General features: G+C 40.1%; 46 protein-coding genes, 1 tRNA gene, 3 rRNA genes and 1 riboswitch (2 of these 51 cut by a window edge). Of the genes, 19 read left to right on the top strand and 31 right to left on the bottom strand.

Going from position 1 to position 57,671, the window contains the following annotated elements; translation table 11 throughout:
- From GYM74_RS11280 to hslO, 3 genes are all read left to right on the top strand, one after another.
- Positions 1-108, top strand: partial view of a hypothetical protein gene (locus tag GYM74_RS11280; protein ID WP_220218302.1) — the end only. Its footprint begins 1,500 nt before the window's first position; only the last 108 of its 1,608 coding nucleotides appear in the window; the start codon falls outside the window, past its left edge; the stop codon is at positions 106-108.
- A gap of 101 nt (positions 109-209) precedes the next feature.
- Positions 210-608, top strand: coding sequence for a ribosome-associated heat shock protein Hsp15 (hslR, locus tag GYM74_RS11275; RefSeq protein WP_220218301.1), 399 nt, complete (start codon positions 210-212; stop codon positions 606-608).
- Position 609: 1 nt separating this feature from the next.
- Positions 610-1,473, top strand: coding sequence for an Hsp33 family molecular chaperone HslO (hslO, locus tag GYM74_RS11270; RefSeq protein ID WP_220218300.1), 864 nt, complete (start codon positions 610-612; stop codon positions 1,471-1,473).
- A gap of 191 nt (positions 1,474-1,664) precedes the next feature.
- Here hslO and tsaA read toward each other — a convergent pair whose 3' ends face one another.
- From tsaA to metN, 4 genes are all read right to left on the bottom strand, one after another.
- The gene (gene tsaA, locus GYM74_RS11265) at positions 1,665-2,375 is read right to left on the bottom strand and encodes a tRNA (N6-threonylcarbamoyladenosine(37)-N6)-methyltransferase TrmO (RefSeq protein WP_370634072.1); all 711 of its coding nucleotides are present in this window, start codon (positions 2,373-2,375) and stop codon (positions 1,665-1,667) included.
- 127 nt (positions 2,376-2,502) lie between these two features.
- Positions 2,503-3,399: a methionine ABC transporter substrate-binding lipoprotein MetQ gene (gene metQ, locus GYM74_RS11260; protein WP_220218298.1), complete on the bottom strand. Its 897-nt coding sequence runs from the start codon at positions 3,397-3,399 to the stop codon at positions 2,503-2,505.
- Positions 3,400-3,413: 14 nt separating this feature from the next.
- A complete protein-coding gene (locus tag GYM74_RS11255; RefSeq protein ID WP_366518728.1) occupies positions 3,414-4,055 on the bottom strand; it encodes a methionine ABC transporter permease in 642 nt (213 codons plus the stop codon).
- Positions 4,056-4,167: 112 nt separating this feature from the next.
- The gene (gene metN, locus GYM74_RS11250; RefSeq protein WP_220218296.1) at positions 4,168-5,199 is read right to left on the bottom strand and encodes a methionine ABC transporter ATP-binding protein MetN; all 1,032 of its coding nucleotides are present in this window, start codon (positions 5,197-5,199) and stop codon (positions 4,168-4,170) included.
- Positions 5,200-5,314: 115 nt separating this feature from the next.
- On the opposite strand from metN, the gene gmhB reads away from it, so the two are divergent.
- Positions 5,315-5,851 carry a D-glycero-beta-D-manno-heptose 1,7-bisphosphate 7-phosphatase gene (gene gmhB, locus GYM74_RS11245; protein WP_220218295.1) on the top strand — a complete coding sequence of 179 codons (537 nt, stop codon included), beginning with the start codon at positions 5,315-5,317 and terminating at the stop codon, positions 5,849-5,851.
- 104 nt (positions 5,852-5,955) lie between these two features.
- Here the strand turns inward: gmhB and GYM74_RS11240 are convergent, their stop codons facing one another.
- Complete coding sequence (locus GYM74_RS11240) at positions 5,956-6,606, bottom strand: DUF4184 family protein (RefSeq protein ID WP_220218294.1); 651 nt, start codon at positions 6,604-6,606, stop codon at positions 5,956-5,958.
- Positions 6,607-7,110: 504 nt separating this feature from the next.
- Between GYM74_RS11240 and GYM74_RS11235 the strand changes: the two genes are divergently transcribed.
- From GYM74_RS11235 to rrf, 4 genes are all read left to right on the top strand, one after another.
- Positions 7,111-8,648 (top strand): 16S ribosomal RNA (locus GYM74_RS11235).
- A 53-nt stretch (positions 8,649-8,701) separates the two neighbouring features.
- A tRNA-Glu gene (locus tag GYM74_RS11230) sits at positions 8,702-8,777 on the top strand.
- A 205-nt stretch (positions 8,778-8,982) separates the two neighbouring features.
- A 23S ribosomal RNA gene (locus GYM74_RS11225) occupies positions 8,983-11,881 on the top strand.
- A 154-nt stretch (positions 11,882-12,035) separates the two neighbouring features.
- Positions 12,036-12,151: ribosomal RNA gene (gene rrf / locus GYM74_RS11220) — 5S ribosomal RNA — on the top strand.
- The 16S, 23S and 5S rRNA genes sit together here with 1 tRNA gene alongside, the layout of an rRNA operon.
- A gap of 1,004 nt (positions 12,152-13,155) precedes the next feature.
- Here the strand turns inward: rrf and GYM74_RS11215 are convergent.
- The 15 genes from GYM74_RS11215 to GYM74_RS11145 all read right to left on the bottom strand — a co-directional run bounded on the left by GYM74_RS11215 (position 13,156) and on the right by GYM74_RS11145 (position 32,527).
- A complete protein-coding gene (locus GYM74_RS11215; protein WP_220218293.1) occupies positions 13,156-13,950 on the bottom strand; it encodes an ABC transporter ATP-binding protein in 795 nt (264 codons plus the stop codon).
- Between the two features lies 1 nt (position 13,951).
- Positions 13,952-14,896: an ABC transporter permease gene (locus GYM74_RS11210; protein ID WP_220218292.1), complete on the bottom strand. Its 945-nt coding sequence runs from the start codon at positions 14,894-14,896 to the stop codon at positions 13,952-13,954.
- Between the two features lie 59 nt (positions 14,897-14,955).
- Positions 14,956-15,933, bottom strand: coding sequence for an ABC transporter substrate-binding protein (locus tag GYM74_RS11205; protein WP_220218291.1), 978 nt, complete (start codon positions 15,931-15,933; stop codon positions 14,956-14,958).
- Between the two features lie 321 nt (positions 15,934-16,254).
- Complete coding sequence (locus tag GYM74_RS11200; protein ID WP_220218290.1) at positions 16,255-17,217, bottom strand: ABC transporter substrate-binding protein; 963 nt, start codon at positions 17,215-17,217, stop codon at positions 16,255-16,257.
- A 225-nt stretch (positions 17,218-17,442) separates the two neighbouring features.
- Positions 17,443-18,351 (bottom strand): formate dehydrogenase accessory protein FdhE, encoded by a 909-nt coding sequence (gene fdhE / locus GYM74_RS11195; protein ID WP_220218289.1) that lies wholly within the window; start codon positions 18,349-18,351, stop codon positions 17,443-17,445.
- Between the two features lie 86 nt (positions 18,352-18,437).
- A complete protein-coding gene (locus tag GYM74_RS11190; RefSeq protein ID WP_220218288.1) occupies positions 18,438-19,139 on the bottom strand; it encodes a formate dehydrogenase subunit gamma in 702 nt (233 codons plus the stop codon).
- Positions 19,132-20,106, bottom strand: coding sequence for a formate dehydrogenase subunit beta (gene fdxH / locus GYM74_RS11185; protein WP_220218287.1), 975 nt, complete (start codon positions 20,104-20,106; stop codon positions 19,132-19,134). The genes GYM74_RS11190 and fdxH overlap by 8 nt, the downstream gene beginning before the upstream one ends.
- A 16-nt stretch (positions 20,107-20,122) precedes the next feature.
- Positions 20,123-23,191 (bottom strand): formate dehydrogenase-N subunit alpha, encoded by a 3,069-nt coding sequence (fdnG, locus tag GYM74_RS11180; protein ID WP_220218286.1) that lies wholly within the window; start codon positions 23,189-23,191, stop codon positions 20,123-20,125.
- 324 nt (positions 23,192-23,515) lie between these two features.
- Positions 23,516-25,942, bottom strand: a complete 2,427-nt coding sequence (plsB, locus tag GYM74_RS11175; RefSeq protein WP_220218285.1) for a glycerol-3-phosphate 1-O-acyltransferase PlsB — start codon at positions 25,940-25,942, stop codon at positions 23,516-23,518.
- A 233-nt stretch (positions 25,943-26,175) separates the two neighbouring features.
- Entirely contained in the window at positions 26,176-28,218 is a 2,043-nt protein-coding gene (locus GYM74_RS11170; RefSeq protein ID WP_220218284.1) for an FAD-dependent oxidoreductase, read from the bottom strand.
- 197 nt (positions 28,219-28,415) lie between these two features.
- On the bottom strand, positions 28,416-28,706 hold the full coding sequence (locus tag GYM74_RS11165; protein ID WP_220218283.1) for a putative quinol monooxygenase: 291 nt from the start codon (positions 28,704-28,706) through the stop codon (positions 28,416-28,418).
- A gap of 111 nt (positions 28,707-28,817) precedes the next feature.
- Positions 28,818-29,666, bottom strand: coding sequence for an SDR family NAD(P)-dependent oxidoreductase (locus tag GYM74_RS11160; RefSeq protein WP_220218282.1), 849 nt, complete (start codon positions 29,664-29,666; stop codon positions 28,818-28,820).
- A 177-nt stretch (positions 29,667-29,843) separates the two neighbouring features.
- Entirely contained in the window at positions 29,844-30,608 is a 765-nt protein-coding gene (aroD, locus tag GYM74_RS11155; RefSeq protein WP_220218281.1) for a type I 3-dehydroquinate dehydratase, read from the bottom strand.
- A gap of 177 nt (positions 30,609-30,785) precedes the next feature.
- A complete protein-coding gene (locus GYM74_RS11150) occupies positions 30,786-31,658 on the bottom strand; it encodes a shikimate dehydrogenase (protein WP_220218280.1) in 873 nt (290 codons plus the stop codon).
- 47 nt (positions 31,659-31,705) lie between these two features.
- Positions 31,706-32,527 (bottom strand): sugar phosphate isomerase/epimerase, encoded by an 822-nt coding sequence (locus GYM74_RS11145; RefSeq protein ID WP_220218279.1) that lies wholly within the window; start codon positions 32,525-32,527, stop codon positions 31,706-31,708.
- Positions 32,528-32,948: 421 nt separating this feature from the next.
- On the opposite strand from GYM74_RS11145, the gene GYM74_RS11140 reads away from it, so the two are divergent.
- The 5 genes from GYM74_RS11140 to radA all read left to right on the top strand — a co-directional run bounded on the left by GYM74_RS11140 (position 32,949) and on the right by radA (position 38,393).
- The gene (locus tag GYM74_RS11140; protein ID WP_220218278.1) at positions 32,949-34,292 is read left to right on the top strand and encodes a Na+/H+ antiporter family protein; all 1,344 of its coding nucleotides are present in this window, start codon (positions 32,949-32,951) and stop codon (positions 34,290-34,292) included.
- 30 nt (positions 34,293-34,322) lie between these two features.
- The gene (gene rsmB / locus GYM74_RS11135; RefSeq protein WP_220218277.1) at positions 34,323-35,615 is read left to right on the top strand and encodes a 16S rRNA (cytosine(967)-C(5))-methyltransferase RsmB; all 1,293 of its coding nucleotides are present in this window, start codon (positions 34,323-34,325) and stop codon (positions 35,613-35,615) included.
- Between the two features lie 30 nt (positions 35,616-35,645).
- Positions 35,646-35,822: a helix-turn-helix domain-containing protein gene (locus GYM74_RS11130; protein WP_220218276.1), complete on the top strand. Its 177-nt coding sequence runs from the start codon at positions 35,646-35,648 to the stop codon at positions 35,820-35,822.
- A 204-nt stretch (positions 35,823-36,026) separates the two neighbouring features.
- Entirely contained in the window at positions 36,027-37,001 is a 975-nt protein-coding gene (gene serB, locus GYM74_RS11125) for a phosphoserine phosphatase (protein WP_220218275.1), read from the top strand.
- A 9-nt stretch (positions 37,002-37,010) separates the two neighbouring features.
- Positions 37,011-38,393 (top strand): DNA repair protein RadA, encoded by a 1,383-nt coding sequence (gene radA / locus GYM74_RS11120; RefSeq protein ID WP_220218274.1) that lies wholly within the window; start codon positions 37,011-37,013, stop codon positions 38,391-38,393.
- 79 nt (positions 38,394-38,472) lie between these two features.
- Here radA and ppnN read toward each other — a convergent pair whose 3' ends face one another.
- On the bottom strand, positions 38,473-39,849 hold the full coding sequence (gene ppnN, locus GYM74_RS11115) for a nucleotide 5'-monophosphate nucleosidase PpnN (protein WP_220218273.1): 1,377 nt from the start codon (positions 39,847-39,849) through the stop codon (positions 38,473-38,475).
- Between the two features lie 224 nt (positions 39,850-40,073).
- Here ppnN and GYM74_RS11110 point away from each other — a divergent pair, with 224 nt between their 5' ends.
- The 3 genes from GYM74_RS11110 (at position 40,074) to moaA (ending at position 42,979) form a co-directional block, all read left to right on the top strand.
- Positions 40,074-40,817 carry a hypothetical protein gene (locus GYM74_RS11110; RefSeq protein ID WP_220218272.1) on the top strand — a complete coding sequence of 248 codons (744 nt, stop codon included), beginning with the start codon at positions 40,074-40,076 and terminating at the stop codon, positions 40,815-40,817.
- 32 nt (positions 40,818-40,849) lie between these two features.
- The gene (locus tag GYM74_RS11105; RefSeq protein WP_220218271.1) at positions 40,850-41,854 is read left to right on the top strand and encodes a hypothetical protein; all 1,005 of its coding nucleotides are present in this window, start codon (positions 40,850-40,852) and stop codon (positions 41,852-41,854) included.
- 32 nt (positions 41,855-41,886) lie between these two features.
- A riboswitch (molybdenum cofactor riboswitch) is annotated at positions 41,887-42,012 on the top strand.
- Positions 42,005-42,979, top strand: coding sequence for a GTP 3',8-cyclase MoaA (gene moaA, locus GYM74_RS11100; RefSeq protein ID WP_220218270.1), 975 nt, complete (start codon positions 42,005-42,007; stop codon positions 42,977-42,979). (Overlaps the previous riboswitch by 8 nt.)
- Here the strand turns inward: moaA and gluQRS are convergent.
- The 3 genes from gluQRS to folK form a co-directional block, all read right to left on the bottom strand.
- Complete coding sequence (gene gluQRS / locus GYM74_RS11095; RefSeq protein WP_220218269.1) at positions 42,959-43,855, bottom strand: tRNA glutamyl-Q(34) synthetase GluQRS; 897 nt, start codon at positions 43,853-43,855, stop codon at positions 42,959-42,961. The two genes, moaA and gluQRS, sit on opposite strands and share 21 nt — an antisense overlap.
- A 38-nt stretch (positions 43,856-43,893) precedes the next feature.
- Positions 43,894-44,349 (bottom strand): RNA polymerase-binding protein DksA, encoded by a 456-nt coding sequence (gene dksA, locus GYM74_RS11090; protein WP_220218268.1) that lies wholly within the window; start codon positions 44,347-44,349, stop codon positions 43,894-43,896.
- A 135-nt stretch (positions 44,350-44,484) separates the two neighbouring features.
- Complete coding sequence (gene folK / locus GYM74_RS11085) at positions 44,485-44,970, bottom strand: 2-amino-4-hydroxy-6-hydroxymethyldihydropteridine diphosphokinase (protein WP_220218267.1); 486 nt, start codon at positions 44,968-44,970, stop codon at positions 44,485-44,487.
- Positions 44,971-45,142: 172 nt separating this feature from the next.
- Between folK and GYM74_RS11080 the strand changes: the two genes are divergently transcribed.
- Entirely contained in the window at positions 45,143-46,495 is a 1,353-nt protein-coding gene (locus tag GYM74_RS11080; RefSeq protein WP_220218266.1) for an MmgE/PrpD family protein, read from the top strand.
- 55 nt (positions 46,496-46,550) lie between these two features.
- Here the strand turns inward: GYM74_RS11080 and GYM74_RS11075 are convergent, their stop codons facing one another.
- The 7 genes from GYM74_RS11075 to syd all read right to left on the bottom strand — a co-directional run bounded on the left by GYM74_RS11075 (position 46,551) and on the right by syd (position 54,150).
- Positions 46,551-47,303: an amino acid ABC transporter ATP-binding protein gene (locus GYM74_RS11075; protein WP_220218265.1), complete on the bottom strand. Its 753-nt coding sequence runs from the start codon at positions 47,301-47,303 to the stop codon at positions 46,551-46,553.
- 12 nt (positions 47,304-47,315) lie between these two features.
- Positions 47,316-47,987: an amino acid ABC transporter permease gene (locus GYM74_RS11070; protein ID WP_220218264.1), complete on the bottom strand. Its 672-nt coding sequence runs from the start codon at positions 47,985-47,987 to the stop codon at positions 47,316-47,318.
- Positions 47,984-48,769, bottom strand: a complete 786-nt coding sequence (locus tag GYM74_RS11065) for an amino acid ABC transporter substrate-binding protein (protein ID WP_220218263.1) — start codon at positions 48,767-48,769, stop codon at positions 47,984-47,986. Before GYM74_RS11065 ends, GYM74_RS11070 begins: the two co-directional genes overlap by 4 nt.
- A complete protein-coding gene (locus GYM74_RS11060; protein ID WP_220218262.1) occupies positions 48,757-49,290 on the bottom strand; it encodes a GNAT family N-acetyltransferase in 534 nt (177 codons plus the stop codon). Before GYM74_RS11060 ends, GYM74_RS11065 begins: the two co-directional genes overlap by 13 nt.
- A complete protein-coding gene (gene purB, locus GYM74_RS11055) occupies positions 49,287-50,648 on the bottom strand; it encodes an adenylosuccinate lyase (protein WP_220218261.1) in 1,362 nt (453 codons plus the stop codon). The genes GYM74_RS11060 and purB overlap by 4 nt, the downstream gene beginning before the upstream one ends.
- 1,678 nt (positions 50,649-52,326) lie before the next feature.
- The gene (locus GYM74_RS11050) at positions 52,327-53,502 is read right to left on the bottom strand and encodes an amino acid aminotransferase (protein WP_220218260.1); all 1,176 of its coding nucleotides are present in this window, start codon (positions 53,500-53,502) and stop codon (positions 52,327-52,329) included.
- 108 nt (positions 53,503-53,610) lie between these two features.
- Positions 53,611-54,150, bottom strand: coding sequence for a SecY-interacting protein (syd, locus tag GYM74_RS11045; RefSeq protein WP_220218259.1), 540 nt, complete (start codon positions 54,148-54,150; stop codon positions 53,611-53,613).
- A 1,216-nt stretch (positions 54,151-55,366) separates the two neighbouring features.
- On the opposite strand from syd, the gene GYM74_RS11040 reads away from it, so the two are divergent.
- Positions 55,367-55,531 carry a hypothetical protein gene (locus GYM74_RS11040; protein WP_220218258.1) on the top strand — a complete coding sequence of 55 codons (165 nt, stop codon included), beginning with the start codon at positions 55,367-55,369 and terminating at the stop codon, positions 55,529-55,531.
- 788 nt (positions 55,532-56,319) lie between these two features.
- Positions 56,320-57,671, top strand: the beginning of a protein-coding gene (gene rne, locus GYM74_RS11035; protein ID WP_220218257.1) for a ribonuclease E. 1,420 nt of this gene lie beyond the right edge of the window; the window shows 1,352 of its 2,772 coding nt (coding positions 1-1,352); it begins with the start codon at positions 56,320-56,322; its stop codon lies beyond the right edge, outside the window.

The raw sequence follows: 57,671 nt of genomic DNA, 5'->3' as shown, positions 1-57,671 counted from the left end.
AATGCTTCACATTATACTCTTGATTTACATGGCGAGATTGCTCCTTATAGCCTATCCGGTACATTTTTCGCAAATGGCAATCGTTATAACATCGAGCCTCAGCATTGATATTTCTAAAAACAACCTTATATAATTCGCTAAGATGTTCTAAGCTTTATTTTTTAACTGCGATAAAATGAGCTTGATTAGAAAAGTGAAATGAGGAAGTCATGGACAGTGTAAGATTAGATAAGTGGCTTTGGGCTGCCAGATTTTATAAAACACGTTCACTTGCACGTGAAATGGTCGACGGTGGTAAAGTCCATTATAATGGTCAACGGACTAAGCCTAGTAAAATAGTCGAAATTGGTGCAATGTTGACACTTCGTCAAGGTTCTGACCAAAAAACAATTCAAATCTTAGCTATTAGTGAGCAGCGCAGGCCAGCGGCAGAGGCTCAATTACTCTATCAAGAAACGCAAGAAAGTATCGCAAAACGTGAAATGGTGGCGCAAGCACGTAAGCTTAATGCATTGACAATGCCGCATCCGGATAGAAGACCGGATAAAAAAGAGCGGCGTAATTTGATTCGATTCAAAAATGAAAGACAACAAGGCGACAACTATTAATATGGATACTCTAAATCGATTTTTATTTGATAATCACCCCATTCGGGGTGAAATTACCCGTCTTGAACAGACATATGAAGCTATTTTAGAAAATCATACTTATCCTGTAGCAGTACAAAATTTACTGGGTGAGTTATTGGTTGCAACCAGTTTATTAACTGCGACTTTAAAATTTGAAGGGGATATCGCTGTGCAGTTGCAAGGTGATGGTCCATTATCACTAGCGGTTGTAAATGGTAATCATCAACAGCAATTACGTGGTGTAGCACGGGTTAACGGTGATGTTGCTGATAATGCAACGCTTAAAGATATGGTTGGTAATGGTTATATTGTCATCACTATTACGCCTAAAAATGGCGAGCGTTATCAAGGTATTGTTGGGCTTGAAAAAGATACCTTAATTGGTTGTATTGAAAATTATTTTATGCAATCCGAACAGTTACCTACCCGATTGTTTGTCAAAACTGGGGTATGTAATAATAAGCCAATGGCGGCCGGCATTTTATTACAGGTACTTCCGGCAAACGAAGGTACTGACGAATCTTTCGAGCACCTTTGTGCGTTAACGGAAACGATCACACGTGACGAACTATTCCGACTTTCAACTGACGAGATTTTATATCGCCTTTATAATCAAGAAGAAGTTCGACTGTTTGAAGCGCATCCTATTATTTTCAAATGTAGCTGTTCGCGCGAGCGTTGTGAAGATAGTTTAATGACGCTACCCGCTAATGAAGTTGATGAAATTTTAAAAGAAGAGGGCGGTAAAATCGATATTCATTGTGATTATTGTGGCAAACATTATCTGATTGATGCAATTGATATTGCTGAGATGAGAAGAAAACAGAATTTGAATTATCACTAATCTACATATAAAAATACCACTAAGATCGTGAAGAATTTTAGTGGTAAAGTGAAATATAGGGAATTAAACCCATATGTAATTTACCAGAATGACTTAAATTTTCAATTAATTTTATATACAATCGATAACAATTTTGTAAATCCTCTTTACAAAAGTCAGCCATTTAATTAGTTAGCTTTTTATACAACGCTTCAATCTATTATCGTTATTTGGTCAACTATCGCGTGTTGATTAATAATTCTTCCTTTGATATTAAAATGATATAAAGTCAAGCCAAACTCTTGTTCCGTTTTATCTTTGCGCTTATAAGCAGGTCTTGGGTCTTGTGATATTACTTGAGAGATTAACGTTGCCAACTGAGGATAATCTTGTTTTTGTCGCTCTAAAAATTGCTGTACAAACGGTGAAAATGTGACGGTTAATACGGTTTCGGGCACTGTCTGGGCATAGCTAGCTTTGGCTTGTGGATAACTATCACAATAAGGGATATAAGGTTTGATATCGATAATTGGTGTGCCGTCGACTAAATCAAGGCTGCCCAGTTTTAAAATGACTTGTTTTTGAACAACGGTAATATCTTTTAATTCTACCGCAGAAAGACCAATATGATTAGGTCTAAATGGCGAACGAGTGGCAAATACGCCTAAAGTTTTATTACCGCCTAAGCGTGGAGGGCGCACCGTTAAGCGCCATTTTTCAGGTTCGATGTGGTGGAACAGAAATAACAGCCACAAATGTGAAAACTGCTCTAAACCTTTCACACTATTAGGATCGTTATAAGGTGCTAATAAATGCAGCTCCCCTTGACCTGCGGAAACGAGATTAGGTTGCCTTGGTACAGCAAATTTTTCGCTGTAAGGTGAACGTATTATGCCAATAGGGTTAATTTGCCGATTCATTATCTTTTATGATGTATTGAGCCATTTGAAGGTAATTATTATATCACTCGATAGATAAATTTAATTCAGATGTTTACCGCCGACATAAAGTCGGCGGAATAGTGATCAATAGCTGTTTGTGAGTGGATTATTACCAACCACGAATTGCCCCGCCATTAAAGATTTCATCAGCTTTTTTAGCAACGGCATCAGTTTGATAAGCTTTAACAAAGTTTTTAACGTTTTCATTATCTTTATCAGCTTCACGCGATACGATAATGTTCACATATGGAGACTCTTTATCTTCTACAAAAACACCATCTTTGCTTGGCGTTAAATTTGCTTGTCCGGCAAAAGCATTATTAATGATTGCCAAATCTACCTGAGCATCGTCTAAAGAGCGAGGTAGCATTGGTGCTTCAAGTTCAACAATCTTATAGTCATAAGGATTGCTGGTAATATCAAGTACAGTTGGTAATAACCCTTTTGCTTTATCAACGGTTATTAACCCTTCGTGTTGCAATAATAGTAATGCACGACCTAAGTTTGTTGGATCATTCGGAATAGCAATGGTTGACTTAGCTGGAATAAAAAAGGTTTCACCACGAGGTGATTTAACTTTTACCCCTTCGCCAGTTTCGGCAGAAGCGTCAATTGGTTTAAGTTTATGAGTATAACTTGCAATTGGATATACAAAAGAGTTACCAACAACAGCAAGTTTATATCCACGTTCTTTAATTTGCTCATCTAGATATGGTTTATGTTGGAAAGCATTAACATCAATTAAACCGTCATTTAAAGCTTGATTTGGTGTAACGTAGTCATTAAAAATAACTAACTCAACATCAATATTATAAAGATCTTTAGCCTGCTTCTTAACTACTTCTGCCACCTCCTGTTCTGGCCCTGAAATCACCCCAACTTTAAGTGAGCTTACTTTGGTTGGTTCAGCTGGTTTGTTTTCGGTTGTTGATTGTTTGTTATCACAACCTGTTAAAAAAAATGCACTCACCAAGGTGGTGACTAGTGCTAGCTGTTTAATTGACATAATTTTCTCCAAAATTAATGATGAGTAACACGTTTAACAATACTATTGCCAATAAACTGAATAATAAAGACAATAATGATTAAGATAACCAAAACCGTATTCATTATAGCAGGCTTATAACCGTTGTAACCATATTGAATTGCCAGTTGTCCAAGACCGCCAGCACCGACCGCACCAGCCATCGCAATATAGCCAGTCAAGGTGATGAGTGTAATGGTCATACTATTAACAATAACCGGCAGTGATTCGGGTAATAGCACCTTATAAATTATTTGTAATGGTGTGGCGCCCATTGAACGAGCGGCTTCAATAAGTCCTTTGGGTACGTCTAGCAAGGCATTTTCAATCATACGAGCAATTAATGGTGATACGCCAATACTTAATGGCACTACTGCTGCTTGTTTCCCAATAAAAGTTCCCATTAAAAAGGTCGTAAAAGGTATTATCCAAACAATTAATATAATAAAAGGAATAGAGCGAAAAATATTGGTGATAAATGAAATAACACTATTGGCGGCATAACAATCTAAAATTTGCCCTTTACGAGTGGTGTAAAGCAATATTCCTATTGGTAAGCCAATCACTGTACCCCAAAAGCCTGATAAAATGACCATATAAAGTGTCTCATCAGTGGCTTGTGCCATTTTAAATAGCATCGCTTCATTAAAGCCATTAAATGATGAGCAAAATGCGACAAAATTTGCCCAAAAGTCGGAGCCGGCTAAAAATCGAAATAATGATTCAAATGGTTTAAATGATGGAATAAAATTAAACATAGCCCAGCACCTCTACTTTGGTGTTATTTTTTTCTAAAAATTGTATTGCTGATAACGTACTATTAGGTTTGCCTTTCATTTCCGCTAGCATCAACCCGAATTTGACACCACCGGCATAATCCATTTGCGCACTGATAATGTTACTATCAATATCAAATTCTTTGGCAATTTGCGAAAGTAAAGGTAAATCAACCGATACGCCACTAAATTCTAAACGTACTAACGGATTGAGTCCTTCTTTATGTTCTGGCGTAAGGCGAATTAAGTAATCATCTGGTATGGTCAAATGTAACGTCGATTGAATAAATTGTCGGGCAATTTCGGTTTTAGCATGCGAAAACATTTCACCGACTGAAGATTGCTCGACTAATTCACCATTACTGATCACAGCAACTTGATCGCAAATCTGTTTTACCACGTCCATTTCATGGGTAATTAATAAAATGGTTAATCCCAATTTTTGATTAATGTCTTTGAGTAATGCCAAAATCGAACGAGTAGTTTCAGGATCGAGCGCACTGGTGGCTTCATCACACAATAATACTTTAGGGTCACTAGCCAATGCTCTTGCAATAGCTACGCGTTGTTTTTGTCCGCCGGATAAATTTGCCGGGTAGACATTTGCTTTTTCGGTCAAACCAACTAACGCTATTAGTTCATTGACTTTTTGTTTAATCTTCGCTTTCGGTGTCTTATTTAACTCAAGCGGAAAAGCGATATTATCAAATACCGTCCGAGAAGATAAAAGGTTAAAATGTTGAAAAATCATACTGATTTTGCGACGTACTTCAATTAGCTGTCGGTTAGATAAATCGGTGATATCTTGATTATCAAAGAAAATTCTACCACTTGTTGGTTTTTCTAATAGATTAACGCAGCGAATAAGTGTACTCTTTCCGGCGCCGGATTTACCAATAACACCATAAATCTTGCCTTGCGGAACATGGATTGTTATATTTTTTAAGGCATGAATTACCGTTTTATTCTGTTCAAATACTTTCGAAATATTTTGTAGTTTTATCATAATATATAAAGATAAAGTTTGGATAATTGAATATTAAGACGTCTAGACATCTAAGTCAATCGATAATATGCTATGCAAATTTGAGCGATATGTAAGCAAAGGAATACAAATAAATATGAAACCAGCTATTTTTTTAGATCGAGATGGTACGATTAATATCGATTACAATTATGTACATACTATTGATAAATTTCATTTTATTGATGGCGTAATTGAAGCAATGCAAGAACTCAAAAAAATGGGCTTTTTGTTAGTTATTACCACTAACCAATCAGGTATTGCAAGAAATAAATTTACTGAAGAGCAATTTCATACCTTAACAGAGTGGATGGATTGGTCATTACAAGACCGAGGTGTCGACTTAGACGGTATCTATTATTGCCCGCACGATCCTTTAGTTGATCATTGTGAATGTCGCAAACCGAGTCCGGGTATGATCCAAACAGCGGCGAAAGAGTTAAAAATTGATATTGCTAACTCTTATATGGTGGGTGACCGAGTATCGGATTTATTGTCGGGTAAAAAGGCAGGCGTTAAAAAAACAGTTTTGGTGAAAACCGGTGATGCCATTACAGAAGAAGCGTTAGCGCAAGCTGATTGGGTAATTGATAGTTTGGCGGATCTACCCAATAAAATAAAAGCTGAATCATAATTTTCTAATAATACTAGCCTAATACGGCATTTAAAATTAATGCCGTATCATTCTCACGATAAGCCCTGATAATATTAGCCCCAAAAATAGAGCATTAATAAAGTTCACCACACTTTGACCAAAGGTATGAATAGTATTGGTGAAAAAAGAGAAAAATAACTTAAAAAAATCAAAAATACTAACCCCCAATATAGAAAGCTACTTTTATTTGCCTTATCAACCAAGATCGGTAATCTGAGAATAAAGAAGCATATTAAACTCAATCCTACCAAAATACTTCCATGTTGGAGTAATTGGTAGGTAGGAATATTTGTATTTTTTAATGATAGTGTCTGTTGTAAAAAAGGCAGGTGTTGTACAAAAAAGCCAGTCAAGTGAGTAAAACTATCCCAACCTAAATGAGACAGTGCGCCAATTAATGCAGAAGTTATGACAATAAACCAATGATGGTAGCAATATTCACTCCAATTAAAATTTAGGTAATGAGCAAATCGTTTATAAAGAAAATGAGGCAAATTGTTGATCAATTCATTACGAATAATAAAGTGAAAGATAAAAGCAATAATTAATGTTATGGGTAGATCAAAATAAAAGATGCCTAATAAAGTGTGGCTCATATCACTTTTTATTTTCATTCTAAGAAAATATTCAAAGTCAGGTGACATACTACCTATAATTAAAGTTGTCATGGAAAAAAATTTAGGCTTTTTGTAAAAAGGTAAAACAATTGCTGGATGTGCAAAAGTAAAAGGCATATAAAAAAACCAGTTAAAAAGTTAGACTGAAATAGAAAACTATAATTATAAGATCACTAATAAATAAAGAAAGTTTGTAAAATTTGTATAGGATTAGTTTATTTTCACAGCGTCATGTGTAAAAAAAACACAATCGGAAATAAATTTGCAATAATCGCTTGCATGATTTTTCTAAGGCTCTATAATGCGCACCCACTGACACGGCGTCAGCGAAAGCAGACGGGAAAAGTGATTAGTGAGCAAGATCAAATTTTTTAAAAAAAGATCTTGACGAATAAAAAGGTGTAGCGTAGTATACGCAGCCCTTGAGACAGCAAACTGAAGCAAGCAATTGTGAAGTTAAATTGAAGCTGTCAGCTCTTTAAAAATAAGAAACAGACAATCTGTGTGGGCACTTGCGAGACGAAAAATTAAAAGTCTACGGACTAAAAAATTAAGTCTTGATAAGTGACACTGAAGATTCATTTGAATAATGTCAGAGACAGTTATTGAGCATCAAACTTTAAATTGAAGAGTTTGATCATGGCTCAGATTGAACGCTGGCGGCAGGCTTAACACATGCAAGTCGAACGGTAACATGAGTGCTTGCACTTGATGACGAGTGGCGGACGGGTGAGTAAAGTATGGGGATCTGCCGAATGGAGGGGGACAACAGTTGGAAACGACTGCTAATACCGCATAAAGTTGAGAGACCAAAGCATGGGACCTTCGGGCCATGCGCCATTTGATGAACCCATATGGGATTAGCTAGTTGGTAGGGTAAAGGCTTACCAAGGCGACGATCTCTAGCTGGTCTGAGAGGATGACCAGCCACACTGGAACTGAGACACGGTCCAGACTCCTACGGGAGGCAGCAGTGGGGAATATTGCACAATGGGGGGAACCCTGATGCAGCCATGCCGCGTGTATGAAGAAGGCCTTCGGGTTGTAAAGTACTTTCGGTAATGAGGAAGGTGGTGTATCGAATAGGTGCATCAATTGACGTTAATTACAGAAGAAGCACCGGCTAACTCCGTGCCAGCAGCCGCGGTAATACGGAGGGTGCGAGCGTTAATCGGAATGACTGGGCGTAAAGGGCATGTAGGCGGATAATTAAGTTAGGTGTGAAAGCCCCGGGCTCAACCTGGGAACTGCACTTAAAACTGGTTATCTGGAGTATTGTAGAGGAAGGTAGAATTCCACGTGTAGCGGTGAAATGCGTAGAGATGTGGAGGAATACCGGTGGCGAAGGCGGCCTTCTGGACAGATACTGACGCTGAGATGCGAAAGCGTGGGGAGCAAACAGGATTAGATACCCTGGTAGTCCACGCTGTAAACGATGTCGATTTGGAGTTTGTTGCCTAGAGTGATGGGCTCCGAAGCTAACGCGATAAATCGACCGCCTGGGGAGTACGGCCGCAAGGTTAAAACTCAAATGAATTGACGGGGGCCCGCACAAGCGGTGGAGCATGTGGTTTAATTCGATGCAACGCGAAGAACCTTACCTGGTCTTGACATCCACAGAATCTTGCAGAGATGCGAGAGTGCCTTCGGGAACTGTGAGACAGGTGCTGCATGGCTGTCGTCAGCTCGTGTTGTGAAATGTTGGGTTAAGTCCCGCAACGAGCGCAACCCTTATCCTTTGTTGCCAGCGATTAGGTCGGGAACTCAAAGGAGACTGCCGTTGATAAAGCGGAGGAAGGTGGGGACGACGTCAAGTCATCATGGCCCTTACGACCAGGGCTACACACGTGCTACAATGGCGTATACAAAGGGAGGCGACCTCGCGAGAGCAAGCGGACCTCATAAAGTACGTCTAAGTCCGGATTGGAGTCTGCAACTCGACTCCATGAAGTCGGAATCGCTAGTAATCGTGAATCAGAATGTCACGGTGAATACGTTCCCGGGCCTTGTACACACCGCCCGTCACACCATGGGAGTGGGTTGCACCAGAAGTAGATAGCTTAACCTTCGGGAGGGCGTTTACCACGGTGTGGTCCATGACTGGGGTGAAGTCGTAACAAGGTAACCGTAGGGGAACCTGCGGTTGGATCACCTCCTTACGAAGCGCTCGTAAGTGTTCACACAGATTGTTTGTTTAAGAAGAAATAATTAAGTCCCCTTCGTCTAGAGGCCTAGGACATCGCCCTTTCACGGCGGTAACAGGGGTTCGAATCCCCTAGGGGACGCCATCAGATGAGATTATTTTTTCGGAAAAAATTATGTTTGTATTTACTTTTAAGAGTAAATAGAAAGATAAAGCTCTTTAACAATTAGGAACAAGCTGAAAGAAACGAGTTCTCGTTTTTACGGAAGGCATTTGTATGAAAGTATGAATGTAAAGAAGTAGAAAAGAGAAAAAAGCGTAATTGAAACCAAGACAACTGTGAGTTGTAAGGTTAAGAAATTAAGCGTACACGGTGGATGCCTAGGCAATCAGAGGCGATGAAGGACGTGTTAATCTGCGAAAAGCGACGGTGAGCCGATAAAAGGCGCTATAGCCGTTGATGTCCGAATGGGGAAACCCAGTGCAGGTGACTGCACTATCATCTGATGAATACATAGTCAGATGAGGCGAACCGGGAGAACTGAAACATCTAAGTACCCCGAGGAAAAGAAATCAACCGAGATTCCCAAAGTAGCGGCGAGCGAAATGGGAGGAGCCCAAGCGGGTAGCATAATGTATTAGTGGAAGCGTCTGGAAAGTCGCACGACAGAGGGTGAAAGTCCCGTACATGAAAATGCATTATGTGGAAGCTTATAGAGTAGGGCGGGACACGTGATATCCTGTCTGAAGATGGGGGGACCATCCTCCAAGGCTAAATACTCCTGATTGACCGATAGTGAACCAGTACCGTGAGGGAAAGGCGAAAAGAACCCCGGGAGGGGAGTGAAATAGACCCTGAAACCGTGTACGTACAATCAGTGGGAGCATGTACCGTTGGGTATGTGTGACTGCGTACCTTTTGTATAATGGGTCAGCGACTTATATTCTGTAGCAAGGTTAACCGAATAGGGGAGCCGAAGGGAAACCGAGTATTAACTGTGCGAAAAGTTGCAGGGTATAGACCCGAAACCCGGTGATCTAGCCATGGGCAGGTTGAAGGTTGGTTAACACTAACTGGAGGACCGAACCGACTAATGTTGAAAAATTAGCGGATGACCTGTGGCTGGGGGTGAAAGGCCAATCAAACCGGGAGATAGCTGGTTCTCCCCGAAAGCTATTTAGGTAGCGCCTCATGAGTAACTGTTGGGGGTAGAGCACTGTTTCGGCTAGGGGGCCATCCCGGCTTACCAACCCGATGCAAACTCCGAATACTGACAAGTTTAATCATGGGAGACACACGGCGGGTGCTAACGTTCGTCGTGAAGAGGGAAACAACCCAGACCGCCAGCTAAGGTCCCGAAGTCATAGTTAAGTGGGAAACGAAGTGGGAAGGCTTAGACAGCTAGGATGTTGGCTTAGAAGCAGCCATCATTTAAAGAAAGCGTAATAGCTCACTAGTCGAGTCGGCCTGCGCGGAAGATGTAACGGGGCTAAAACTATGCACCGAAGCTGCGGCAGTGCACGAAAGTGTATTGGGTAGGGGAGCGTTCTGTAAGCCGTAGAAGGTGTGTTGTGAGGCATGCTGGAGGTATCAGAAGTGCGAATGCTGACATAAGTAACGATAAAGCGGGTGAAAAGCCCGCTCGCCGGAAGACCAAGGGTTCCTGTCCAACGTTAATCGGGGCAGGGTGAGTCGACCCCTAAGGAGAGGCCGAAGGGCGTATCTGATGGGAAACGGGTTAATATTCCCGTACTGGCTGTAACTGCGATGGGGGGACGAAGAAGGCTAGGTTTACCACCTATTGGATGGTGGGTTAAGCGTGTAGGGGTGTGATTAGGCAAATCCGGTCACTGAGACCCTGAGGCGTGATGACGAGCTACTAAGGTAGTGAAGTAATTGATGCCCTGCTTCCAGGAAAATCCTCTAAGCTTCAGGTTACAGTTAATCGTACCCGAAACCGACACAGGTGGTCAGGTAGAGAATACTCAGGCGCTTGAGAGAACTCGGGTGAAGGAACTAGGCAAAATGGTGCCGTAACTTCGGGAGAAGGCACGCTGACGGTAATTGAAATCCCGCGCGGACGTAGGTGAAATCAGTCGAAGATACCAGCTGGCTGCAACTGTTTAATAAAAACACAGCACTGTGCAAACACGAAAGTGGACGTATACGGTGTGACGCCTGCCCGGTGCTGGAAGGTTAATTGATGGGGTTATGCGTAAGCAGAAGCTCTTGATCGAAGCCCCAGTAAACGGCGGCCGTAACTATAACGGTCCTAAGGTAGCGAAATTCCTTGTCGGGTAAGTTCCGACCTGCACGAATGGCGTAATGATGGCCAGGCTGTCTCCACCCGAGACTCAGTGAAATTGAAATTGCCGTGAAGATGCGGTGTACCCGTGGCAAGACGGAAAGACCCCGTGAACCTTTACTATAGCTTGACAGTGAACATTGAGCCTTAATGTGTAGGATAGGTGGGAGACTATGAAGCATGCACGCCAGTGTGTGTGGAGTCATCCTTGAAATACCACCCTTTAATGTTTGATGTTCTAACCTGTACTTCTGAATCGAGGTAAGGGACACTGTCTGGTGGGTAGTTTGACTGGGGCGGTCTCCTCCCAAAGAGTAACGGAGGAGCACGAAGGTTAGCTAATCCTGGTCGGACATCAGGAGGTTAGTGCAATGGCAAAAGCTAGCTTGACTGCGAGAGTGACGGCTCGAGCAGGTACGAAAGTAGGTCATAGTGATCCGGTGGTTCTGAATGGAAGGGCCATCGCTCAACGGATAAAAGGTACTCCGGGGATAACAGGCTGATACCGCCCAAGAGTTCATATCGACGGCGGTGTTTGGCACCTCGATGTCGGCTCATCACATCCTGGGGCTGAAGTAGGTCCCAAGGGTACGGCTGTTCGCCGTTTAAAGTGGTACGCGAGCTGGGTTTAGAACGTCGTGAGACAGTTCGGTCCCTATCTGCCATGGGCGTAGGAAAATTGAGAGGGTTTGCTTCTAGTACGAGAGGACCGAAGTGAACGCACCGCTGGTGTTCGGGTTGTGATGCCAATTGCATTGCCCGGTAGCTACGTGCGGAATAGATAAGTGCTGAAAGCATCTAAGCACGAAACTAGCCTCGAGATGAGTTTTCCCTGAAGAGATTCAGTAAGGTCCGTTTGAGACTAAGACGTAGATAGGTCAGGTGTGTAAGTGTAGTGATACATTGAGCTAACTGATACTAATGAACCGAGAGTCTTAACCTTACAACTCGGAGTTGTTTTGGATTACGTGAAGTTGAAAGAGTAAGAACTCATCGAAAGGTGATGAAAGATTGATAAAACAGTTTGTTCCGGATTGAGCGATTGATGCAGACATGCGATAATGCGCATCAGTTGAAGAAGGAGAAGACAGAATATGTCTGGCGGTAATAGCGCGGTGGTCCCACCTGACCCCATGCCGAACTCAGAAGTGAAACGCCGTAGTGCCGATGGTAGTGTGGGTATTACCCATGTGAGAGTAGGGTGCCGCCAGACTTTTAAATTAGAGCGAAAGCCCAGCAGAGATGCTGGGCTTTTTTGCTATTTGTTGTTGCCAATCTAGATATGAATAGATTATTAATTTGATTACATAAAAACATCGGATAACCAATTAGTCATCACTATTTTCCCAAATTATCGTTCACATTAACTTTTGTGGTTTCCCGCATAATTAACATTTAATTGGATATTTCTCAATTACTCAATTATTCAATTATTCAATTATTCAATTATTCAATTATTCAATTATTCAATTAATCAATTAATCAATTAATCAATTAATCAATTAATCAATTACCTAATTAACCAATACCCAATTATCCTATTTCTATTTTTTTATGTCTCAAATATAGTTCATTTAAATTAAGACAAATCTATGTCATGCTTATGATAACTACCAATAAGACGAATGGCTGTAAAAGTAAACTACTAACTATTCATTGTTGCACGTTTAAGATCTTGTCAGTATATAGTATTAGATCTGTCATTAAATAAACTCACATTCAAAAGTGTATTTATTTGGGTTAGCTAAAGTGATTACCGGCACAAAGAGAAAGGCATATTATTGGAACAATAAGGCATGGGCTTTTGATATTGATAAATATGTCTTAGAGGCAATTTATGAACTTACTTTAATGAGAGTTTATAAAGATTTGGTTCTGATAACGGTGAGTGTATAAGATCATCATTGAAAAACCGTCAGCTAGAGAAAAAATTTAAAAGAATAGAGAGAATGTATTTATTTTGGTTAGCTAAAGTGATTACAGGCACAAAGAGAAAGGCATATTGTTGGAATAATAAGGTGTGAGTTTTAGATGTTGATAAATATGTCTTAGAGGCAATCTATCTACTTACTTAGATCAGAGTTTATGAGGTTTAGTTTTGATAACGGTGAGCGTATAAGATCGTCATTGAAAATACGTCAGTTAGATAAAAAATTTAAAGGAATAGAGAGTAGCAAGCAATATTTCCGGTAGAAATATTGCTTATTATATGAAGGATTAACCTAATAGTAAGGCATCGTCGGTAACTTTCTCACCACGGGTTTTTTCAAACATTTCAAGCAAGTCTGTGACCGTTAATTTACTTCTTTCTTCTCCTGATACATCAAGCACAACCTGTCCTTGATGAAGCATTACTGTTCTGTTTCCATACTCTAAAGCTTGTTTCATTGAATGGGTAACCATCATTGTGGTTAATTGATTTTGACCAACAATTTCATTAGTTAGTTCTAAAACAAACTGTGCCGTTTTAGGATCAAGGGCGGCAGTATGTTCATCAAGTAACAGTAATTTTGAAGGTTGTAAAGTCGACATTAGCAAGCTGACCGCTTGTCTTTGACCGCCAGAAAGCAAACCCATCATATCGGACAGGCGATTTTCAAGTCCTAAGTTCAAAGTAGCTAGCTTGTCTTTAAAAATTGCACGAAGTTTACCATTTAATGCCGGGATTAATCTAAATCTATGACCACGGTTATAAGCAATGGCTAGATTTTCTTCTATAGTTAAGTTCTCACAAGTACCGACCATAGGATCTTGAAAAACTCGGGCAACCATACCCGCTCTTTTCCAAGCTGGGCAACGGGTAACATCCTGATCGTTGATAATAATATGTCCTGAATCAGCAAATAAATCACCACTTATAACATTAAGTAACGAGCTTTTACCTGCACCATTACTACCAATAATAGTAACAAATTCACCTTTGCGGACGTTAAGATTTAATCCTCGTAAAACATGATTTTCAATCGGTGTTCCTTGATTAAAAGTTAATTGTATATCGCTAACCTTAATCATGTTAACTTCCTCTTTTCTTTGAACGTTTTTGCAACTGCTTAGGTAACACCAGCGCAAGGACAACTAAAATTGCTGTAATAAGATTTAAATCTTCCGTTCCAACGCCAATATCTTGTAAGAATTGATTGCTAAGGGCAAAGGCAATAAATAAACGATATAAAATAGAGCCAAAAATAACCGCTAGCATCACTGCCCATATACGTTTGGTTGGAAAGATACTTTCACCAATAATAATCGAAGCAAGACCTATCACAATTGTTCCAACACCTATAGTAATATCGGCACCACCTTGAGTTTGAACAAATAAAGAGCCGCCTAATGCGATTAGACCATTGGATATTGCCATGCCAAGAATAGTGATACTGCCGGTTGGAATTCCTTGCGATTTTGCCATTCGGGGATTTGTACCGGTCGCCCTTAATGCTAAACCTTTTTGAGTATTTAAAAATAGATTCAGTAATACCCAAAATACCACAACAAAAGCAAGTACCATTAAAGGTTGTACGATGTATTGATTACTATAATCTTCCGCAATAAATGGCGAGAATATTGTTTTAGCATCCAATAATGAAAGATTTGGTGAGCCTGCTAATCTAGGTGTTTCACCCATAACATATGGACCAATACCTAAGATCCGCAGATTGATCGAATAAAGCCCAATCATCACTATAATACTTGAGAGTAATTGTAAAATATTGAGTTTAACGTACAGTAAACCTGTCATCGCACCCGCTAAGCAGCCAGCAAGCATACCAAGCAAGGTTGCAATCCATGGATCGATACCAACATAGATACATAATCCACAAACTGCGCCCCCTAGCGGAAAGCTTGCATCAGCGGTTAAATCGGGAAAATCAAGTAAACGGAAGGAGATAAATACACCTAAACTCACAAGGGCATAAATAAGTCCAATTCCAATTGAGCCTAATAAAAATTCAAAAGACATGAAAAGATCCATTAAAAGTAACCGCCAAAATTGGCGGTTTAGTTAATAAGAATAAACAGTTATTTTTCAATAATATTTTCTGCTGATTTTAACACCTCTTCTGACAATGTGATTCCTTGTCGTTCAGCAGCTTTTTTATTAATTGTTAATTGTGTGATATTTCCCACTTGCGGCGGAATATCACCGGGTTTTTCACCATTTAGTATTCGAATAACAATTTTACCAGCTTGACGGCCAAGATCATAATAGCTCATACCTAAAGCGGCAATAGCTCCACGCTCTGCTGATTCAGGGTTTGAGGCAATAAGAGGGATTTTGCTTTCGTTAGCAACCTTAGCCAAAGCTTCATAGGCAGAAACCACATTGTTATCGGTGGTAGTATAGATCAAATCGACTTTACCTTTCAAACTTCTGGCTGCAGTAGAAATATCTGAAGTGCGTTGTGCCGGGGCGGCTATGATTTTCATTCCACGTTTTTCTAACGCTATTTGAAGCTCTTTTAAAATGATTGTCGAATTCACTTCGCTAGGGCTATAGACGTAGCCAATATTTTTCGCATCGGGTTTAATTTTCAACATCAGATCAATTTGTGAATCGAGTGAAAGCGCATCAGATACGCCCGTTACATTTGTTTTTGATGCTTCCCAACTGGTTGTTAATTTAGCGGCAACCGGATCGGTAACGGCGGTAAACACAATTGGGATAAGTTTTGTTGTGGCAACTAACGCTTGTGAACTTGGTGTTGCGATGCCAACAATCACATCCGGTTTACTTGCCGCAAACTGCTTGGCAATTTGAGCAGCATTAGCACTACTACCTTGTGCACTTAAAAACTGCAATTTAAGATTTTTACCTGCAATATAACCGTTGTCTTTTAATTCATCTTCAACACCTTTTCGCACATTATCTAATGCCGGGTGTTCAACAATAGCGGTGATAGCTACATTTTTTTGCTCATCATTTGTTTCTGCGGAAGATGAGAAAGCCATAATGGATAAGCTTAATAACATACAAAATTTTATAATCGTATTACGCATAAGGTGCTCCTGTAAGAATTATTTTACAATTAAGCGATTAATAGATTTACTATAAAGCAAAAACAGATAATTTTCTAGAAAAAAAGAACAGTAATGGTGTAAATAATTTATTACACACTATGAGTGGGGGATAGCAAAAACGCAATCTATTATTGGTAGATTAAATAACACCAATTTAAGCGCATCATCAACTTTATGGGATAAGTTAAGATTAGTGAAGTGAATCAGGGGGGGGACTATAAGTTATACTTTGCTCAGTTTTGTGAGCAAAGTATAAAAGATATTGATAATGTTCGCGCCTGGTTATCGCTTAGTTATCAATTAGTTATCGCCAATGACTTTATAAGCCGACTCGATAATTTGGGGAGAAAGAGTGATCCCTTGTTTTTTCGCCGCTTGGGTATTTATAACAAGGCGTAATGCTTCACCTATTTCTGGTTTGATATCGCCAGCTTTTTCGCCTTTCAAAATCCGCACAACAAGTTTCCCGGATTGACGCCCAACATCATAATAACTCATGCCGTATGCCGCAACGGCACCACGTTCAATCGCATCGGGGAAAGATGCTAACAATGGAATTTTATTTTCATTAGCGAATTTTACTAAAGAATCATAAGCAGAAACCACATTATTATCAGTGGTCGTATAGATAAGATCAACTTTACCTTTTAGGGTATTTGCAGCAGTTGAAATATCGGCTGTTCGTTGTGCTGGCACGGCGACTAAAGCGATATTGTGTTTAGTTAACTCAGCTTGTAAATTTTTTAATACGACAGTGGAGTTAATTTCGTTTGGGCTATAAATATACCCAACTGATTTAACGTTAGGGACAATTTTTTTCATGAAATCGACCTGTGGCACAATTTCTTGATAATCCGACACGCCCGTAATATTGGTGCCACTTGGTTGCCAATCTTTTATTAATTTTGCCGCTATCGGATCGGTGATCCCAGCAAAAACAACCGGAATTTGTTTCGTTGCCGCCGCAGTAGCTTGAGCACTTGGCGTTGCGATTGCGACAATTACATCGGGTTTAGCTGCAACAAATTGTCTGGCTATTTGGGCTGCGGTAGCGCTACTTCCTTGCGCACTTTTATATTGAACTTTTAGATCTTGGTCTAATTTAAAGCCACTTTCTACTAATTCGTCTTTAACGCCATCACGAATCTGATCTAACGAAGGGTGTTCAACAATCGCCGTTATAGCGACATTTTTAACCGTATTTGCCGAACTGAAAAATGGCGCAATGATTAACATAACAAACAATAAAAAATAACGTTTCATAGATTACACTCATAAACTAGTACAGTGGTTCTAATTCTAGTCTTATTATTTGCAAATGTTAAGTTGTATTTTATTTTTATTTACTTTGTACTTAATTAAGATAACAGGGTCTTCTCACGATTATTTGTCGATCAGCTATCATCGGATGTTGAATAACCAAATACAATTGGCAAACATCTAATCGTTGACTGATGTTTAATAGCAATAATATAAAGCAATCAACGATTAGTTACCAAAAATAAACGGATTGATCCCACTTTTAGCAAATCCTTCTTCTTCGGTTTTTATATCTAAAATTAATGAAGCGATATCATCAGCAATCACTTCTAAATGTGGGTCTTTATCTTGATCAAAGATTTTCAGATAGCTTTGACAAGCATGACAACATTCCGTTTTAATTGCGGCTAATGTATTATCCAGTGAAAAATATTCTATATGTTGTAAATCATCACAACTGGTACATTTTACTCGTGGCACATACCACTCGCTTTCACACAAACTACAATGTAAGTAACGTAAACCATTATTACCGCCAATTTGAATGACACTTGCCACCGGCATACTATTACAAACAGGACATAACCAACTGTTATCGGTATTTTCCGCAACCGCTTTACCTTTAATTTGGCTAGCTAACTGGCAATAGTAAAGCGAAAGCGCCGACCAAATAAATATCGATTCATTACCTTCTACCTTATTGAGCTTACCATTGAGTAAATAAAGCGCTTTTTGCTGTAGTTGCTCAGCACTATTTTTAAGCAGTGACTCAATGACCAAGGTAATTTGCGGGGTTGTGTCGGAAATGGCTTGTAACAATTGATTTAAATATTTTTGCCACACATCGCTTAATGGTAAATTTTTTAAACTTAATGGTGGATTATCGTTATTTAACGGGATTGATTGGTGAAGCTCAACTGGTTGTTGTTTTACTAAATTAGCTTGTTGCTGGGCTATTTGAAGACAGAAATTTAAATAATCACTAAATGGGCTTTTTTGGGCTAATGCTTGTAAACGTTCTACTCGATGAGTATAAAGCGTTTTTGCAGAAGGATAAAAAACTAACGGGATTTGTTTAATAATTGAATTGAAATTGTGTTGTTCGAGTTGTGCTTGTGGGACAATTTTTATACTCATTATTGCTTACCTGTAATTGATATATTAACCATGATTTATTGTCAATTAAGAAACTTCCGCCGACAGGTATCAGCGGATGGTTTTAATTATATTTCAGCCGGTTTTTGATCACTTTGCGTTGCCTGCTCAGTTTTGCTGTTTGAATTTTCTTTCAGTTCTTGTTGATAAAGCTGTTGCATTTCCTCCTCATACCATGCTGAGTGATTTTTACGTGCCCATGCTCTTGATACATAACCTGTAATCATCCCTTTGATCGAGCCTTTCACCCAAATAGCCATATAAGCGTGACCGATAGCAAGTAGAATTAAAGCGATTGCGGCAAGTGAATGGAAAAATATCGCAATACGGACAATATAAACCGGGAAATAATCTGAAACGTATCTACGCCACATGATCATACCGGTAATAAACAAGACCGAAATTAAGCCCATAATGCACCAGAATAAAAACTTTTGCCCGATATTGTATTTGCCTATCGGAATGCCTTCTTCTTTACCCATAATGACGCTTTTGAAGTTTTTAATCCAAATAATATCGTTTTTATTGGGGATGTTATGATGAGCCAGTTTTAAAAACATAAACATCAACAGTACAAAAACAACACAACCAATAATTGGATGTAATGCCCTAACTAATTGTGGTGTTCCGAGCACTAAGCTAAATAGTTTAATCGACGGAAAAAACAAAGATAAACCTGAAAGCGCAGTTAAAATAAACAAGCACACCATACACCAGTGGCAAAAGCGAACAATAAGTGGTGTTCTTAATATCATTCCTTTTTTATTCATGGTGATTCTCCTGTTGTGATGAATCGATACTATTTTTTCGACCAAAAATAGGTAGGCCTAAACGTTTTCTTGCTTGTTGATCGGCTTGTTTTTCGTGTTCAATATCATCTTCATCTACTTCAATTGCACCGACACCCATATAATGGAATAGTAATCCACCAAATGTGGCAACAAAGGCCGCAGCCGAAATCGGCTTCCAGACACCTTTCCAAAATTTAACAACGTCACTGATATGCGGATCTTTCGGTAAACCGTGATAAAGTTCTGGCTGATCAGCATGATGTAACACATACATAACATGCGTACCACCCACACCTTGAGGATCATAAAGCCCGGCATGCTCAAATCCACGTTTTTTCAGATCTTCAATACGATGCTCAGCATGGCGAATCATATCTTGCTTAGTACCAAAATGAATGGCGCCGGTTGGGCAGGTTTTGACACACGCCGGCTCTTGACCCACTGAAACCCGATCGACACATAACGTACATTTATAGGAGTGATTATCTTCTTTACTGACTCTTGGAATGTTAAATGGACAACCGGCCATACAGTAGCCACAGCCAATACAGTGTTCTGACTGAAAATCAACGATACCGTTGGCATATTGTATAATTGCCCCTTCTGAAGGGCAGGCTTTTAAACAGCCCGGATCGGAACAGTGCATACAACCATCTTTGCGTATTAACCATTCGAATTTACCATTTACTTCCACTTCCGAATAGCGCATAACCGTCCACGCTTTGGGTGCTAAATCAGCGGGATTATCATAAACACCAACGGTATGACCAACTTCAGCGCGTAAATCATTCCATTCGCTACACGCAACTTGGCAGGCTTTACAGCCGATGCAAGTTGTGACATCGATTAATTTGGCTACCTCTTGCTGGTAGTCCCGAGCTCGTGGCGCCGGTGTTAAAGCATTGGTTGCTGAGCGGCGAATAATATCTTGAGTTTGTAATGACATAACTAAATCTTCCTCCCTATGCCGCTGTGGTAACTTTTTCGATATTGACTAAAAACGATTTATACTCCGGCGTTTGTGAATTAGCATCGCCTAAGTGCGGTGTTAACTCATTGACCAAAAATCCTTTTTTCGTCTGGCCGGTAAATCCCCATACAATAGGAATGCCAATAGTTTCGATCTCTTTACCGTCAACTGTTAAAGTTGGCAGGCGTTTAGTGACAACTGCTTTAGCCTTGATATAGCCTCGATATGAAGTGACTTTAACCATATCGCCCAGTTTTATGCCTTTTTTACTTGCTAAATTCTCGCTAAGTTCAATAAATTGCTCTGGTTGCGTAATGGAGGCTAGCCTTGCATGTTGAGTCCAAAAATGGAAGTGTTCAGTAATACTGTAAGTGGTGCCGACATAAGGGAAATCATTGGCGCTACCTAAGCGAGCTAAATCTTCTTTAAATACTCTCGCAACCGGACTACTGACTTGTTTGGGGTGCATAGGGTTATTTGAAATTGGTGTTTCAAACGGTTCATAATGCTCCGGGAAAGGTCCGTCAACTAACCGATTTAAGCAAAATAATCCGCCTAAACCGTCGTTATTCATAATAAATGCGCCAGCGCCTGAACTCGGTGGTAATGTAGCGGTAAAATCGGCGACATCATTACCCACCCAACTTGAACCATTCCATTTAACTAATACCCGTTTAGGATCCCATGGATTACCATTCTCATCAGCAGAAGCACGGTTATACAGTACTCGGCGATTCATTGGCCATGCCCATGCCCAGCCAGCATGCACACCTTTACCGGACGGATCGCTAGGATCTCGCCGCGCCATTTGGTTGCCTTGTTCAGTCCATGAGCCACAGAAAATCCAAATACCCGAAGAGGTGGTACCGTCGGCTTTTAATTGAGCAAATCCGCTCAATAATTGTCCTTTTTTCAGCACCACATTGCCATTAGCATCGGTGAGATCGGCTAGTGCTCGACCATTACACTCTTTGGCTAACTCTTCGGCTGCTGGTCCTTCTGGTTCTTGATAATCCCAGGTTAGATTATCGATAGCTTCATGATAAGCTCCACCTTCAAGGGCATATAGCTCTTTAATTCTTAAATAGATACGAGCAATGATTTCCGGATCGTAAAGGGATTCATATGGAGGCCTTGCCGCCGCCCAGTGCCATTGTAACAAGCGTGAAGAGTTAACGATTGTGCCGTTTTCTTCAGCAAAACAGTTCGAAGGTAGCCTAAAGACTTCAGTTTGGATTTTGCTAGAATCAACATCGTTAGACTCACCATGATTTTTCCAAAATTCGGCTGTTTCGGTTGGTAGCGGGTCTATGCTCACTAAAAATTTTAAATTAGATAACCCTTCACGAATGCTGTTTTTATCCGGTAAAGCCGCAAGTGGATTAAAGCCTTGGCAGATAAAACCATTAGCTTGGCCGTCACGCATCATTTTACTAAATCGCAACATGTCGTAAGTTTGATCCCACTTAGGTAGCCAATCAAATCCCCAATTATTCTCTTTTGTGGCTTTATCGCCATACATGGATTTCATAAAGCTGATAAAGAATTTAGGATAATTCCCCCAAAAATTGACCTCGTTGGGACCAAGCGGTTTTGGGGTTTTTTCATCTAAATACTGCTCAAGTGAAACTTGCGATTCTTTTGGTAAATCAAGATAAGCTGGCAGGCGATTGGATAGCAAGCCTACATCGGTTAAACCTTGAATGTTAGAGTGTCCACGCAAGGCATTAATGCCTCCGCCCATAACGCCAATATTACCTAAAATGAGTTGAATCATTGCCGCTGTGCGGATAATTTGGGTGCCATAAGTGTGTTGTGTCCAACCTAACGCATATAAAAATGTCGCAGCTCTATCATTGGTTTTGGTGCTAGCTAAAGAACGACAAACGTGTAAAAAATTGTCAATCGGGCTACCGGTTATTTGATTAACCATTTCCGGCGTATAGCGGCTGACATGTTTTTTAAGCAGATTCCAAACACAACGCGGATGGCTAAGGGTTTTATCTCTTAAGGCGTAGCCATTGCCATCTTTTTGGTAAGCCCAACTGGTCTGATCATACTGACGATTAGCCGCATCATAACCACTAAATAGTCCGGAAGCTTCATCAAAATTAAAATCATCCCGAACCAGTAAGCTGGCATTACTATGGGTGACTAAATAGTCAAAATTAACTTCGTTATGCGTGATCAGATAATTAATCACTCCAAGTAAAAAAGCAATATCAGAGCCGGAGCGAATGGGGACATAATGGTCAGCTACCGAAGCTGTTCGATGAAACCGTGGATCAATAGCAATCAGTTCGGCGCCATTTGAAATTTTTGCTTCAATAGCCCATTTAAAGCCAACCGGGTGCGCTTCAGCCGCATTACCGCCCATAACAATAACCACATTGGCATTTTTAATATCATTCCAATTGTTGGTCATTGCGCCACGACCATAGGTTGCCGCTAAGCTTGATACCGAAGGACCATGACAGACCCTAGCTTGCGTTTCAAGGCTTAACATACCCAGTGAACGGGCAATTTTAAACGCTAACCAACCAGTTTCATTACTGGCTGCTGAGGTCACCGCCCAACCGGTTGTTGTCCAGCGATTAACGGTGGTACCTTGTTTATTTTTCTCGATAAAATTTTTGTCACGGTCAGCTTTCATTAAGCGAGCGATACGGTCTATTGCGTCATCCCAACTAATGCGTTGCCACTTATCAGAGCCTGGCGCTCGATATTCCGGATATTTAACCCGTTGCTCGCTTTTAATATAATCGAGCACACCAGCACCTTTCGGACAAAGAGAACCTCGACTCACCGGATGATCAGGATCGCCTTCAATATGAAAAATCGAAGACTCGGCATTTTTAGCACCATCCCCACGACTATAGAGCAACATGCCACATCCTACCGAACAATAGGTGCAGTTATTGCGTGTTTCTTTTGATTTTAATAGTTTATATTGGCGAGTTTGTGCAAGCGCTACATTGGGCGCAAATCCCAACGTAGCAACCGTTGTTCCTGCCATGCCACCAGCACAGATCTTAAAGAACTGTCTACGGTTAAATAGCATATGAACTCCTTAAAAAGCTGACATTACATTATTAAATTTATTATGTTGGAAGCAGTAAAAAACATCCCTATTAATTGTAATGATAATATTTAATTGACCGGAAATAAAGGGAAAAACAAGTGCAAAAATGTAAAGTTTTGACATATGTCAAATAAATGGGGCTGAATTAATGAAAAAAATAGAAATCTGTTGAATAATCTCGATTATTCATGCAAAAAATTAAGATTTAAGCTGTGTTTTAGTGTAAAAAAATGAAGTATTGTATTATTGTCTTGCTCATGGGAAGTTCATGAGCAAGATTATCCAAAATAGGCGTTAATTTATCTACTTATCAAGTGGATTAATTTCATCAATCGTTTGCATCACTCGGGCGGTGATAAGAGGTTTAAGAATGTTATTCATTGCCTCAATTTTCGGCAAGTTAGCATCGCCTTTATCATCTAAATAACCCTGTTCTCGCATTGAACTGACCAATGCTGAAAAAACACCTTTATCGAAAAATTCAGGTGCATTAATACCATGTAAAACTGATAATCTTTCAGCAATAAGGCGTGCTTCTTTCTCTAGCGTGCCTCGGCTAATGCTTGGATCTTTTTGCAATAATGAAAAAGCAATAACGTAACGCTGTAATGTATCTTTAGAAGATGAAGAGAGTAATTGCAATCCCGACATTTTTAAATAATTCAATGTTAATTTATCCGGAGAATAACTGATCAAATTCAACTCAGCATAAGCGTCAATGATCTGATGAACATATTGAGTTAATTGCTCATCGTTATGATAAAGAAACAGTTCCGATTTAATTAACGGGAACAGCAATTTCACTTGCTCAACAACCTCTTGTGATGAGATTCGATTATGCTTTAACAGAATTCTGGCAACAATGGCTGGAATAATTAACAAATGTTGAATATTGTTGCGGTAATACGTCATTAAAATGGCTTGTTCGGCTGTAAGCCCAACAATTTCACCCGCTTCATCGGTTGTGATGACAAATTTACCCATTTGTTTAGCATGCTCGAATAACTCTTCGGGCGTCTGATCGGGAATGGTTATCAAATCCGAATAAGGAATGCTTTTAAATAGTTTAATCAAATAACTGATATGCTCAAGCAATCTCACTTTAGTTAGCGCTCGTTGATCGGCTGCTAATAAGATCGAGCAACATAAGTTCATTGCATTAATTGCCGCTGATGAGTTAATGCGCTCCATAATCTCTTTAGCCAACAAATTGGTTGTCGGTGTCAGCCAGTTCGGGCGCACTGTGCCGGTTGGTTCGATAGCATCTCGCCATTGCGGAACTTGTTGCGTTAAAAATTGGTTTAAAGGTATAGGGTGGCCAAAATTGACATAACCATAACCCAATTTTTTCAGTTTTAAAAAGGCTTTAATGGTGCGCCATAAACTCTCTTTCTTTTTTTGAGCGCCACGCAGTTCATTGGCATAAGTGGCAACTTCTAAAACATGCTCGTAGCCGATATAGACCGGAACAATAGTGATCGGCCTTGCATCGCCACGCAAAAGTGTTTGAACGGTCATCATTAACATACCCGTTTTCGGATCGAGCAATCGACCGGTACGTGAGCGGCCGCCCTCGATAAAGTATTCAACCGCATAACCACGGATAAATAGTTCAGCAAGATATTCCCGAAAAACAGAAGTATAAAGTTTATTGCCTCGAAACGAACGTCGGATAAAAAATGCCCCCAATCGTCTAAAAATCGGACCTGCAGGCCAGAAATTGAGATTAATACCAGCGGCAATATGTGGTGGCACTAATCCTTGACGATACAGAACATAGGATAATAACAGGTAATCCATATGGCTTCGATGACAAGGTGCGTAGACAATTTCATGACCATTTTGAGCCAGTTCTCGCACCGGGTCAGCATTGGTAACTTTTAAGCCTTGATAGAGCCTATTCCATGCCCAAGTCAGTACAAAATCGGTGATACGCAGCATTCGGTAAGAAAAGTTAGCGGCAATCTCATTTAACATCGCTAACGCATTTCTTTGCGCTTTCTCTTGACTGATATTTTTACTTTTCGCCTCTTCTTCAATCGCTTCAGCTAATCCCGGTTTTTTAAGTAAACCGTTGAGCATCTCTTGTCTGACCGGCAATTTAGGTCCGACCGAAGCCATTCTCTGTTTAGCAAAATGAATTCGGGCAACACGAGCCAATTTATGAGCTAATACCGAAATATCTTGCTGCTTATCATTCTGTAAAGCTTTAAACGATACTGTACGGGAAAAACGGGTATAGCAGTCTCGACCTGAAACAATGATTTTATATAATTTATAAGTTGCGCCAAGCACTTGCAACGTAGGTTTCTTTTTACCTTCTTTATCCGGGCTACGTCCAAACATAACCGAAACAGGTAACATTTGGATATCCAGATCTTCATTTTGCTGATGCGCCGAAATATAGTCTTTTAAAATATCGATAGACATATTTTGCAGCTGGTTAGAAGCAAAAAAGCCAGGACCTTTATCAATATAGATAAAAGCCGGCACAATTTTGCCATTAATATCGATGCCTTTTAATGGATCAGGTAAATCATAACGTAAACACAGCGAACGAACGACCATTAAATCGATCTGAGAGTTATAAGGTAGTACATATAAGATAGGTCTATTGGTATCCAAATCTAATTCAGTAATTGGATCGGTCGGAATCGGTTTGCTTTTGACAAAAAGCTTAACCGGGATCTGAATTAGTGACAAATAGATTTTAGTCCACCAAGGAAACATAAAGATAAACCTCTTAATTTACTGCTAATGATATACTTAAATAACTTAAGGTTAATTCGCCAACCCGATATGAAATGAGCGTTTAAGCCATAAAAAATTATTAGCTCTCATTATTTTCAATCAGAGAGCCTAATTAAGTATATACTTGTTAAAGTTCAACCGTAAGCAAATTTGCACAATCTTTCAGCTATGTGCGTTCAACTGCTTGAAAATTCGGTTATCATAACAGCGTATTATAAAGGTTTATTGATATCAACTCCACGTACTTTGTTGGCTTTAATTCTTTCTAAGCGTTGAATTAAGGTGATCACATCTCGTCCTTCACGCATTCCGTCAATAAGTTTGCGCGCCTGCTTATTATCACCAATTTTATGAAAAATATAGTTATGTGCTTTGGCGTGCTCAATAAATGCAGCGCTATAAGTATTTTCACTTTGCATACCTAGACAAACAAAACCGTAATCGAAAGGTAGTTTAAATTGGTTGCCGTCTTTATCGCTTACCAAAAAGTAATTGTCGGCGACTTCTAATAAAGTCGTTGATAAATGAACATTTACTCCATTGTGATTAAGCATTGTCATCATGGAAATTCGACCAATATAATCTAAATCTTCTGCCATAGCCGATTTCATTTCGACAATCGAAACATCTTTAGCCTTGTTTTCTGAGAAATATTCCACCACATCCAAACCAACGGCGCCACCACCAATCACCACCACTTTTTTATTAGGAATATCGGTAAATTGTGAAAAATCTTGCATAATATCGAAGATCGAAAACACCTTACGATTATTCGATTGCAGTTGAGCTTGCAAGCCTTTAATTGGTGGCAAAAGGGGCTTTGAACCGGTAGCACTCACCACTAAATCTGGCTTAAGACTTTCGATAACATCTGGCGTTGCTGTCGTATTTAGCTTAATGGTCAGATTTTTTAATTTTTTTGCCCGATTAATTAAAAATTTAGGTAAATCGGCAATGCGTGCTTTATAAGGAAAGCGTGAAATCATCATTGAAAGTCCACCTAAAAAAGGTTTTTCCTCAAATAAAGTGACCTTACAGCCAACTTCAGCTGCGCTGCATGCTGCTTCAAGACCTGCCGTTCCGCCGCCAATAACCACAACATTAATGGGTGTTGAAATTTGATAACGTTTGTAGTCTTCGTAGCTAATAATATCGGGATTAACCGTGCAGCGAATCGGTTTAGAACGAGCGATACGATGATCGGCACAACCAATATTGCACGAGATACATTTTCTTAACGTATCAAGTTCGTTATTTTGCACTTTTTCAACCCAATAAGGCTCTGCAATCAACCCACGACCCAACACCACAAAATCAGCGGTGCCTTCTTCAATGGTTTTAGCAATAATTGCCGGATCGCGAAAATTACCCGATGCAATTGTTGGCTTATTAAATTTATCACGCACGGCTTTAGCCATATAAGCACGCCAGCCGTCCGGTAAGTTCATCTGATCGATTTGAAATTGAATCGTATCATTTTGTGCCGCTGACACATCAAACACATCCACCCCGTCAGCAAGGTATTGAAGAATTTCTAACGTATCATCTAAACTATTGCCGCCGTCGACAAAATCAACTGCACTAATCCGTAATAAAATTGGGAAATGTGGTCCAACTTTTGTGCGCATCTCATCAATAACCATTCGAATAAGGCGAGAGCGATTTTCTGCGCTGCCACCAAATTCATCGGTACGCCGATTATAGATTGGTGATAAAAATTGACTCAGCAAATAAGAGTGCCCACCATGAATTTCAACGGCATCAAAGCCTGCCCGCTGAGCACGTTGAGCGGCAAGCCCGTATTGTTTTACGATTTCATTAAGCTCTTCAACGGTTGCCGGTCTTGGCACATTACCGCCGGTTTTAGACGGGATATTCGACGATGAAATCGGTTGTAAACCATTTAAACGACCGGGATAGGCTGATGCGCCGGCATGATTAATTTGCACGGCAACCGATGCGCCATGTTTATGCATTCGCTCGGTAAATTTAAACAGACCGGGGATATACTGATCATTATCGATTCTCAGTTGGGTTGTGCCATTGGTACCATAGGGAAAATCAACACAGACATTTTCAAGGATAATAAGCCCAGTCCCGCCTTTTGCTCGTTGTTCGTAGTACTGAATATGGTCTTCAACCATTTCCCCGTTAAGGGTGGCGAAGTTGGTGCCAATAGGCGGCATAACAATCCGGTTACGAATAGTTGTTCTGTTAATCACGAACGGTTCAAATATAGCTGAAAGATTAGGCATATTTGGCTCCTTTTTATTAAATAATTTTCTTAATATCCGTTAAATATTTTTTGGGTTTTAAAAAATTATTGATGAAAAATTTTATATATATATTTTATTAATTTTATTAAATCGATTCATTTTATCTATAAATCACTTAAAACGATAATGGCTCGCATCTGTTGCTCGATGCGAGCCATGTGAAATAACTAACTTAGTTAATTAAATTTTTTTGTTATATAACACTCTCTACCGACTAATTTGTCATTGAGAAACGTTTTAAATGCTAAAAAATGCGCTGTGTTTTGATGATGCTCTAACGCTTGCCTGCTAGCCCATGTTTCAGTAAAGATAAACGTATTAGAATCGCTCAAATCAATGCCCAGATCATAGGCAACACAACCTGATTCTTTTCTGCTAAGCGCAATTATTTGCTCGGCCGCTTGGCGGTATGCTTCAACAAAAGCCGGTTTAACGTGATGTATTGCGATGATTGACAATTCACTCATCGAAGCTCCCTATATTCTTTCGTTTGTTATCATTGATTATGAGTTAACTTTTAATATTCACGACCGCTAATATAAGCTATCTTGACAATAGCTATTTGCCATTGCGGTTTACTATTTTTTATTTGCGTTAAGTGCTGCATGCTGTTCAATGGCAAATTGACGACGCCCACCCGGACGAGGCACTAAATCGCCTAACATCACTTCATACCCACCGTCGACAACCAGCTCAGTTCCGTTAGAGTAATCCGAACGTTTACTGGCTAAATATAAAACGGCGTTGGCAATATCAATGGTTTCACCAATACGTCGGCTGGCTATCATACGTGTTCGCCCTTGTTCAACTTCTTTATCTTCATAGAATTTTCTTGATAACGGCGTTTTGACAAAGCACGGGCATACTGCATTACTGCGAATACCAAATTGCCCCCATTCTGCAGCAAACTGTTTAGATAGCATTGATACCCCGGCTTTAGTTGGACTATAAGCGCCACTGTATGTTTCGGGTGTATGAGAAGCAACGGTTGAGATATGCACCATACGCCCCGATTTTTGCTCAATCATCAAGCGCCCAAAGCGTTGTGACATTAAAAAATAACCGGTTAAATTAATATTGACTGTCGTTTTCCATTCATCAAGTGGCAAATCCTCAATGGGACAAAAACGCAAAATAGCCGCGGTGTTAACCAGCACATCACAGCGACCGAATACTTGTTTTACTTCGGCAACAGCGGCATCAACCTGTTCTTCAATTGTGGTGTTACACGCAATACCGATCGCTTGTATTCCATACTGCTTTGTGAGCTCTTTGGCAAATTGTTGGCATTTGGCTTCATCTAAATCAATCAATACCAAATTTGCTTTTTGTTTAGCAAATTCACGGCAAATTTCTAACCCCATACCGCCCATAGCGCCAGTGACGACACAGACATCATTTTCTAACCCTAACCAACTTTGGCTCATAAAAAACTCCTATTTCGTAAACTTGTTAACGACCGCTAAGTAAACGGTTTTTGCTTGTTATTTATTGCTTATTATTGTTTAAACAGTGTTGCGATAATAATTTAGCTAAATATTTAATTATTTATTGCGCGATTAATTTAACTATCTATTTAGCTATCTATTTAACGACCTATTTATTTAACTGCGACTTCGATACAACACATCTAAAATATAACGTAACTCTTTGACATCAAGTTGCCCGGGGGCCGAAGCATTTTTTGCCGCACCAAATGTCATTGCTGAACCAAATGTTGTGCCAGCTATGCGGCTAACTGCGCCTAGCCCCGCCATTGACATGGTGATAATTGGCTGGGTTGCGTACTTTTCGTTCATTTCCGTGGTGGCGGCAAGTAGCGTTAACACATCATCTGTTGATTTTGGCATCACTGCAATTTTCGGAATATCTGCCCCTAAGTCTTGCATTTTTCGTAATCGAGCGACAATATCGCTTTGTGCTGGGGTTTTTTCAAAGTCGTGATTAGAGCTGACCACAAAGACATGATGTTGGTGTGCAACGTCGATAATCTCTTTGACATACTCATCACCAATAAACACTTCAACATCGATCAGATCGACAAGTCCACTGCTGGCCATTCCTTTGTTTAACCGGATATAATCGCTAAGTGGCCATGGTTTTACCCCGCCTTCATTTGCTGTTCGGAAGGTAAAGAGTATCGGCTTATTGGGGAGTAATTGTCCGATTTGTTTAGCCACTGATTTTACTGCATCAATATCATCGACTTGACTGAAGTGATCAACACGCCACTCAAGGACATCAAAATCAATAGATTGTAAAAATTTAATTTCATCGAGTAGTTCTGCTTCGGTTTTACCCACTACTGGTACGATAATTTTCGGTGCGCCGGTACCGATTTCAAGCTGTTTAATAGTAACTGTTTTCATTTTCAATCCTGTTTGCCAAAAGTTAGGTTAATAATCAATAATGCCACATAGCTTATTTCAAATAAGACAATAGCATAGATTAATCTGATAACTTACCTTTAATTATCTGCTTAATCTAAAAGCCGGTTAAAGCGTATGATAAATCAGTTAAAAGTAAGTTATTAGCCTGCGTAATTATTAATCATTAAATCCCATTTTTTCTTTTACATAGTCGATTGGCGCATCTTCACCCGTCCAAATTTTAATTTGCGCAGCGCCTTGCCATAGCATCATACCAATACCATTTAAGGTTTTGCAGCCTTGCTTTTCGGCGATTTCAAGTAATTTGGTTTTTCGTGGACTATAAATACAGTCAGTCACCACCAGATCTGGTCTTAACATGGTTGGATCGGTAATTAAACTTTGACCTTCTAATGGTTTCATACCGACACCGGTTGCGTTACAAAGCACTTGACTTGTGGCAATCGCCTGGCGAAGTTGCTCCGTATCGGCAAGGTCGGTGACAGATACTTTACATTGCGTATTTTCATTTAATTTTTTAGCAACTGCTTCGATTTTGGCGTAGCACTCATCTTTCTGATTAAAGATTGCAATCTCTTTCACACCGTCAAGTGCTGCTTGTACCACAATCGCCGTTGCCGCGCCACCGGCACCTAAAATGGTCATTTTTTTGCCTATCACATCAACACCGGCTTCTTTAAGCATACGCATATACCCAATGCCGTCGGTGTTGTAACCGGTAAGTACGCCGTTATCATTTGAGATCGTATTGCAAGCACCACTCATTTCAACTGCCGGGGTTAATTTATCAAGATATTGGCAGACCAATTGTTTATTTGGCATCGATACTGCACTACCACGTAGCCCTAAAGCACGAAGCCCTTTTATTGCATCGGGTAACTTTTCTTGATCAACTTCGAAGGCTAAATAGACATAAGGGATATCAAGCTTAGCATAGAGGGTATTTTGCATTTGTGGCGATAAGCTATGACGAATTGGGTAGGCCATTAAACCAATCAATAAAAAATGGCCGTCGATATTATTTCTCATTAAAAATTCTCCACTACTGACTTTGCCTTTTAGCAAAGGGTACACATTTACGATTGTTCTGCTACACGTTTTAATAATGCACGTGCATCTTCAATATACATTTTAGCGCGTTCAATCGGTGATTTGGATAACGCTAACTCATCGTTACAGCACTCAATTGAAATTGGCATTTCCGGTAACGCTTTTAACAGTGACACAAGGTCAATACCACCTCGACCCGGTGACAGGCGATAGTTACGAGCTTGATAGAGTAATCCTTCTATATCTTTTGGTTTCTCTTTGGTGCCGTCACACAGTTGCATATAGCGCCAACAATCTTTAGGTACTTTTTTCAAATCATCCAAAGTATTTGCCCCACGATCAAAGTGTAGTGGATCGATAATCATTCCTTGATTGTTTTGATTGGCTGTTTTGAGTAATTCAATCCCGGCATTTACTGTTGGAATATCAGTCCATGGCATCGGCTCAATATTTATTGCAATGCCAAGTGGTGCGGCAATTTCACACAGCTGGGCAAAATTATCGGCCAGGCGATTTTGATCCGGATCGTTGCCCGCCAGCAGTACCTGACTAGCGCCCAATCGGGCACCTGTTTCAAGTACTGGTAAAAAGTTGATTACACGGGTATCGGGTTTTAAGCGAAAAATCTCAATATCTAAGACTTTAATGCCGGTCTCTTTTAACCGGCGTTCAATTTCGCGCACCATTGGCGTGTCGCCAACAGTTGCATAAACGGGTTCGGTTGGGGTAGCGGGAATAAGCCGTAAACCAACATGAGTATAACCGGCTTCGGCAGCAACCAAAACTTGATTGGCTGGTGAAACATCTAAGACAGTTAACGCTGCCAATCCTATTGGACGGTTAGACATATCTTTCTCCTTAAACAAAAATCAATTCATCAAAACATAAATTGTGTAAATTTTTAGATCAGCCATATTGGTATTTATTATTATATTTCTATAAATAAGTTGATTTCTATTAAAAATTTCTATTGTTTAAAATATCGATTAATTGGGCGATTAGCAAGGTAAAAAAAAGATTTTTTGGCAAAATGCGATCTACATCAACAAATGAATAATCAAATAATTAAATCTAAATTGCGAAAAATTCAATCAACATATTGATTTTATTTTTTTATTTAATTTTTTGGCGGGTTGTTTTTTATTTAAACGCAAAGCGATGATTTTTTAAATAGGCAAGGGCTGGCGGTTAAGTCGGCATGATCAATTGCACTTTGGTTGGCTATCGCCTAGAATAACTTATTTTACTGAGCTACGAAGAATCCATTTTATGCATACCATTCTTGAATTTTTATCTTCAATCAATGCTGTCGTCGTTGCTGTTATTTTAATGTTAGTGCTGTCACTATGCCGAGTGCATGTGGTAATTAGTTTAATTATCGGCGCATTTGCCGGCGGCCTGTTTAGTCACTTAACTTTAAAAGAAACAATCGATGCTTTTAATACCGGCATCAGTAATGGTGCCAACATTGCACTTTCTTATGCCATGTTAGGTGCATTTGCTGTTGCGATATCCAAATCAGGGTTACCTGAATTATTAGCGGACAAAGCGATAAAACAGCTAACATCGAGCAGTGCAAAAACCCGAATTAAGTGGACATTAATTGTCATTATTGGATTAGTGAGTATTTCCTCGCAAAATATTATTCCGATCCATATCGCCTTTATTCCGCTGTTAATTCCGCCACTGTTATATGTCATGTCGAGACTACAATTAGACCGACGTATGATTGCCTGTATCATGACATTCGGTCTGATTACCCCTTATATGTTTTTACCGGTCGGGTTTGGTAATATCTTTTTAAATCAAATATTGTTAAAAAATATTATCTCATCGGGTATGGATGTGAGTCATGTCAATGTTATGCATGCAATGGCAATTCCGGCTTTAGGTATGTTTTGTGGTTTATTATGGGCAATTTTTGTCAGTTACCGTAAACCACGTGAATATAAAATTATTCGTGAAGAGACAAACCTTGATGCGCTTAACAACGTGAATAAACGTTCAGTTATCGTCTCTTTATTGGCTATTGTACTCTCTTTTACCGTGCAACTTTATACCGGCTCAATGATTTTAGGTGCTCTGATTGGTTTTATCTGCTTTATTGTCTCTGGCACCATAAAATGGGGTGAAGCTGACGGGGTATTTACTGACGGTATAAAAATGATGGCGATGATTGGTTTTGTTATGATTTCAGCACAAGGCTTTGCTGAAGTGTTAAAACAGACCCATGAAATTGAGCCACTGGTTATCAATAGCGCAGCGTTATTTGCCGGTAATAAAGTGGTGGCCTCATTTATGATGATGTTAGTGGGATTAGTGATAACACTGGGCATTGGTTCATCATTCTCAACCGTGCCGATTATTGCAGCCATTTATGTGCCGCTTTGTGTGCAATTAGGTTTTTCACCGATTGCAACGGTCTGTTTAATTGGCGCATCGGGCGCAATTGGAGATGCCGGCTCACCGCCGTCAGATACCATTTTAGCTACATCGGCCGGGCTGAATAGTGACGGGCAACATGACCATATACGTGATAGTGTGATCCCAACATTTACCCATTTTAATATTCCGTTATTTATTGCCGGTTGGGTTGGGTCATTAATACTGTAATTTATCAATGCGTTAAGGTTATTATTATTTATGAATAAAAAGTTACAACAAAATATTCGAGCGATTTGCGCACAGGCTATTTATAACGTGCTTGAAGACGGGCAGTCGCTAAGTAATGCCTTAACGGTTTTGCAACCTAAAATAGCCGACAAAGATCGTGCATTAGTTCAAGAGATCTGTTTTGGCGTGATGCGCGTATTGCCGGAGCTTAACTTTTACATTCATCGTTTGATGAAAAAAGTCATGACCGGTAAAAATAGGGTTTTACACTATTTATTACTTGTTGGAGTTTATCAAATTCTCTATACCCGAATCCCTGAACATGCTGCTGTTGGCGAGACAGTTAATGCGGTCAACGATCTCAAAAAATCGGCATTAAAAGGCTTGGTTAATGGGGTATTGCGTGAGTTTTTGCGCCAGCAAACAACATTAACCCAGCAATTGAGTAAAGAGAGCCAACAACAAGCCAGCCGAACATGGCATCCGACATGGCTATTAAATCGCCTTAAACAAGCTTATCCCGATGATTGGCAAGCTATTATTGAAGCCAATAATCAAAAGCCACCCATGTGGCTACGGGTGAATTTGAATCACTATACTGCAACTGAGTATCAACAATTACTGGCTGACGCACAAATTCAATCCGCCGTTTTTGCCGATATACCTTCTGCTATTCGCTTATTATCACCGGTAAATGTCACTAAGTTACCGGGTTTTGCTCAAGGTGCGGTAACGGTGCAAGACTTATCCGCGCAATATGCCGCTTACCTATTGGCACCACAAAATGACGAACAGATTTTAGATATGTGCGCCGCGCCGGGCGGTAAAACCACCCATATTTTAGAAGTGGCGCCAAAAGCTCACGTGCTAGCGGTTGACGTGGATGCCAGCCGAGCAAAACGCATTGATGAAAACTTAGCTCGCTTAAAACAACATGCCGAAGTGAAAGTTGGCGACGGTTTAACACCGGAAACATGGTGTAAAGGGCGACTTTTTGATCGTATCTTGCTTGATGCACCTTGCTCCGCTACCGGTGTAGTTCGTCGTCATCCCGATATTAAATGGTTACGGCGAGATAGCGATATAGCGCAATTGACTGAACTGCAACATGCGATCTTAACCAATATTTGGCCTTATTTAAAAACAGGTGGCACTTTAGTCTATGCTACCTGCTCAATCCTCCCTGACGAGAATAGATTGCAGATTGAGCGTTTTTTACAAGAAAATAGTGATGCGAAATTGCAAGGCGAGGTTAAACAGTTTTTACCCACCGACAACGGCGGCGATGGGTTTTTCTACGCTATTTTAAGAAAAAGTAATTAGTGCATTTAAAAAAAACATGCACTATGAAAAATGAATAAAGCATTAACACTCAGCATCCAGCTTAAAAAGTTGGAAGAAGATCAACTTATTACTCGCCGTGTATATGGTGAAAAACCACCACTTAAAGTGTTATATAAATTAACCCCTTTGGGTGAAAAAATTGGTCCGGCACTTGAACAGCTGTGTTTGTGGGGACAAGCCGTTTAGTGTTATTTTGTCATTTCTAAACTAAACCAAACTAAAGGCAATAAATATTGATTAACAATGACCCCATTTTTTTGCAAAAAAAGTTGATGAGCAGAGTTTTTTAGTCCGAAATTTCAATTAATAACATCTTATAATCCTTACTTGGACAATTTTTGATAGATATGATAAATTCCAAATCTGTTTTGCGTTATTAAGATTTTTGTTATGGCTTACACATTAACCTATAATGATCTCCCCGAAAATATTCAATACTGGCAAGGTTTACCTTTATCTTTAAATGGCTGTGAAGTGGTACCGCTTGACTATAATGCCGGTAAAACAGGTTGGATTATTTATGGTAAAAAATTAAATAAAACGATTTTATCGAACTTCCAAAGACAATTGGCAATGCCAATGGTGATAGTGTCATCTTGGAAAGTGAAATCTTATCAAATTGTCCGTATTGCCGGTATGATCCCCAAAAAAGCGAAATCAATTTCGCTGGCATTAGGTATTGACGTTTCACCTATCGATAATTTGCCAACTTTAAATTCACCGGGCTTATTGGTTATGGATATGGATTCAACGGCAATTACTATTGAATGCATTGATGAACTGGCAAAACTGCATGGCGTTGGCGAGCAAGTTGCAGCCGTTACCGAACAAGCCATGCGAGGTGAGCTTGATTTTGCAACCAGTCTACGTAAACGAGTCGCAACTTTAAAAGGGGCACATCAAGATATCTTACAGCAAGTTAAACAGTCACTACCAATGACATCGGGATTAACCTATTTGGTTAAAGAGCTACATAAAAAAGGTTGGCATGTTGCCATTGCCTCTGGCGGTTTTACCTATTTTGCTGATCACCTAAAGCAGAAATTAAAGTTAGTTGATGCGTATGCCAATGAGTTAGAGATTAAAAACAATCGCTTAACCGGTAAAGTCATCGGTCAAATTGTCGATGCTAAATATAAGGCTCGCACTTTACAACAATTAGCCGCCTCATTAAATATTCCTATTGAACAAACTGTGGCAATTGGCGATGGTGCCAACGATTTAATGATGATTCGTATTGCTGGTCTTGGGGTTGCTTATCATGGCAAACCAAAAGTGGTAGAAAAGGCGAGAATTAGCATTAATTATGCAGATTTAACTGGATTATGGTGTATCTTATCGACAAGTTTATTAAGTGAAGGTTAGGAGAATAATTTGGCAAAAAGTGTTAAACGTGCGTATGTTTGTAATGATTGCGGGGCTGATTATCCACGTTGGCAAGGGCAATGTAGTGCTTGTCATGCTTGGAACACCATAACCGAAGTTAGGCTTGCAAGCTCATCATCACGTAATGAACGATTAACAGGCTATGCCGGCAGTGTCGCTGGGCAAGCAAAAATCCAAAAATTATCTGAAATTAGTTTAGAAGCGCTACCGAGATTCTCAACTGGATTTTCTGAATTCGATCGGGTGCTCGGTGGCGGCGTAGTGCCGGGAAGTGCGATATTGATCGGTGGTAATCCCGGCGCCGGTAAAAGTACCTTACTATTGCAAACGATGAGTAAACTCTCAGCGCACATGAACACCCTTTATGTGACCGGTGAAGAGTCTTTACAACAAGTCGCAATGCGCGCCCACCGATTAGGTTTACCGACCGATAATATCAACATGCTGTCTGAAACCAGTATCGAGCAGATCTGTTTACTGGCCGATCAATCTCAACCAAAACTTATGGTGATTGATTCGATACAAGTGATGCATCTGTCTGATATTCAATCCTCGCCCGGTAGTGTTGCGCAAGTACGGGAAACCGCCGCTTATTTAACTCGCTTTGCCAAAACCAAAGGTATTGCCATTATTATGGTCGGTCATGTGACTAAAGACGGTTCGCTTGCGGGGCCTAAAGTGCTGGAACACTGCATTGACTGCTCAATATTATTAGACGGTGATGCCGATTCAAGGTTTAGAACGCTGCGCAGCCATAAAAACCGTTTTGGTGCAGTGAATGAACTTGGCGTTTTTGCCATGACTGAACAAGGTTTGAAAGAGGTAAGTAACCCGTCAGCAATATTTTTAAGTCGGGGTGATGAAATGCTACCCGGTAGCTCCGTTATGGTGTTATGGGAAGGTACCCGTCCATTGCTGGTAGAGATTCAAGCGCTGGTTGATCACTCCATGTATGGCAACCCAAGGCGAGTGACCGTGGGCTTAGATCAAAATCGCTTAGCACTGTTGTTGGCGGTATTGCATCGACATGGTGGATTACAAATGGCCGATCAAGATATTTTTGTCAATGTGGTCGGTGGCGTAAAAGTGACAGAAACCAGCGCCGATTTAGCTTTAATCGCGGCCTTAGTTTCAAGTTTTCGCAATCGCCCGTTACCGCAAGATGTGGTCATTTTTGGCGAAATTGGTTTAGGTGGTGAAATCAGACCGGTTCCTAGTGGGCAAGAGCGAATTGCCGAAGCGGCTAAACATGGCTTTAAAAAGGCGATCGTCCCTATAGCTAATATGCCCAAAAAGAGACCGGAAAATATGCAAGTTTTTGGTGTGAAAAAAGTATCTGAAGCGTTAGATATCTTGAATGATTTGTCATGATTTTAGCTACTTGCTAACTACTCTGCCGACATCTTTGCTGGCAGAGTAGTGATATCATTAAAGGATATAATTAACAGGACTAATAACAGATCTCATAACATGGCTGATAAGCGCTTCCGCCCGGTAATTTCATCCGATCTTGTTTAACAAAACTGCGTAACAGATTATCCAACTGTTTCATCAGCTCACGATCTCCTTGCAACTTGTATGGACCATGTTCAGCAATTTGCTTCATGCCAAACTCTTTGACATTGCCGGCAACAATACCGGAAAAAGCACGGCGTAAGTCGGCGGCTAATAGCTCAACCGGTTGATCTTTATGTAAATTCAGCGCAGCCATATTTTCATGAATTGGCGTAAACGGATGCTGGAGTGATTCATCGATTTTCAGCAGCCAGTTAAATCCATAAGCATCGCCGGTTTTTAAGCGAGAAGATTTAACCTGTTTGACCCCTTCTTTCATAATCCGAGCGACCTTTTCCGGTGAATCAATCACAATTTGATAAAGTTGAGTCGCTTGTTCACCAAGGGTATTACGAATAAAGTCATCGATTGCCGTAAAATAATCTTCACACTCTTTTGGACCGGTTAAAATAAGCGGTAAGGTTTGATTTTTATTGGCCGGATTTAACAAAATACCCAAAATATAAAGCAGCTCTTCAGCAGTGCCCGGACCGCCTGGAAAAATCACAATACCGTGCGCGATACGGACAAACGCTTCAAGTCGTTTTTCAATATCCGGCATAATAATAAGTTCATTTACCAGTGCATTAGGTGGCTCAGCGGCAATGATTGAAGGCTCTGTCATACCAATAAATCGGCTTTCTTTATAACGTTGCTGAGCATGACCAACAGCGGCGCCTTTCATTGGGGCTTCCATAATGCCGGGTCCACAGCCAGTGCAGATATTAAGCTCACGTAGCCCTAACTGCATGCCGACTTGACGGGCATAATAGTATTCGTTTTCATTAATCGAATGCCCACCCCAACAAACAATAAGGTTAGGCTCTTCGCCAACATGTAGCGCATTGGCGTTACGCAAAATCGAAAACACAAGGTTGGTGATGTAATAGGAGAGATCTTTTTCAAGTTTCACATTGGAAACTAACTGTTTTACTGCACTAATTTGGCTGTTTAAGAAAAGAATATCACGCAACACCGCAAAAAGATTTGCCTGTATTGAGCGAATAATTTTCTTATCGACAAAAGCGCTTTCCGGGGCATCAATAAGCTCTAATTTGACCCCACGCTCTTTACTAATAACATTGACTTCAAACGATTTAAATCTATCTAAAAGTTCTTTAGTACTATCGGTTTTACTGCCGGCATTAAGTGTCGCTAATGCACAATTTCTAAATAGCTGATAGAGTTCACTATTGGCTGATTTTTTTAAAATATCAACCTCAGCTTGTGCCAGCAAATCCATTGATCCAAAAGGGCTTACTTGGGTGATCATCACAACCTCCATTTGACGGTTTTATCGACAAGGAAATCATTATATACCGAAATAGAATGAATACTAAGCAAAGCTGCAAATAACCTAAAAATATAGGGTAATAGAGTGAATGAAAAAAATTTTCTAGTTATGAAATAAATAAATCCCCTATAATAAGCAAAAAACGTTAAAAATTGTCATATTATTCAGACTACAAGGTATTAATCAAAGTTAGCGAGTTATCAATGAAAAAAGATTTTTATTTACTTAAAGGGACTGTCAGTAAGTTGAAGAAAGGAGAAAAGGACGATCAAACTCTGCTATTAATCTCATCCATTCTGGCTTTTTTTAGTTATTTATTCAAATCTCGCCCGTTGTTAAAAGGAAAATACTTCACCTGTTATGTGGGTAATCATGCGGTCGAAGGGCGAGTTAGCCTCATTGCTTTTGAAGAGGGTGACTATGTTGAAATGCTGGTCAAACCGCCACAAGACTACGATACTTATCAATGCTATGCCATTCGAATTCCAGCGCAACACATGTTGATTTTTCCCCGTTATATTGGCATGTCAACATGTGAATTTTTGAAAATAAACTTTATTTTAACTACGATTATGGTTGTGATTTGTTGTCTTGTATTTTTAATTATAAGCCTTTGCAATGATGCGTCATTGAGTTACCTGCTTAATGTAATTAAATATAGTTTTTGGGGGTGGATATTTAGCATTATTTTCATCTTCTTTGCGGCAGGTGGCGGGTACTCGTTTTTTGGTAATCAAGTTTTAGCTTCTTGGGGTTATCCAAAACCTTGGCGACATAGCGTTGCTGGCGAAACCATACGATTTAAAAAATTATATCGTGCAGGTGCCAGTGACATATTTAATGATCCGCAGACACCCGAATTTAAACCGTTAGCGCAATTTAAAGGCGAATGTGATTATTATTGTAAAACGCCAACATTACCTAACTGGCTACCAATTATTGACTAGATAGCATCAACGAATAACAAAGAAGGAATTTTATGAAATCTTGCACCACAACCTCGATTGCACATTATCAAATTATCACTGGTTATATCACGGATTTAGCTGTCTATTCATCACGAGAGACTTTTATTCAAGCCCGCCAATTAGCTGGGTGTGCGGATATTAATTTAAACTCAATCGGTTATCTCGCTGTGGTGTATAAAATCAATCAAATGATTGCTGCACAGGATTCAGCCGGCAAGGGCGATACGCCAAATATTGAACAATATTACCGATTTAAATTAGGTGATAAGCTAATTGAAGGGGTTTGTAGTCGTGTTGCTTTTGCTGACGGTGATTATGTTGAGGTAGTGGTTGACCCAATTGACGGTGGTAGCTATTTTGCCTATGCGCTACGTCGACCTGCTGATCATATAATATGGATGCATCCTTATGTTATAGAGGGTACAGAAGCGAGCGTTGAAAATCCTAAAACTCGCACATCACTGATTGTAAAGGTCTTGGAGCTGATCGGCATTTCAAGTTGTATTTGGGGCTTGATACAGCTCTATTTGCAAATCTCATTGGTACCGACATCGTATCTCTTTATTTTGGGGGTAATATTGTTGCTCCCTTTAAATATATTTTGTGGCAAAAAAAAACAAGTCAACACAGGTTCACCGATCGCAGACAGGATTTATACCACTTTAGGCTATCATAATCCTAAGCAGTTTAATATTGAAAAAGAGCAAGCCTTATTCTTAAAGAAATTAGAGCAGTTAAGTGCAGATTATATAGCAAATTATCAAGGCCCATTAACCGAGGGTGAGGAAATAATAAAAGAATTTCTTGATCAATATAAAGATCAACAATCGCCTAGCGATACTGAAAGTGACAAATTAATTAAGCAATACATAAAAATTGAACAAAATGGTATGCAGTGGGTCTATCTTTATCGCTGTGCGCCGACTATACCCAATTACATCACCGTTATTCATACTGAAAGTAATAATGATGAAATTGAATCCTCTAATCAATCATCGAATAGTGATAACAATTAATTGTCCGTAGTCAATAAATAGTGTCTATGCTAGACTTAAACAAACTCTGAAGCTTTTTCACCTAAGTGAGTTTGGATTTCATATGGTGGACTAGCCGCGGTATAGCGCAGAAATGGCTATGCTTCCCGATTTGGATAAGGTGTTTGTGATATGCAATTAATGGATAATTTTCAGCGTCGATTTCAATATCTACGCTTGTCGATTACCGAGCAGTGTAATTTTCAGTGTCAATACTGTTTGCCTGACGGTTATCGCCCCAACAAAGAACATCAGTTTTTATCGCTTAATGAGATCGGTAATGTTGTCTCAACATTTACCGAACTTGGCGTGCATAAAATTCGCTTAACTGGTGGCGAGCCGACCTTACGTCGTGATTTTATTGATATTCTATCGCTGATAGCCACATATCCGAGTGTGACTGAACTGGCAATAACCACCAATGGATCACGTTTATTAAAAAATATTGCGCATTGGCAGCAAGCCGGTCTGAACGCTATTAATCTGAGTATTGATAGTTTTTCGCCACACGTGTTTAAGCTCATCACCGGGCAAGATAAATTAACTTCATTAATTTTAGGTGTTGAAAAAGCGTTAGAAGTCGGCATTAAAAAAGTTAAAATCAATACTGTATTGATGAAAAATCTTAACGATAACCTGTCTGATTACCTGATTTGGCTTAAAGATAGACCAGTTGAATTACGCTTTATTGAACTAATGGAAACTGCTGAAAGTCAGCCTTTTTTTCAACGTTATCACTTTTCCGGTCAAATGATTGAGCGGCAATTAATTGAGCAAGGTTGGCAATTACAACCCAAAGCGCCGTTATCCGGCCCGGCTAAGGTTTATGCGCATAGCGACTATCAGGGCAAGATCGGGCTGATTATGCCGTATTCAAAAGATTTTTGTAAAAGTTGTAACCGTTTGCGAGTCTCATCATTGGGTCAGTTGCATTACTGCCTATTTGGGCAAGCGGCGGTTGATTTGCGTGACCTATTGGTCAGTCCAGCGCAAAAAGCCCAACTTAAAGCTCGAATCCTCGCTTCATTAATGATAAAACCGGAAAAACATTTACTGCAAGAGCATCAGATCGGTATGTTACCAAATCTATCCTATATTGGCGGGTGATAGGCGATTTTGTTGTGGCACATCGGTTAACTGCCAGTGTTCAATCGCCCATTGCAGCAGTTCGGTTTGGCTGGCATCTCGCCAATCCGGCAAGATAGGTTGCCCTAAAAATTGTAGAGCTTGAACGGTTAACGCTGTTAAATTGTTTAAATCAATCGGTTTAGCGTGATTTTGCTTGGAAAGTTTATTTCCGTGATTATCCAACACGAGCGGTAAATGGCAGTAAGTTGGCACCGGATAGCCAAACAACTGATAAAGCGAAATTTGTTGAGCGGTAACCGGCAATAGATCCGCACCTCGCACAATTTCGCTAATGCCTTGATAATGATCATCTAACACCACAACCAAATTATAGGCAAATAGCCCGTCTTTTCGATGAATAATAAAATCTTCCTTTGCCTTAGCTGGCTCAACTGTTTGTAAACCTTGAATTTTATCTTCAAACTGAAAAATCGGATGATGTTGTGCTAAGCGAATCGCTAAAGGTTGCCCCTGACCAATGGTTAAATATCGCTGGCGACAATAATTATCATAAATACCATTTTCAAGTTGGTGAATGCGCGCACGGGTGCAGTTGCAATAATAAGCTTGCTGCTTAGCTAACAGTGAATGCAGTATATCTAAATAGCGCTCGCTACAAGCTGATTGATACAATACGCTGTCATCCCAATATAAGCCAACGGCTTCAAGTGTTTTTAATATAAGGGATGATGCCCCTTTCGCCTCACGGGGCGGGTCGATATCTTCAATCCGAACTAACCATTTACCTTGGCAAGATTTGGCTTGAAGATAGCTACCCAGAGCCGTCACCAATGAACCAAAATGAAGTGGCCCTGAAGGCGACGGGGCAAAACGACCAATATAGCGTTTAGGCATATCGGATTAATGAAGATAATTTATTGATTAAATGGGAATTATATACCCATTTGTTTTTCGCGGAGTTCTGCAAGTGTTTTACAGTCGATACATAAATCCGCTGTTGGTCTTGCTTCTAAACGACGAATACCGATTTCAATACCACAAGAGTCACAATAACCAAAATCATCGGATTCGATTTTCTTTAATGTTTTTTCAATCTTTTTGATAAGTTTTCGTTCTCTATCACGAGCACGTAATTCTAAACTGAACTCTTCTTCTTGTGTTGCCCGGTCAGCTGGATCTGGAAAATTAGCAGCCTCATCTTGCATGTGAGACACAGTTTTCCCCATTTCACCTTGAAGTTGTGAAAGCCATGCTTCTAAGATAAGTTTGAAATGTTTCAATTGCTTAGGATTCATATACTCCTCATCTTTTGCCTCTTTATAAGGCTCTAGCCCAGCAATTGAAAGTAGGCTAAGAGAAGATGTATTTAATTTTTGTTCCTTTTTCACAGCAATCCCCTTAAGTACAGATTATTTGCAAGCGCTAAACTATAGCAATAAATTAGCCTTTGGCAAATTTTTTTTAATATTTTTTTGCTGAAAAATAAATCAAAAACGACAACTATCTGTTATTAATAAAGATAATTACTTATTCCACTTTTTTATTCCATTTTCACAACATTTGGAAACTAAATCAGACAAGTTATCGTTATCAGGTAGAATAAGATCGGGTGCGATATCAAACAGCGGGTAAAGCACAAATTCTCGGTTTTTCATATGATAATGTGGAATAGTTAATCTTTCACTGTCGATGATTAAATCATCATAAAGTAAAATATCGAGATCTAACGTTCTTGCGCCCCAACGGTTATCTTTACGAACTCGCCCTTGCGATTTTTCGATCGCTTGCAGATGATCGAGTAATTCAATCGGTGATAGCGTGGTGGTCAGTTTGATAACTGCATTAAGATAATCATTTTGATCTTGCGGCCCTAAAGGTTTACTGCGATAAAAAGGCGACACCGCAGACACGCTGGAATTAGGTAACTGTTTTAACGCTGCAATAGCACGATTAGCTTGAGCAAAAGGATCATCAAGGTTGCTACCTAAAGCAATATAACAAATTGACATAATAACCGGTGACTTTATCAGATTATGATTAACGAAGGTCGAGCATTTTAACATAGAAAATCGTGATCAAACATATTTATCTAAACCGATTAAGTGATATGATTCATTAAACCTAGCCAAATAGCGTTTATTAAAAATATAAGCAGCCATTAACCCATGACGAGAACAGTCCATGAATTTAGCTCAACAATTAGCGCAGATTATCGAACAGACACCAGTAATCAGTGATCGCATTGTTATCCGTCGAGCCATTGCCGGCGTTACTGACTATTTTGCCAGTAGCTTACAAGCGCATAATGATGCAGATGCGCAAAAATTGCTGGCGTGGTTAACCGATGAAGGCGGGCACCAACGAGCATGGCTGGTTGGTCGCAAGCAGTTAGCGACTGCTCGTCAAGCGGCACTATTTAATGGTTTCCAAGCGCACTGTCTGGATTATGATGATGTCCACGCCGATGTACGAGGTCACCCTTCAGCCGTCATTTTATCTGCACTGTTTGCCAGTGTACGGTTAGATAAACCACCAACAAATATTGACGGCCGGCGCTTTTTAACCGCCTATGTGATCGGGATTGAAGTTATGGCATTGTTGGGAAAAAGTGTCAATCCCTACCATTATGAAAAAGGTTGGCATGCGACGGCCACTTTAGGCGGCATTGCCGCAACAGTCGCCATTTGCTACTTATATCAAGAACCGTTTTTAACCGAAGCTTTTGCTTTAGCGGCGACTCAAGCCGCCGGCATGCGCCTGTTAATGGGGACACCGATTAAGTTTTTACATGCCGGGCTAGCCGCTCAACAAGCATTGCAAACCGTTGAATGGTTAAGAGCGGGTTTGACTGCCGATCAAAATTTTTTAGATGAAAACCTCGGTTTTTTAGCTATTTATGGGCAGAATAATGAGCAATTGACCTTACAACAATGGGCAAAACCGTGGAAAATCGTTGAGCCCGGGCTATGGTTTAAAACCTACTCTTATTGTTCAGCGGCTGCTTACATTGCCGATGCTGGGCAATTACTTTATCAGCAGCAACAATTTAAGCCGGATAACATTGCCAACATTACCCTCTGTTTTGCGCCTCCGAAAAGCGATGCGGCGTTAATTTACCAATCCCCGACAACCGGTGAGCAGGGGCGGTTTTCCGCGGAATATATTTTAGCCTTGACGCTGCTAGGTTATCCACTTGATTTTGAACGTTTTTCACCTGAGCCGATTGCTGACAATATTGTGTCGTTAATGCAAAAAATGCAACGCCATTATCAAACGGCCAATACCTGTCATAAGTCCTCAAATCGCTATGTGGTTGTTGAAATCGAATTTTTGTGCGGTAATAAGCTTTCACAGCGGATTGATTTTCCTAAAGGATCACCACAAAATCCTTATACCAGTGAGCAGATGCGCTTAAAACTACTGCAAGCAGTCGGGGATGAGCAAAAAACCGATAACTTATTGGCCGATATTGAACAACTGGCAAACGGGTTAAGTTTAGATCAATTTTTACAGCGCCATTGGTTGACGCTGTAATCAAGCTCGGTTTTTACCTCAGTTGACGGTTAATTAACTGTGGTTAAACAGTTAACTAAATTTGAAAATCGATATCATCCGTTAATTGCCGTAAAAAGCGTTGGGTTAAGGCATTTTGGGGATTGTCGATAATTGATTTTGCTAAGCCTTCCTCAACAATAATGCCGTTAGCCATAAAGATAATCCGATCGGCCACATATTTAGCAAACTCCATTTCGTGCGTCACAATAATCATTGTGATATTTTCTTTAGCAAGTTGCAGCATCACTTGTAATACTTCGTGCACCCGCTCCGGATCGAGTGCGGAGGTTGGCTCATCAAATAACAACACTTTCGGTCTGACTGCCAGCGCTCTGGCGATAGCAATGCGTTGTTGTTGCCCGCCGGATAACGTGATCGGATATTGATTGGCATAATCAACCATGCCCACCCTTTCAAGTAACCACAGCCCTCGTTGCAACGCCTGTTTCTTATCCATTTTTTGGCCAACGATTAACGGATAAGTAATGTTTTCTAACGCCGTTTTATTTTTAAACAAGTTATAGTGTTGAAACACCATTGCCGACTGTTTACGCAATTCGGTCTCTTGCCTGTGATTATAGTGCTGACAATCAAGCGTCACCTCGCCAATTTGGATAATGCCGCTGTCGGGTTTTTCTAATAAATTTAAGCAACGCAATAAGGTGGATTTTCCCGAACCTGACGGACCAATAATTGCCACCACTTCACCTTGTTTTACATTTAGGTTAATTTCTTTTAATACTGGATTATTGGCAAACCTTTTTGATAGCTCTGATACCTTAATCATAATCCGCCTCCTTTAACGATGATATGGCTTAGTCAGTTTTCGTTCTAACTGCTTTTGTAGCCACGAATAAGCGACCACAGTAAGCCAATAGACAATACCCACCGCTAAATAGGTTTCAAAATAGAGAAAAGAGTTGGCCGTTAACATCTTCCCTGCGGCAAGTAACTCTTGCACACCGACAAAAAAAGCTACTGATGAATCTTTAAGTAACGAGATAAACATATTACCGGTATTGGGCAGGGCGTTAACCATTGCTTGTGGCAATATTATGCCTCGATAAACTTGAAAGATAGTTAAACCCGATGTCAATCCCGCCTCTTTCTGACCGATATCGACCGATGCCAAACCCGCCCGAAAGATTTCGGCTAAATAGGCTGCATATTTTAGGCTAAAGCAGATAATGGCCGCCGTGGTTGCGCCCATTTGCTTTAATACCGGAAAGATTTGTGGTAATCCGTAATAGATAATAAACAGTAACACGACCGACGGTATACCACGAAATAGCGAAATAAACAGCGAAAAAATTGCATCAACAATTATTATCTTGTTATTACGCAACAGGGCGATAGCCAATCCTAAAACAATGGCAAATGATATTGAGACTATCGCAATAAAAAGCGTGACCGGCAAATACGGTAATATCTGCCCAAACACGCCAAAAAAATAGTCTATATTAAAATTCATGAGGTAATATCTTCGCCAAAATATTTAATCGATAGATTTTTCAAGGTGCCATTAGCACGTAACTTTTCTAAAGCTTGATTAAATTTTTCACGCAGTGCCTGACCTTTCTCATCTTTACTAAATGGGAACGCCACTTGTTCGATAGTGATTGGATCACCGACTAATTTAAACGGTAAATTTTTGCGTTTGATTTCGGCCAGTAAAATCGGTTTAGAATTGACATAACCGTCAACACGCTGATATTCGGTGTCATACATGGCTCCGTCCCTTGTTTCGTAAGTTTTAATGGTGATCTCATTATTCGGGAAGGCTTTTTTCAGATTGTTAATATGATTTGACCCTAAAACGCCGGCAATAGTTTTGCCGTTAAAGTCGGGCAGAGTGTTAATGGTTTGATTATCTTTATGTGTCACAATTTGGCTACCATAAAAGCTGTAAGCATTGGAAAAATCATACTTAGCTTGACGGGCTGGCGTAATGGCAACGGCATTGGCAATGGTATCTAATCGCCCCGAATCAAACTGCCCCATTAAGCCACCAAATTCAGCAATCACCCATTCAACTTGATAGCCTAACTCGTTGGCAATGGCTTGTGTTACTTCCACATCAAAACCGACTAATTTATCATCCTGCTTATAACCATTAGGATAACTTTGACCGGTTGAACCGACTTTAATAACGGTCTTTTCGGGGGCTTGAGTTTTCGATTGGTTATCGCATGCCGTTAATAAGGTTAAGCTAGCGATTAACGCTGCCGAACATAGGGTTTTTATGGTTTGCATATTTTGGTACTCCTGTTTTGCCATTCGCTGTAGCTTTGATGATTAAATATTTTTTCAAAATAGATAGTGGTGTGATCAGCGGTTAAATCGGCTTGACCAATTTCATGGTAGCCTTTTTTAATATAAATCTGTGCTAACCATGGGTGATTTGCTGCCGTGCCGAGGGTGACAGCGGGTAACTTTAGCTGGTTAATTAAAATCTGCTTTTCAACAAATTCCCATAGCGCATTGCCAAAACCTTGTCCTTTATAGTGCTGACAGGTTGCAAACCAACCTAAATGCGGTAACCCATAAGGCCCGGGATTATTGCCCCACGGAAAACGGATGCTTAACGTTGAAACTAATTGCCCCTGTTTTTCATAAACATAAACGGCATTTGAATCAATATGCCGGGCGATTTGTTCTGGCGTGACCGTTGCGGCAGCGAAATGGATCCCTAATTGCGTGGTAGCTTGATAGGCATCATGTAACAGCCGTTGATAAGCAGGAATATCGGCGTGGGTGATCAGGCGAACGCTCATGCTAATACTCCACTTTGCTCAGCATAATCGATAACCTGATCGACTTTTTCCGGTGCTAAGCCAAGATAGTTAATTGGATCGAGCCAGCTATCAAGTTCGGCTTCGCTAAATTCTTGATTTAAATTTGGATCGGCCAGTAACACGGTTTTAAACGGTTGATTTTGCTCAAACGCTCGCATCGCACATTGATAAACCAAATGATGTGCAGTCTGCTTGCCTAGCCGTTTACCTATTTCAAACATCACCTTTTCTGAAAGCAGTAAGCCATTTTGTAGAGATAAATTGGCTAACATACGATCGGCATTGACTTTCAAACCTTTAAGCACCGCTAACGCTGTTTGTAATTGTGCTGAAATATAGAGGTTAATTTCCGGCAGGGCGATCCACTCCGCTCGCCAGCTCATGGCGTCACGTTCATGTTCAACTTTCATCGATTCATGGATTAATGCCACACTTTTTAATAAAGGCGCAGTTAAACTGGCAAGGCCTTCTAAAGCTGCGGGATTGCGTTTATGGGGCATGGTGGTTGAACCGATTTTACCGTCAGAAAACGGCTCTTCCACTTCATTAATTTCAGTGCGCATTAAGTTATAAAACTCATTGCCAATTTTACCTAAACTGCCGCTGATAAGTGCCATGACTGAGGCATATTCGGAAAAGCGATCACGTGCTGCTTGCCAGCCAATATTGGGGGTATTGAGTCCTAGTCGAGATAAAGCACGTTCTTCAACTTGCGATCCCAGTTTACCGATTGAGGCATAAGTACAAATTGCGCCACTGATATTCCCCACGAGCACCCGTTGTTTGATTTCGTTTAACCGCTGTAAATGACGGACAAACTCATCAAGCCAGACTGCCAGCTTAAAACCAAAGGTCGTCGGTAACGCTTGCATACCATGGGTGCGCCCAACCATTGGTAGATATTGATACTGTTTGGCTAAACGTTTTAACTCAAGAGCGACCAGCTTGGTATCACGTTCAATAATGGAAAAAGATTGTTTTAACTGCAACACCGTTGCGGTATCGACAATATCTTGAGTGGTTGCGCCATAATGGATAAACTGACCGGCTTGACCAACTTGCTGTTGAAGGGCGTTAATGGTTGACATTAACGAGTGCTTAGCTTTAGCCGCTTGTTCGGCAATTTCTTCAAGGGATAATTGAGCGGCATTGGCTTTACTCACAATGGTTTTTGCTACATCGGCAGGAATAACACCTAATTCACCTTGCGCTTGTGCTAACGCAACTTCCACCTCAACTTGCTTTTCTAAGCGATTTTGTTCCGACCAAACCGCTCGCATTTCACTGGTACCAAAGTTATTACCTAAAACTAAAAAATCTAAAATATGTGAAGCCACCCAACAATCCTCAATAATTCTTGTTATCCTTTTGCACAATTATTAATAATTATCGAGGTATCGTCTAATAACCAGTTTGCCTATGGATATAACTAAATGGAATATTCTAAACATTAACGAAGGGATCTGTTTAAAAAGCCAACTAATCCCTGGCGGAAAGCTTAAAAAAGTTAGTGTCCGTCAAAAAGTTTCAGAAAATATAGGCGTTTAAGCAAAAAACACAAATCACTGACAAGAACTTTCAGAAAGCACCCACGTTTCAGTATAAAAACAAAAGTTTTAGATATTTCCAAAATATCCCAAAACCCATACCGTTACCTTTCCCAAAAGCAAACAAGTGCACCAGACCGCACCTTCACAAAGCGCCGACAACTGAGAGAGGTTAGCACGCCAAACAGGGATGTTTGGCGAGGCGCTGCTTTGTCCGGAACAAATCAGCGCCGGTGCGTTAAGACCGAACGAAGGCGGAGGGCAGTCGAAGACCGCTTTGGGTGGTGCTGCGAGGGGGGTTATTAGGGGGATTTCGCAAAAAATCCCCCTATTCGGACGCAGACACCAAAATGAAAATATCGACAGATTAACAGCGTCCGAAACCTGCGGACTAAAAACCCGCAATTTTTAAAGAAATAAAAACCTTGTCAAAAAGTTTCAGAAAATATAGGTGTTTAAGCAAAAACACAACCCCCTGACAAGAACTTTCAGAAAACACCCACGTTTCAGTATAAAAACAAAAGTTTTAGATATTTCCAAAATATCCCAAAACCCATACCGTTACCTTTCCCAAAAGCAAACAAATGCACCAGACCGCACCTTCACAAAGCGCCGACAACTGAGCGAGGTTAGCACGCCAAACAGGGATGTTTGGCGAGGCGCTGCTTTGTCCGGAACAAATCAGCGTCGGTGCGTTAAGACCGAACGAAGGCGGAGGGCAGTCGAAGACCGCTTTGGGTGGTGCTGCGAGGGGGTATAGGGGGATTTCGCATAAAATCCCCCTATTCGGACGCAGGCACCATAATGAAAATATCGACAGATTAACAGCGTCCGAAACCTGCGGACTAAAAACCCGCAATTTTTAAAGAAATAAAAACCTTGTCAAAAAGTTTCAGAAAATATAGGTGTTTAAGCAAAAACATAACCCCCTGACAAGAACTTTCAGAAAACACCCACGTTTCAGTATAAAAACAAAAGTTTTAGATATTTCCAAAATATCCCAAAACCCATACCGTTACCTTTCCCAAAAGCAAACAAATGCACCAGACCGCACCTTCACAAAGCGCCGACAACTGAGCGAGGTTAGCACGCCAAACAGGGATGTTTGGCGAGGCGCTGCTTTGTCCGGAACAAATCAGCGCCGGTGCGTTAAGACCGAACGAAGGCGGAGGGCAGTCGAAGACCGCTTTGGGCGGTGCTGCGAGGAGGTTATTAGGGGGATTTCGCAAAAAATCCCCCTAATTCGGACGCTGACACCATAATGAAAATATCGACAGATTAACAGCGTCCGAAACCTGCGGACTAAAAACCCGCAATTTTTAAAGAAATAAAAACCTTGTCAAAAAGTTTCAGAAAACATATACGTTTAAGTATAAAACCAGTATGGTTTTAAACTATAACGCATCTTAAAGGATGTAATCTTTACGGCTTGATAACATCAAAATATTATCAAGCCACTAGCTACGGTTTATAATACATCAACGATCGACTCACAAAGTCTGGACATATTATCCAGCGTCATACCGGCAACATTAATACGTCCGGAATTTACAATGTAAATCCCATAATTATCACGTAATTTCAGTACTTGTTCTTCACTCAGTCCGCTAAAAGAAAACATACCGTTTTGTTTTGCAATAAAACTAAAGTCTTGATTGGCACCTTTATCTTGCAGTGTTTTGACAAACAGTTGTCGCATACGGTGTATACGTTGGCGCATACTGGTTAATTCGTCGATCCACTCTTCTTTTAGTTCATCATTGTTTAAAATATAAGAGACAATTTTAGCGCCATGTGCCGGCGGATTAGAGTAATTGGCTCGAATAATCGTTTTAACTTGACTAAAGCTACGATCGGCAATTTCAGCATCAGCAGCAATTAAGGTAAATGCGCCAACCCGTTCATTGTAAAGTCCAAAGTTTTTCGAATATGAGCTGGCAATCAACAGTTCAGGATGATGATTAGCAAAAAGTCGCAATCCATAGACATCTTCTTCAATCCCTTGTCCAAATCCTTGATAAGCTAAATCAAATAGCGGTAGCCAGCCATTTTTTAGCGCTAGCTCAGAGATAGCTTGCCACTGCTCTGGTGTAGGGTCGATGCCGGTTGGATTATGGCAACAACCATGAAATAGTACCGCTTCACCAGCGGTGACAAGGTTTAAATCTTCCATTAATCCGGCAAAATCAAGTCCATGATTTTGTGCATCGTAATAACGGTATTCACGCACTTCAAGTCCGGCGGTTTGGAAAACACTGCGATGATTAGGCCATGAAGGGTTGCTTACCCAGATGCGTTTTACTTTTGTGCGGCGTGATAAAAAGTCGGCCATGATGCGTAAAGCGCCTGTTCCGCCGGGTGCTTGGGCGGTACGTGCTCGCTCCATTTCACTGCCGAAAAGCAGTTTTTGAGTTGCAAGGTTGAATAGAGGGACGCCATCAATAGGCAAATAACTTTTTGTTGTTTCTTCGTCTAATAATAGACGTTCTGCCTTTTTCACACTCTCTAAAATAGGTGTTTTGGTGGTTTCATCTTTATAAACCCCAACGCTAAGATTTATTTTGTTGGTACGTTCATCACTGTTGTAGAGATCCGCTAGTCCTAAAATGGGATCAGCTGGTGCTTGGAGTAAATATTCAAACATAATTCACCTATTTCCTTTAATGACTCTCAACGCATTATAAACACATTATTTTGTACTTTACAATTTCGTTAATGATGTTAAACCGATAAATAATTTTTAGGGGTCAACTTACGCTGCTGGCAAAACGGTTAACTTATTGAGAAAACAAGTTAAATTTTCTGCCAATGGGCGTACTTCACCGCTAATCAGGTCTTCAATTACCACTTCGCCAGTTAGGTTATTTAATGCCACAATTTCGGTACTTTCATCGGTAGCGGCAATAAATATTGTCGGTAATCGTCTTAATTTTTTTTGTTGCAATAAATGGGCGATTATATTTTGTTCAAGATTAGAGAAGTCATCATCATTCCACGCTTGGAGCAACACTAAATTTGTCTGTTCAAATTTTGCAGACATATTGCCGGCATATTGCGTGCCATAAAAAATATGGGCACTTTGTTGAAGGGTAATGCCGACCAGTTGTTCGGCAATAGCTAACGTTTTTGCCGGCTGTAGTAAAAAAGGTTGCCAGTATACCGCTAGCTGCTCTGTTTTGATTATGCAAGGTGAAGGTATGGCATGCAACTCTTCACTTTTAGGGGCGTTGTCAAACTGCTTTATCCAGCGTGTGGTAAAATCAATTAAGGCTTTTTTTTCAGGAACACTCATTAACAATCTAAATCTCTTTTATTGCTATATTATTGTCGTATTATACTGATTGTATTGCGATATACACGATAATCTTTCTCGCATCATGATAAAGTGCACCAAAATGTCAAGAAGTTTCAGAAAACATAGGTGTTTAAGAAAAAACACAACCCCTTGACAAGAACTTTCAGAAAATACCTATGTTTCAGTATAAAAACAAAAGTTTAAGATATTTCCAAAATATTCCCAAACCCTAATCCTTACCTTCCACAAAAACAAACAAGTGCACCAGACCGCACCTTCACAAAGCGCCGACAACGGAGAGAGGTTAGCACGCCAAACAAGAATGTTTAGTAAGGCGCTGCTTTGTCCGGAACAAATCAGCGCCGGTGCGTTAAGACCGAACGAAGGCGGAGGGCAGTCGAAGACCGCTTTGGGTGGTGCTGCGAGGGGGTTATTAGGGGGATTTCGCAAAAAATCCCCCTAATTCGGACGCAGACACCATAATGAAAATATCAACCAATCAACAGCGTCCGAAACCTGCAAACCAAAAAACCGCAACTTTTAACGAAATAAAAACCTTGTCAAAAACTTTCAGAAAATATAGATGTTTAAGCAAAAAACACGAAATGTTGACAAGAATTTTCAGAAAATACCCATGTTTAAGTATAAAAACAAAAGTTTAAGATATTTCCAAAATATTCCCAACCCCTAATCCTTACCTTCCACAAAAGCAAACAAGTGCACCAGACCGCACCTTCATAAATCGCCGACAACGGAGAGAGGTTAGCACGCCAAACAAGAATGTTTAGTAAGGCGCTGCTTTGTCCGGAACAAATCAGCGCCGGTGCGTTAAGACCGAACGAAGGCGGAGGGCAGTCGAAGACCGCTTTGGGTGGTGCTGCGAGGGGGTTATTAGGGGGATTTCGCATAAAATCCCCCTATTCGGACGCAGACACCAAAATGAAAATATCAACCAATCAACAACGTCCGAAACCTGCAAACCAAAAAACCGCAACTTTTAACGAAATAAAAACCTTGTCAAAAAGTTTCAGAAAACATAGGCGTTTAAGCAAAAAACACAAACCCTTGACAAGAACTTTCAGAAAATACCCATGTTTAAGTATAAAAACAAATGTTTAAGATATTTCCAAAATATTCCCAAACCCTAATCCTTACCTTCCACAAAAGCAAACAAATGCACCAACCCGCACCTTCACAAAGCGCCGACAACTGAGTGAGGTTAGCACGCCAAACAGGGATGTTTGGCGAGGCGCTGCTTTGTCCGGAACAAATCAGCGCCGGTGCGTTAAGACCGAACGAAGGCGGAGGGCAGTCGAAGACCGCTTTGGGTGGTGCTGCGAGGGGGTTATTAGGGGGATTTCGCATAAAATCCCCCTAATTCGGACGCAGACACCGTAATGAAAATATCAACCAATCAACAGCGTCCGAAACCTGCAAACCAAAAAACCGCAACTTTTAACGAAATAAAAACCTTGTCAAGAAGTTTCAGAAAACATAGGTGTTTAAGCAAAAAACACCAAATCTTGATAAGAACTTTCAGAAAATACCCACGTTTCAGTATAAAATTATCACTATAACAACCATATTGTTAATATTATCAATAGTATCTTGGCAAAATTAAAAAAAGATTGGCTAACTGTCGATAAAATAGCAAGTTTAATTTACTTGCTATCCTTCGCTGAAACGTGAATAATAAGCGGGGATAATTTTATCCGTGTAATGCAGCAATGGCGTTAGACATTACAATTTATCAAAAAATAAAATAGCGTAAGTAGAATTATTATAATTAAATAATATGTTTATTTTAAACAATCATATAAAGATTTAATTGGTTTGCCAAAAGTCGCTTACAAACCGAAGTTTGCAAATTAATCATAGCAATAATATCAATAGTAATAAGTTTAATGGTGTTGACAAATTGCACCAATCTTTTGAATTAAAAGTTAGTTTTTGCAACCATTAGTTCTAAAGTGAAGTATCGTATTGATATTGTTTGCGTTATACAGGATTCACATAAAATAATAACAAAAATAACACAAATAAAATAATGAATGCCGTATACGAGAATATTTAGTCAGTAGCATTATTTATCATTGTTAAAATAAGCATTTATTAATAATAAAATCCTACCTACAATTAATTAAGATTAATTAAGAGTGTAGAATAATGAAAAGAATGCTGATCAACGCAACCCAGCAAGAAGAGCTGCGTGTTGCCCTTGTTGATGGCCAACGCTTGTATGATTTAGATATCGAAAGTCTTGGACATGAGCAAAAAAAAGCCAATATATACAAAGGTAAAATCACTAAAATCAATCCAAGTTTAGAAGCCGCTTTTGTCTCTTATGGTGGTGAGCGAGATGGTTTCCTACCGTTAAAAGAGATCGCTGAAAGTTATTTCCCGTCTAATATTTCTGGTCGTCGTAGTATTAAACATTTACAAGAAGGTCAGGAAGTTTTAATTCAAATTGAAAAAGAGATTCGAGGCAAAAAAGGGGCGGCGTTAACAACCTATATTAGCCTTGCCGGTAGTTATCTTGTTTTAATGCCAAACGATCCACGTGCCGGCGGTGTATCACGCCGTATTGAAGGTGAAGATCGTGATGATTTAAAACGTATCATTGATGCCTTAGAAAAGCCAAAAGGTATGGGCGTTATCGCTAGAACAGCTGGTGTGGGCAAAAGTCAGGAAGAGTTACAACAAGATTTAAATGCACTGGTTACCTATTGGACAGCCATTCAAAACGAAGCTAAAAATCACCCGGCACCGAGTTTGATTCATAAAGAAAGTGATATTATCACCCGTGCTTTTCGTGATTATTTACGTGATGATGTTGGTGATATTTTAATCGATAATCCGAAAGTGCTCGAAATTGCTAAAAAACGTTTAGTTGATTTAGGGCGGGTTGAGTATGTTAATCGTCTTAAATTGTATGACGGTGATGTGCCTTTATTTAACCATTTCCAAATTGAAGGGCAAATTGAATCGGCTTTCCAACGTGAAGTCAGGTTACCTTCTGGTGGTTCGATTGTGATTGATGCAACAGAAGCATTAACTGCAATTGATATTAACTCCGCTAAATCAATTCGGGGGAGTGATATTGAAGAGACCGCATTTAATACTAACTTAGAAGCGGCAGAAGAGATTGCCCGCCAGTTACGTTTACGTGACTTAGGTGGCTTAATTGTTATCGACTTTATCGATATGACGCCGGTACGTAATCAACGTGAAGTTGAAAACCGCTTAAAAGAGGCGATGAAAACCGATAGAGCAAGAATACAAACAACCCGTATTTCTCGCTTTGGTTTACTTGAGATGTCTCGCCAGCGATTAAGCCCGTCGTTACGTGAAGCAACGCATCATATTTGTCCTCGTTGTCAAGGTACAGGTACGGTACGGGATAACAATTCATTATCGCTCTCGATTCTTCGTTTAATTCAAGAAGAAGCGATGAAAGATAATACTGTTCAAATCGATGTGATTGTGCCGGTGCCGATCGCCAGTTACTTGCTGAACGA

Source organism: Gilliamella sp. ESL0405, from assembly GCF_019469205.1.
Taxonomy (GTDB): domain Bacteria; phylum Pseudomonadota; class Gammaproteobacteria; order Enterobacterales; family Orbaceae; genus Gilliamella.
Note: the sequence above shows the minus strand (reverse complement) of the source record. Positions and strands in the feature narration are given on the sequence as shown.

Excerpts from the sequence above, each read along its gene's own strand:
- hslR (WP_220218301.1), top strand. The coding sequence starts at position 210 with ATGGACAGTGTAAGATTAGATAAGTGGCTTTGGGCTGCCAGATTTTAT.
- hslO (WP_220218300.1), top strand. The coding sequence starts at position 610 with ATGGATACTCTAAATCGATTTTTATTTGATAATCACCCCATTCGGGGT.
- metQ (WP_220218298.1), bottom strand. The coding sequence starts at position 3,399 with ATGTCAATTAAACAGCTAGCACTAGTCACCACCTTGGTGAGTGCATTT.
- GYM74_RS11255 (WP_366518728.1), bottom strand. The coding sequence starts at position 4,055 with ATGCTATTTAAAATGGCACAAGCCACTGATGAGACACTTTATATGGTC.
- metN (WP_220218296.1), bottom strand. The coding sequence starts at position 5,199 with ATGATAAAACTACAAAATATTTCGAAAGTATTTGAACAGAATAAAACG.
- gmhB (WP_220218295.1), top strand. The coding sequence starts at position 5,315 with ATGAAACCAGCTATTTTTTTAGATCGAGATGGTACGATTAATATCGAT.
- GYM74_RS11240 (WP_220218294.1), bottom strand. The coding sequence starts at position 6,606 with ATGCCTTTTACTTTTGCACATCCAGCAATTGTTTTACCTTTTTACAAA.
- GYM74_RS11215 (WP_220218293.1), bottom strand. The coding sequence starts at position 13,950 with ATGATTAAGGTTAGCGATATACAATTAACTTTTAATCAAGGAACACCG.
- GYM74_RS11210 (WP_220218292.1), bottom strand. The coding sequence starts at position 14,896 with ATGTCTTTTGAATTTTTATTAGGCTCAATTGGAATTGGACTTATTTAT.
- GYM74_RS11205 (WP_220218291.1), bottom strand. The coding sequence starts at position 15,933 with ATGCGTAATACGATTATAAAATTTTGTATGTTATTAAGCTTATCCATT.
- GYM74_RS11200 (WP_220218290.1), bottom strand. The coding sequence starts at position 17,217 with ATGAAACGTTATTTTTTATTGTTTGTTATGTTAATCATTGCGCCATTT.
- fdhE (WP_220218289.1), bottom strand. The coding sequence starts at position 18,351 with ATGAGTATAAAAATTGTCCCACAAGCACAACTCGAACAACACAATTTC.
- GYM74_RS11190 (WP_220218288.1), bottom strand. The coding sequence starts at position 19,139 with ATGAATAAAAAAGGAATGATATTAAGAACACCACTTATTGTTCGCTTT.
- fdxH (WP_220218287.1), bottom strand. The coding sequence starts at position 20,106 with ATGTCATTACAAACTCAAGATATTATTCGCCGCTCAGCAACCAATGCT.
- fdnG (WP_220218286.1), bottom strand. The coding sequence starts at position 23,191 with ATGCTATTTAACCGTAGACAGTTCTTTAAGATCTGTGCTGGTGGCATG.
- plsB (WP_220218285.1), bottom strand. The coding sequence starts at position 25,942 with ATGTTTCCTTGGTGGACTAAAATCTATTTGTCACTAATTCAGATCCCG.
- GYM74_RS11170 (WP_220218284.1), bottom strand. The coding sequence starts at position 28,218 with ATGCCTAATCTTTCAGCTATATTTGAACCGTTCGTGATTAACAGAACA.
- GYM74_RS11165 (WP_220218283.1), bottom strand. The coding sequence starts at position 28,706 with ATGAGTGAATTGTCAATCATCGCAATACATCACGTTAAACCGGCTTTT.
- GYM74_RS11160 (WP_220218282.1), bottom strand. The coding sequence starts at position 29,666 with ATGAGCCAAAGTTGGTTAGGGTTAGAAAATGATGTCTGTGTCGTCACT.
- aroD (WP_220218281.1), bottom strand. The coding sequence starts at position 30,608 with ATGAAAACAGTTACTATTAAACAGCTTGAAATCGGTACCGGCGCACCG.
- GYM74_RS11150 (WP_220218280.1), bottom strand. The coding sequence starts at position 31,658 with ATGAGAAATAATATCGACGGCCATTTTTTATTGATTGGTTTAATGGCC.
- GYM74_RS11145 (WP_220218279.1), bottom strand. The coding sequence starts at position 32,527 with ATGTCTAACCGTCCAATAGGATTGGCAGCGTTAACTGTCTTAGATGTT.
- GYM74_RS11140 (WP_220218278.1), top strand. The coding sequence starts at position 32,949 with ATGCATACCATTCTTGAATTTTTATCTTCAATCAATGCTGTCGTCGTT.
- rsmB (WP_220218277.1), top strand. The coding sequence starts at position 34,323 with ATGAATAAAAAGTTACAACAAAATATTCGAGCGATTTGCGCACAGGCT.
- GYM74_RS11130 (WP_220218276.1), top strand. The coding sequence starts at position 35,646 with ATGAATAAAGCATTAACACTCAGCATCCAGCTTAAAAAGTTGGAAGAA.
- serB (WP_220218275.1), top strand. The coding sequence starts at position 36,027 with ATGGCTTACACATTAACCTATAATGATCTCCCCGAAAATATTCAATAC.
- ppnN (WP_220218273.1), bottom strand. The coding sequence starts at position 39,849 with ATGATCACCCAAGTAAGCCCTTTTGGATCAATGGATTTGCTGGCACAA.
- GYM74_RS11110 (WP_220218272.1), top strand. The coding sequence starts at position 40,074 with ATGAAAAAAGATTTTTATTTACTTAAAGGGACTGTCAGTAAGTTGAAG.
- GYM74_RS11105 (WP_220218271.1), top strand. The coding sequence starts at position 40,850 with ATGAAATCTTGCACCACAACCTCGATTGCACATTATCAAATTATCACT.
- moaA (WP_220218270.1), top strand. The coding sequence starts at position 42,005 with ATGCAATTAATGGATAATTTTCAGCGTCGATTTCAATATCTACGCTTG.
- gluQRS (WP_220218269.1), bottom strand. The coding sequence starts at position 43,855 with ATGCCTAAACGCTATATTGGTCGTTTTGCCCCGTCGCCTTCAGGGCCA.
- folK (WP_220218267.1), bottom strand. The coding sequence starts at position 44,970 with ATGTCAATTTGTTATATTGCTTTAGGTAGCAACCTTGATGATCCTTTT.
- GYM74_RS11080 (WP_220218266.1), top strand. The coding sequence starts at position 45,143 with ATGAATTTAGCTCAACAATTAGCGCAGATTATCGAACAGACACCAGTA.
- GYM74_RS11075 (WP_220218265.1), bottom strand. The coding sequence starts at position 47,303 with ATGATTAAGGTATCAGAGCTATCAAAAAGGTTTGCCAATAATCCAGTA.
- GYM74_RS11070 (WP_220218264.1), bottom strand. The coding sequence starts at position 47,987 with ATGAATTTTAATATAGACTATTTTTTTGGCGTGTTTGGGCAGATATTA.
- GYM74_RS11065 (WP_220218263.1), bottom strand. The coding sequence starts at position 48,769 with ATGCAAACCATAAAAACCCTATGTTCGGCAGCGTTAATCGCTAGCTTA.
- GYM74_RS11060 (WP_220218262.1), bottom strand. The coding sequence starts at position 49,290 with ATGAGCGTTCGCCTGATCACCCACGCCGATATTCCTGCTTATCAACGG.
- GYM74_RS11050 (WP_220218260.1), bottom strand. The coding sequence starts at position 53,502 with ATGTTTGAATATTTACTCCAAGCACCAGCTGATCCCATTTTAGGACTA.
- syd (WP_220218259.1), bottom strand. The coding sequence starts at position 54,150 with ATGAGTGTTCCTGAAAAAAAAGCCTTAATTGATTTTACCACACGCTGG.